The sequence below is a fragment of the Algoriphagus sp. genome, from assembly GCF_029254265.1.
GTDB lineage: Bacteria > Bacteroidota > Bacteroidia > Cytophagales > Cyclobacteriaceae > Algoriphagus.
In genome coordinates, this window is record NZ_JAQWXX010000080.1 from 1 (window position 1) to 57,671 (window position 57,671).

The 57,671-nt window shown below is 39.8% G+C and carries 49 protein-coding genes (1 of these 49 running past the window's edge); 27 read left to right on the plus strand and 22 right to left on the minus strand.

All coding sequences use genetic code 11. The features are described 5' to 3' along the window. The first annotated feature begins 181 nt into the window (after positions 1 to 181). A complete protein-coding gene (locus P8O16_RS11770; protein WP_175574418.1) occupies positions 182 to 328 on the plus strand; it encodes a hypothetical protein in 147 nt (48 codons plus the stop codon). A gap of 43 nt (positions 329 to 371) precedes the next feature. Here P8O16_RS11770 and P8O16_RS11775 read toward each other — a convergent pair whose 3' ends face one another. The 3 genes from P8O16_RS11775 to P8O16_RS11785 all read right to left on the minus strand — a co-directional run bounded on the left by P8O16_RS11775 (position 372) and on the right by P8O16_RS11785 (position 4,590). Then, positions 372 to 1,481: a glycerate kinase gene (locus P8O16_RS11775; protein WP_300314992.1), complete on the minus strand. Its 1,110-nt coding sequence runs from the start codon at positions 1,479 to 1,481 to the stop codon at positions 372 to 374. Position 1,482: 1 nt separating this feature from the next. Further along, on the minus strand, positions 1,483 to 2,832 hold the full coding sequence (locus P8O16_RS11780) for a sodium:alanine symporter family protein (RefSeq protein ID WP_300314994.1): 1,350 nt from the start codon (positions 2,830 to 2,832) through the stop codon (positions 1,483 to 1,485). A gap of 156 nt (positions 2,833 to 2,988) precedes the next feature. After that, positions 2,989 to 4,590 carry a beta-N-acetylhexosaminidase gene (locus tag P8O16_RS11785; protein ID WP_300314997.1) on the minus strand — a complete coding sequence of 534 codons (1,602 nt, stop codon included), beginning with the start codon at positions 4,588 to 4,590 and terminating at the stop codon, positions 2,989 to 2,991. Positions 4,591 to 4,825: 235 nt separating this feature from the next. Between P8O16_RS11785 and P8O16_RS11790 the strand changes: the two genes are divergently transcribed. Beyond that, complete coding sequence (locus tag P8O16_RS11790) at positions 4,826 to 6,286, plus strand: Gfo/Idh/MocA family oxidoreductase (RefSeq protein WP_300315000.1); 1,461 nt, start codon at positions 4,826 to 4,828, stop codon at positions 6,284 to 6,286. Positions 6,287 to 6,324: 38 nt separating this feature from the next. On the opposite strand, the gene P8O16_RS11795 is transcribed toward P8O16_RS11790, so the two are convergent. The 5 genes from P8O16_RS11795 to P8O16_RS11815 all read right to left on the minus strand — a co-directional run bounded on the left by P8O16_RS11795 (position 6,325) and on the right by P8O16_RS11815 (position 11,240). After that, positions 6,325 to 7,950 (minus strand): OmpA family protein, encoded by a 1,626-nt coding sequence (locus P8O16_RS11795; protein ID WP_300315002.1) that lies wholly within the window; start codon positions 7,948 to 7,950, stop codon positions 6,325 to 6,327. 3 nt (positions 7,951 to 7,953) lie between these two features. Then, on the minus strand, positions 7,954 to 8,925 hold the full coding sequence (locus tag P8O16_RS11800) for a deoxyhypusine synthase family protein (RefSeq protein WP_300315005.1): 972 nt from the start codon (positions 8,923 to 8,925) through the stop codon (positions 7,954 to 7,956). A 100-nt stretch (positions 8,926 to 9,025) separates the two neighbouring features. Beyond that, entirely contained in the window at positions 9,026 to 9,625 is a 600-nt protein-coding gene (locus P8O16_RS11805) for an OmpH family outer membrane protein (protein WP_300315008.1), read from the minus strand. Positions 9,626 to 9,720: 95 nt separating this feature from the next. Beyond that, the gene (locus P8O16_RS11810; RefSeq protein ID WP_300315011.1) at positions 9,721 to 10,623 is read right to left on the minus strand and encodes a histone deacetylase; all 903 of its coding nucleotides are present in this window, start codon (positions 10,621 to 10,623) and stop codon (positions 9,721 to 9,723) included. Positions 10,624 to 10,673: 50 nt separating this feature from the next. After that, positions 10,674 to 11,240 carry a hypothetical protein gene (locus P8O16_RS11815; protein WP_300315013.1) on the minus strand — a complete coding sequence of 189 codons (567 nt, stop codon included), beginning with the start codon at positions 11,238 to 11,240 and terminating at the stop codon, positions 10,674 to 10,676. Between the two features lie 99 nt (positions 11,241 to 11,339). Here P8O16_RS11815 and P8O16_RS11820 point away from each other — a divergent pair, with 99 nt between their 5' ends. From P8O16_RS11820 to P8O16_RS11830, 3 genes are all read left to right on the plus strand, one after another. Then, positions 11,340 to 11,777: a helix-turn-helix domain-containing protein gene (locus P8O16_RS11820; RefSeq protein ID WP_300315016.1), complete on the plus strand. Its 438-nt coding sequence runs from the start codon at positions 11,340 to 11,342 to the stop codon at positions 11,775 to 11,777. A gap of 125 nt (positions 11,778 to 11,902) precedes the next feature. Next, a complete protein-coding gene (locus P8O16_RS11825) occupies positions 11,903 to 12,652 on the plus strand; it encodes an acyl-CoA desaturase (protein WP_300315018.1) in 750 nt (249 codons plus the stop codon). A gap of 161 nt (positions 12,653 to 12,813) precedes the next feature. Further along, positions 12,814 to 13,143, plus strand: a complete 330-nt coding sequence (locus P8O16_RS11830) for a BlaI/MecI/CopY family transcriptional regulator (RefSeq protein WP_075351084.1) — start codon at positions 12,814 to 12,816, stop codon at positions 13,141 to 13,143. Between the two features lie 62 nt (positions 13,144 to 13,205). Here the strand turns inward: P8O16_RS11830 and P8O16_RS11835 are convergent, their stop codons facing one another. After that, on the minus strand, positions 13,206 to 16,439 hold the full coding sequence (locus tag P8O16_RS11835; RefSeq protein ID WP_300315023.1) for a S41 family peptidase: 3,234 nt from the start codon (positions 16,437 to 16,439) through the stop codon (positions 13,206 to 13,208). Between the two features lie 169 nt (positions 16,440 to 16,608). On the opposite strand from P8O16_RS11835, the gene tyrS reads away from it, so the two are divergent. Both tyrS and P8O16_RS11845 read left to right on the plus strand, forming a co-directional pair. After that, complete coding sequence (gene tyrS / locus P8O16_RS11840; protein ID WP_300315026.1) at positions 16,609 to 17,901, plus strand: tyrosine--tRNA ligase; 1,293 nt, start codon at positions 16,609 to 16,611, stop codon at positions 17,899 to 17,901. A gap of 147 nt (positions 17,902 to 18,048) precedes the next feature. Next, on the plus strand, positions 18,049 to 18,744 hold the full coding sequence (locus P8O16_RS11845; RefSeq protein WP_300315030.1) for a TetR/AcrR family transcriptional regulator: 696 nt from the start codon (positions 18,049 to 18,051) through the stop codon (positions 18,742 to 18,744). Between the two features lie 36 nt (positions 18,745 to 18,780). Here the strand turns inward: P8O16_RS11845 and P8O16_RS11850 are convergent, their stop codons facing one another. After that, entirely contained in the window at positions 18,781 to 19,167 is a 387-nt protein-coding gene (locus tag P8O16_RS11850; RefSeq protein ID WP_300315033.1) for a DUF6122 family protein, read from the minus strand. 51 nt (positions 19,168 to 19,218) lie between these two features. Next, complete coding sequence (locus P8O16_RS11855) at positions 19,219 to 20,781, minus strand: peptide MFS transporter (protein ID WP_300315036.1); 1,563 nt, start codon at positions 20,779 to 20,781, stop codon at positions 19,219 to 19,221. A gap of 281 nt (positions 20,782 to 21,062) precedes the next feature. Here P8O16_RS11855 and pckA point away from each other — a divergent pair, with 281 nt between their 5' ends. Both pckA and P8O16_RS11865 read left to right on the plus strand, forming a co-directional pair. Further along, positions 21,063 to 22,664: a phosphoenolpyruvate carboxykinase (ATP) gene (gene pckA, locus P8O16_RS11860; protein WP_300315039.1), complete on the plus strand. Its 1,602-nt coding sequence runs from the start codon at positions 21,063 to 21,065 to the stop codon at positions 22,662 to 22,664. Between the two features lie 250 nt (positions 22,665 to 22,914). Continuing rightward, entirely contained in the window at positions 22,915 to 23,352 is a 438-nt protein-coding gene (locus P8O16_RS11865) for a peptidylprolyl isomerase (protein ID WP_300315042.1), read from the plus strand. A gap of 53 nt (positions 23,353 to 23,405) precedes the next feature. Here P8O16_RS11865 and P8O16_RS11870 read toward each other — a convergent pair whose 3' ends face one another. Further along, positions 23,406 to 24,962 (minus strand): hypothetical protein, encoded by a 1,557-nt coding sequence (locus P8O16_RS11870; protein WP_300315045.1) that lies wholly within the window; start codon positions 24,960 to 24,962, stop codon positions 23,406 to 23,408. Positions 24,963 to 25,104: 142 nt separating this feature from the next. Here P8O16_RS11870 and P8O16_RS11875 point away from each other — a divergent pair, with 142 nt between their 5' ends. After that, a complete protein-coding gene (locus P8O16_RS11875) occupies positions 25,105 to 25,704 on the plus strand; it encodes a hypothetical protein (protein WP_300315048.1) in 600 nt (199 codons plus the stop codon). A 2-nt stretch (positions 25,705 to 25,706) separates the two neighbouring features. Here the strand turns inward: P8O16_RS11875 and P8O16_RS11880 are convergent, their stop codons facing one another. The 4 genes from P8O16_RS11880 to P8O16_RS11895 all read right to left on the minus strand — a co-directional run bounded on the left by P8O16_RS11880 (position 25,707) and on the right by P8O16_RS11895 (position 31,540). Further along, a complete protein-coding gene (locus tag P8O16_RS11880; protein WP_300315051.1) occupies positions 25,707 to 26,393 on the minus strand; it encodes an RNA methyltransferase in 687 nt (228 codons plus the stop codon). 27 nt (positions 26,394 to 26,420) lie between these two features. After that, positions 26,421 to 29,042 (minus strand): DNA gyrase/topoisomerase IV subunit A, encoded by a 2,622-nt coding sequence (locus P8O16_RS11885; protein WP_300315055.1) that lies wholly within the window; start codon positions 29,040 to 29,042, stop codon positions 26,421 to 26,423. Between the two features lie 89 nt (positions 29,043 to 29,131). Beyond that, positions 29,132 to 31,030 (minus strand): DNA topoisomerase IV subunit B, encoded by a 1,899-nt coding sequence (locus P8O16_RS11890; protein WP_300315058.1) that lies wholly within the window; start codon positions 31,028 to 31,030, stop codon positions 29,132 to 29,134. A 15-nt stretch (positions 31,031 to 31,045) separates the two neighbouring features. Continuing rightward, positions 31,046 to 31,540 (minus strand): DNA topoisomerase IV, encoded by a 495-nt coding sequence (locus P8O16_RS11895; RefSeq protein WP_300315061.1) that lies wholly within the window; start codon positions 31,538 to 31,540, stop codon positions 31,046 to 31,048. A gap of 243 nt (positions 31,541 to 31,783) precedes the next feature. Between P8O16_RS11895 and P8O16_RS11900 the strand changes: the two genes are divergently transcribed. Then, positions 31,784 to 32,173 carry a hypothetical protein gene (locus tag P8O16_RS11900; protein WP_300315064.1) on the plus strand — a complete coding sequence of 130 codons (390 nt, stop codon included), beginning with the start codon at positions 31,784 to 31,786 and terminating at the stop codon, positions 32,171 to 32,173. Here P8O16_RS11900 and P8O16_RS11905 read toward each other — a convergent pair. From P8O16_RS11905 to P8O16_RS11915, 3 genes are read right to left on the minus strand one after another with little or no spacing between them, the layout of a single operon-like run. Beyond that, complete coding sequence (locus tag P8O16_RS11905) at positions 32,154 to 33,086, minus strand: ROK family protein (RefSeq protein ID WP_075351221.1); 933 nt, start codon at positions 33,084 to 33,086, stop codon at positions 32,154 to 32,156. The genes P8O16_RS11900 and P8O16_RS11905 overlap by 20 nt on opposite strands. A 45-nt stretch (positions 33,087 to 33,131) precedes the next feature. Beyond that, on the minus strand, positions 33,132 to 33,626 hold the full coding sequence (locus tag P8O16_RS11910; protein ID WP_300315067.1) for a YkgJ family cysteine cluster protein: 495 nt from the start codon (positions 33,624 to 33,626) through the stop codon (positions 33,132 to 33,134). Positions 33,627 to 33,628: 2 nt separating this feature from the next. Next, positions 33,629 to 34,465 (minus strand): S1-like domain-containing RNA-binding protein, encoded by an 837-nt coding sequence (locus tag P8O16_RS11915; protein WP_300315070.1) that lies wholly within the window; start codon positions 34,463 to 34,465, stop codon positions 33,629 to 33,631. 169 nt (positions 34,466 to 34,634) lie between these two features. Here P8O16_RS11915 and P8O16_RS11920 point away from each other — a divergent pair, with 169 nt between their 5' ends. Then, positions 34,635 to 35,525, plus strand: coding sequence for a 3-hydroxyacyl-CoA dehydrogenase family protein (locus P8O16_RS11920; RefSeq protein WP_300315073.1), 891 nt, complete (start codon positions 34,635 to 34,637; stop codon positions 35,523 to 35,525). Between the two features lie 10 nt (positions 35,526 to 35,535). Further along, positions 35,536 to 36,153: a deoxynucleoside kinase gene (locus tag P8O16_RS11925; RefSeq protein WP_300315076.1), complete on the plus strand. Its 618-nt coding sequence runs from the start codon at positions 35,536 to 35,538 to the stop codon at positions 36,151 to 36,153. Between the two features lie 8 nt (positions 36,154 to 36,161). Here P8O16_RS11925 and P8O16_RS11930 read toward each other — a convergent pair whose 3' ends face one another. After that, on the minus strand, positions 36,162 to 36,809 hold the full coding sequence (locus tag P8O16_RS11930) for a hypothetical protein (RefSeq protein ID WP_300315079.1): 648 nt from the start codon (positions 36,807 to 36,809) through the stop codon (positions 36,162 to 36,164). Positions 36,810 to 36,812: 3 nt separating this feature from the next. Next, positions 36,813 to 37,271, minus strand: a complete 459-nt coding sequence (locus P8O16_RS11935; protein WP_300315081.1) for a DUF2452 domain-containing protein — start codon at positions 37,269 to 37,271, stop codon at positions 36,813 to 36,815. A 321-nt stretch (positions 37,272 to 37,592) separates the two neighbouring features. On the opposite strand from P8O16_RS11935, the gene P8O16_RS11940 reads away from it, so the two are divergent. Genes P8O16_RS11940 through ggt form a run of 3 tightly spaced genes read left to right on the plus strand, consistent with a single transcriptional unit; the run spans position 37,593 to position 42,042 of the window. Further along, positions 37,593 to 37,925: an Hpt domain-containing protein gene (locus tag P8O16_RS11940; protein WP_300315084.1), complete on the plus strand. Its 333-nt coding sequence runs from the start codon at positions 37,593 to 37,595 to the stop codon at positions 37,923 to 37,925. Positions 37,926 to 37,952: 27 nt separating this feature from the next. Beyond that, positions 37,953 to 40,325 carry a prolyl oligopeptidase family serine peptidase gene (locus P8O16_RS11945; RefSeq protein ID WP_300315088.1) on the plus strand — a complete coding sequence of 791 codons (2,373 nt, stop codon included), beginning with the start codon at positions 37,953 to 37,955 and terminating at the stop codon, positions 40,323 to 40,325. A 1-nt stretch (position 40,326) separates the two neighbouring features. Continuing rightward, the gene (gene ggt / locus P8O16_RS11950; protein WP_300315090.1) at positions 40,327 to 42,042 is read left to right on the plus strand and encodes a gamma-glutamyltransferase; all 1,716 of its coding nucleotides are present in this window, start codon (positions 40,327 to 40,329) and stop codon (positions 42,040 to 42,042) included. A 311-nt stretch (positions 42,043 to 42,353) separates the two neighbouring features. Here ggt and P8O16_RS11955 read toward each other — a convergent pair whose 3' ends face one another. Beyond that, positions 42,354 to 42,893: a fasciclin domain-containing protein gene (locus P8O16_RS11955; RefSeq protein WP_300315092.1), complete on the minus strand. Its 540-nt coding sequence runs from the start codon at positions 42,891 to 42,893 to the stop codon at positions 42,354 to 42,356. A 227-nt stretch (positions 42,894 to 43,120) separates the two neighbouring features. Here P8O16_RS11955 and P8O16_RS11960 point away from each other — a divergent pair, with 227 nt between their 5' ends. The 11 genes from P8O16_RS11960 to P8O16_RS12010 all read left to right on the plus strand — a co-directional run. Further along, on the plus strand, positions 43,121 to 44,599 hold the full coding sequence (locus tag P8O16_RS11960) for an acyl-CoA synthetase (RefSeq protein WP_300315095.1): 1,479 nt from the start codon (positions 43,121 to 43,123) through the stop codon (positions 44,597 to 44,599). A 1-nt stretch (position 44,600) separates the two neighbouring features. Next, positions 44,601 to 44,957, plus strand: coding sequence for a malonate transporter subunit MadL (gene madL, locus P8O16_RS11965; protein ID WP_300315096.1), 357 nt, complete (start codon positions 44,601 to 44,603; stop codon positions 44,955 to 44,957). Between the two features lies 1 nt (position 44,958). Continuing rightward, the gene (gene madM / locus P8O16_RS11970; RefSeq protein ID WP_300315098.1) at positions 44,959 to 45,717 is read left to right on the plus strand and encodes a malonate transporter subunit MadM; all 759 of its coding nucleotides are present in this window, start codon (positions 44,959 to 44,961) and stop codon (positions 45,715 to 45,717) included. 288 nt (positions 45,718 to 46,005) lie between these two features. Then, positions 46,006 to 47,394, plus strand: a complete 1,389-nt coding sequence (locus P8O16_RS11975; protein ID WP_300315100.1) for a Gfo/Idh/MocA family oxidoreductase — start codon at positions 46,006 to 46,008, stop codon at positions 47,392 to 47,394. Positions 47,395 to 47,579: 185 nt separating this feature from the next. After that, positions 47,580 to 49,808 carry a cation-translocating P-type ATPase gene (locus P8O16_RS11980; RefSeq protein ID WP_300315101.1) on the plus strand — a complete coding sequence of 743 codons (2,229 nt, stop codon included), beginning with the start codon at positions 47,580 to 47,582 and terminating at the stop codon, positions 49,806 to 49,808. Between the two features lie 366 nt (positions 49,809 to 50,174). Beyond that, positions 50,175 to 50,384 carry a heavy-metal-associated domain-containing protein gene (locus P8O16_RS11985; RefSeq protein WP_300315103.1) on the plus strand — a complete coding sequence of 70 codons (210 nt, stop codon included), beginning with the start codon at positions 50,175 to 50,177 and terminating at the stop codon, positions 50,382 to 50,384. A gap of 19 nt (positions 50,385 to 50,403) precedes the next feature. Beyond that, positions 50,404 to 50,901, plus strand: coding sequence for a CHY zinc finger protein (locus tag P8O16_RS11990; RefSeq protein ID WP_300315105.1), 498 nt, complete (start codon positions 50,404 to 50,406; stop codon positions 50,899 to 50,901). Positions 50,902 to 51,056: 155 nt separating this feature from the next. After that, complete coding sequence (locus tag P8O16_RS11995) at positions 51,057 to 51,473, plus strand: hypothetical protein (protein WP_300315107.1); 417 nt, start codon at positions 51,057 to 51,059, stop codon at positions 51,471 to 51,473. A 93-nt stretch (positions 51,474 to 51,566) separates the two neighbouring features. Beyond that, complete coding sequence (locus P8O16_RS12000; RefSeq protein ID WP_300315109.1) at positions 51,567 to 55,379, plus strand: efflux RND transporter permease subunit; 3,813 nt, start codon at positions 51,567 to 51,569, stop codon at positions 55,377 to 55,379. After that, complete coding sequence (locus P8O16_RS12005) at positions 55,372 to 56,787, plus strand: TolC family protein (RefSeq protein WP_300315110.1); 1,416 nt, start codon at positions 55,372 to 55,374, stop codon at positions 56,785 to 56,787. The genes P8O16_RS12000 and P8O16_RS12005 overlap by 8 nt, the downstream gene beginning before the upstream one ends. Positions 56,788 to 56,791: 4 nt before the next feature. Further along, a protein-coding gene (locus P8O16_RS12010; RefSeq protein ID WP_300315112.1) for an efflux RND transporter periplasmic adaptor subunit crosses the window boundary here: on the plus strand, positions 56,792 to 57,671 show its 5' portion. Its footprint extends 842 nt past the window's final position; 880 of the gene's 1,722 nt are visible here — the first part of the coding sequence; its start codon is at positions 56,792 to 56,794; its stop codon lies beyond the right edge, outside the window.

Genomic DNA, 57,671 nt, shown 5'->3' on the forward strand with positions numbered 1-57,671 from the left:
GTAAAGCCGCTCTTTCAGCCGATCACTCGTCTGAGGATCACTAAATAATTCTTCAAGTGTTCGTTTCTTTGTCATCTATTTGTAAAATTAGCAGACACACTTAACTGAACACTCTCTTTATTTTGTTAATACCAATTGTAAAAATTATCTTCGAGCTTCCGTTTAACACAACCAAAAAAACATGATACTACTAGATATTTTCAGTTCTCCTATCGCATCAGGTGCGCAGACTTTCATTTTGATTGTTTGTATTCTAATTGGATTAGGAGCGGGATTATCAGCAATTGATGCTAGAAGTACTTTTTCTAAAAAGAAATCTGATCATTAATTCATATCATACCGACATAGAGAGGAGGCTTTGCCTCCTTTTTTTATGTCCAAAACCTAGAATTAAAATTATTTTTAATAGATGCTACAAGATTTAATTTAGCAGTAGAAGAATAGTCAGATTTAGAAAAATCAAGATCTGGCAATCTGATAATTAAGTCAAAATCATCCTCAATTAGATCTTCCCCTCCACTTATTAACGCAATTTTTTTTCCTTGATTTTTAGCCAGTTGAAGCAATTCAAATGAAGCTTTTCCTCCTTTGGATTGAGTATCATATTTCCCCTCCCCTGTAATAATTAGGTCTGCCCAATCTACATACTCGGGCAGTTTTACCTTTTCAAAAAAATAACTTGAACCCATTTTTATTTCACAAGGAAAAAAAGCTGATAAACCGGCAGCTATTCCACCAGCAGCTCCAAAACCTTCCTCTTCAATAAATTCTTTCTTTGATTTACCATAGAGTTTAAAAAGAACTTCCTCACAAGTTTTCTCAAAAGAATCAGCATCCTCTGGATTAAGACCTTTCTGAGGACCGAATACCTGAATAGCACCATGTTTCCCAAAAAAGAAATTCCTAACGTCGCACAAAAGAGTAAATTCAATTTTTGGCAGCTTCGGCGAAAATTGAATATGCTTGATTTTTGAAAGATATTTGGGGCTAAACGGGGTCAGCTCCCTTCCCTTTTCATCTAACATTAGAATTCCCAAACTAGCTAAGATCCCAGTTCCCAGGTCAATACTGGCACTCCCTCCTAAACCCAAAACAATATGCTGTGCTCCTCTTTCAATTGCTTTTTGAAGAATCATACCCGTCCCAAAAGTGGAAGCAACAAAAGGATCTAGATGCTGATTTCGAAGTGATCCCAAACCTGAGGCATCTGAAATATCTACAAAGGCAGTTTTATCTGTTGCACTCCAACCAAAACCTCCTCTAATAGGTCTTCCGTAAGCATTTAAAGTCCAAAACTCTTCATATTCAAGATTCAACACTTTAGTAAGAAGACTACAAGTTCCATCCCCTCCATCAGCTAAAGGCACTATTTTAGTTTGATATTCTGGATACCTTTCAATAATACAGGATTGAATAATCTCACCAACTTCCTCTGCTGCTAAAGTCCCCTTGAACGCATTTGGAGAGATTAATACATTCATCTTAGTTTGACTTCATCCTTTTGAAATAGTCCTTTGATGCAGCCTTAACTTTTGGAGCAAGATAAAATGTTGAAATCATGGTGGGAATTGCCATTACTGCATACATACCATCTACTAAACTTACCACGACTTGCAAAGAGGCTACTGCTCCAGCTACGATGGTGATTAGGTAGAAATAATTGTAATAATCTGCCTTATCTGCTCCAAATAGGTAGTTGAAGCATTTATGTCCATAATAGGAGTAGGTAAACATAGTCGAAAGAGCAAAAATCAAAACAGCCACCATCAACAGATATCTTCCTACACCGGGCAATGCAGTGTCGAATGCTGCTAGAGTTAGTCTTACTCCATCTGATTCAGTAGTCTGCCAAACGCCTGTTAACATAATCACAAGTGCTGTAAGAGTACAAACTACAATTGTGTCGATAAATGGTCCTAACATTGCGATTAAGCCTTCGCGAATTGGTTCATTATTTTTGGATGCACCATGTACCATTGGAGCTGTCCCGATTCCAGCCTCATTAGAAAAAGCAGCTCTTCTGGCGCCTATTATAATAACTGCACCTACAGCCCCACCCGCGGCAGCTTTTCCTGAAAACGCATCCGAAACAATTTTGACTAGCATATCGGGGACATCACCAATATATTTAAATACAATAATCAGAACCGTAATAAAATAGAGTCCAACCATAAACGGAACAAGTTTGGAGGCTACATTGGCAATTCGCTTGATCCCTCCTAGGATTACGATAGCTACAATCACCATCATAGTGATACCGATGATCCATTTGGTTTTTTCTCCCTCATCTAATCCAGCAGGCTCCAAAATAACAGTTCGGAAAACTGCCGTTAATTGATTTGCCTGAAAAATTGCCAGCAAACCCATCACGCCAGCAATGCAGAAAATATAAGAGAGAAACTTCCATTTTTTCCCCATCCCCTCTTCAATTACGTACATCGGGCCACCCTGAACCTCCCCTCTGGAGTCTTTGCCTCGGTACATTATAGCCAGACTACAGGTATAAAACTTGGTTGCCATTCCTACAAAAGCAGAAACCCACATCCAAAATATAGCTCCTGGCCCTCCCATTGTAATTGCAATCGCAACTCCACTTATATTTCCCAAACCAACTGTGGCTGCAATAGCAGAGGATAAAGCCTGAAAAGATGTGATCTGTCCGGGAATGTTGCTGTCATCATATTTCCCTCGAAGAAGACTTATAGCATGTCCTATTTTCCTAAATGGAACAAATCCGGAATGAAAAAGTAAAATACTTCCTCCCCCCATTAAAACCACTAGCATTGGCGTACCCCAAATCCAATCTGCAAATGCTATAATAAAATCTCCCATTGAGTTATTTAATTTCAACTATTAAATCATTTCACCACCAAGTCTGATGTGAATTTAATTTCCATATTAGGTCGATTTTTATGAAAAACAAAGAACCCTTATTCGGAAATCCACAAAAAAACCTGAGTTTCCTCAGGTTTTATTTTTTTTTAAATCTTACCAATTCACTTGTGGGGAGCGGTAAAAACCTATCTTATTGATATCCCATCGCTTACCTTGAATAGCGATCCTTCTTTGGAAATCTTCCCAAGATCGCAAGTCCTTCGTGCTCCATGCAACTTCTGCAATTGCCGCCAAGCGTGGAAATGTCATATATTCAATATCCGCTCGGTTGGTCACTGTCTCTGTCCAAAGAGGAGCTTCAACTCCTAGGATATCAAACTTATTGATTCCCTCTACATAGGTAGATGGATCCCATTTGTATGAATCTTCTAACTCAATATATGCTGCCCAATGCAAACCAATGCGGGTTGTAGAATCATACTGCATGTCCAAATAAGTGCGTTTGGCGGGGGACATCAATATCTTATTTCCTTGTTCTTTGGTCAATTTTGCATTTTCTTCTTCTGCCCAAAACTGAGAAATAGTACCCGGAAGAAGCTTACTGGTAGCAATTTCATCCCATCCGACATTTATTTTCCCATACTTCTGAACTAATTCCTGAACGCGCTCCACAAAATAAATATAATCCGGCTTTTCAGTTACGTGGGATTCGTCACCTCCAATATGGAAATATGGACCAGGCGTAATCTCTGAGATCTCTCGAATTACATCTTCTACAAACTGATAAGTTCGCTCTTTATTCGTTGCTAGTGTGCTGAATCCTACCTCTATGCCAGAATATAGCTCAGCAGGGACTGGGTTTTTATCCAGAATATCAAAATCTATTTTACCCTCTACCATTGTTGAGACATCTCCATCTGGCAAGTTTACACCTGGATTTAATTCTCCATAAGAAGCTAAAGCAGCATTGGTATGACCTGGCATATCCACTTCAGGCACCACAGTAATAAATTGATCTGCTGCATAAGCAACGATCTCCTTGTATTCTTCTTGAGTATAGAATCCTCCTTTGCCGCCTCCCACTTCAGTACTACCTCCAATTTCGGTCAATTTTGGCCAAGATTTTATCTCAATTCTCCATCCCTGGTCATCAGTTAGGTGCAGATGGAGGTAGTTAAATTTGAATTTAGCCATCTGATCAATATAGTGTTTGACATCTTCTATGCTAATAAAATGTCTGGCTACATCAAGCATTGAGCCTCTATACTCAAATTCAGGTTGATCTTGTATAGACCCCGTTGGAACAACCCAATCTACTGATTCAACATATGAACTTTCTATTTCCGTTGGGAAAAGCTGAAGAAAAGTCTGGACACCATAAAAAATTCCAGCCTCTGATGTCGAAGTAATTTTTACCTCATTTTCATCTATTGTCAATTGATAGGCTTCTGATGCTTCTCCATTGGTTTGTTCTAAAATAATATTACCAAAAGTTTGAGAAACTGGCATCTCAAAACCTGTAGCCGGAGCGATTCGGTCTGATAAATAATTAGCAATAGTTTCAAGTTTATTTCCAGCACCCTTGTATTGTATTGATGCATCTGCAGTCAATAGGAAGCCTTTTCCCGTTGAATTTATTGACTTTGGAAGAGGTATCAAACCAGCTTCCTCAATAGGAGCTACTTGAATAGGGGCTTGACATGAACTCACAATAGAAGCCGCAACTAATATTGCTGACCATAGTAGACTTTTCATAAGATTGGAATTTGGGTAAACTTAATTCAAAATTTTAAAAATCTCGCTCATTTAAATGGAAAATATCAAGGAATGAAAAACAAGTATTAATCAAGCCACGAACAAAAATGAAAATTAAAAAAATATCAGGTTTTGTGTTTTTAAATCAAGCTTGATTAAATCCTTTTTGATAAATTATGCTTCAAATTATTCAAAACTCGAACAATAAACCCTTTTTGAACCTAACTAAAACCAAATGAAAGATAAAAAAACAAACACCAATAACTCCAGAAGAAGTTTTCTAAAAGGCTCTGCAATAGCTGCTGCAGGGTTTTATATTGTTCCAAGACATGTTTTGGGTGGTCCGGGTTTTATAGCTCCAAGTGATAAGCTTAGAGTTGCAGGGATTGGAATTGGTGGAATGGGGTTTAGTGATGTAAGTGGCGTTTTTAATAGTGGAAAAGCAGACATTGTAGCACTTTGTGATGTCGATGATACCCGAGCAAAACGGACAGTCGATGCACATCCTAAAGCTCCTTACTATAAGGATTTTCGCGTAATGCTTGAAAAAGAAGCTAATAACATCGATGCTGTCACTGTTTCCACTCCTGATCATCAGCACGCTGTAGCCGCGATGATGGCTATGAAGATGGGCAAACATGTTTATGTACAAAAGCCTCTTTCGCATGATATATATGAAGCTAGAATGCTCACTGAAGCGGCAGAAAAGTATAAAGTGGTCACTCAAATGGGAAATCAAGGATCATCTGGAGAGGGTGTCCGCAAAATGGTTGAATGGTACAAGGCTGGCTTAATCGGAGAAGCTACTAAAGTATATTCCTGGACCAATCGTCCAGTTTGGCCTCAAGGAATTGAATGGTCTAAAAACCCAATTGCACCACCGGCCGACTTGGATTGGGACTTGTGGCTTGGAACAGCTCCATATAAAGATTATGTAGGCAACTTAGTTCCTTTCAACTGGAGAGGTTGGTGGGATTATGGAACTGGTGCTTTAGGGGATATGGCCTGTCATATTATGGAACCTCCTTTTAGAGTATTAGAATTAGGATATCCAAAATCAGCGGAATGTTCTGTAGGGTCGGTTTATGTTGGGGAATTCAACAGAGGTTATTTTCCTGAAAGTTGTCCTCCTTCTTCTCATATCACGCTTCGTTTTGACCGTCCTGGAAAAGAGGACTTAGAATTCCACTGGATGGATGGTGGAATTCAACCAACCAGACCTGAAGAATTAGAACCAAATGAACAAATGGGAGATGGAGGGAATGGTGTCATCATTGAAGGTACAAAAGGTAAAATGATGTGCTCAACCTATGGTATAAACCCCCAGCTCTTGCCCACTTCTAAAACAAAAGATATAAACGTTCCAGAAACCTTATATCGTGTACCAGATGGAGATAGAGGTCATTATAAAAATTGGGTTGAAGCTTGTATTGCAGGACATGGATCTCAAGAATTTAAAAACCTGAGCTCTCCATTTTCTGTTGCAGGACCATTGACGGAATCTGTGTTGATGGGGAATCTAGCTATTCGCAGCTATGATTACCGTACACCGAGAGTTGATGGGAATGCCAATCAGTTCGACTATCCTGGACGTGGCATTAAATTACTTTGGGACGGCCCAAATATGAAGATTACCAACTTTGATCCAGCGAATCAATTTGTGAAACGGGAATACCGAGAAGGATTTTCCCTTTAAAATTTAAAAGGCTTTGAGTGATCACTCAAAGCCTTTTTTCAACGTTCAACTTCCAATTCTACTCTCCGGTTTTTAGATCTTCCGCTTTCTGTGGTATTAGACGCTACTGGTCGCGTTCCACCCCATCCTGAAATCCGAAGACTTTCAAATTCGATTCCTTTCCCAATCAAGAAATCTCTAACTGACTTTGCTCTTTCTAACGAAAGCTGTTTGTTTAGACCAGGATCACCTGCACTATCCGTATGCCCGTGAATCCGAAGTTTCAATTCAGGGTTTTCCAAAAGAAATTCTGCGATCTCATTTAATGCTATAAATGTCTCTTCACCTTCTAACTCGGCAGTTCCTCTTTTGAAATTTACATCCTTAAGTACTACCAAGTTACCTGACTCAGCTTTAGTCATTAGGATAACATTTGGTTCTTCGGCCTTCAAACCTGATACTTGAATCATCTGAGGAAAATAGCCTGAAGATGTGATTTTTATTTCGATCACTCCAGAATTAATCAATTGAGAGATTTTAATATCTGAATTCTTATCAGCTGTAAAAGTTTTGTCTCCGGTTTTCCAAAGAAGTGAAAATGGAACTTCTACCTTATTTTTAGCATCTACCACAAACCACCTAACTGATTTCTCAGACTCTTCTTCAACTGAAAGCATTTTCACTTCTGGAATCCCAACAGCCGAAAGTGGATAAATTGGGGCGATTTTCACCGTGGTTTGAGAACCTGAAGTCGGCTGTTTTAACTCTGTAATTTTCTCCTTAGGTAATTCAAAATCATCTGGAATTACCAACTCAACGGGATCTGCAAAAGACAATAAGTCTGCGAAGCCATCACTATTTTGAGTGCTAGTCCAAATCACCTCTTTAGGAGAAATGAAGGTGACTGAAATATCAGAACCATTAGAACTTAGTTGAGTCCACTTCACCGGAATACTCCAGGTATCCCAAGTTTCCCCAAGTCGCTTTGAAATATAAATATCTTTTCCATTGGCCCCTGGAAGCATGTTTGATGAGAAAAAAAGGCGGTTTGAACTTGGATCATAAAAAGGACTCATCTCCTGCCCTTCAGTATTTAATACTAACCCTAGATTAACCGGCTCAGACCATGAAATCACTCCGGATTTTTGGCTTAAATAAAGGTCTTCATTGCCTCTTGAGTCCTTTCCATTACCAGAAAGAAAAATCTGATTCCCTCCTGAAACTACTCTTCCAGACAACTGACCTTTCAAATCTTCCAGTCCCGGCATAGTTACTTTTCGGAGAAAATTCCAATCTTTTCCGAATTTAGAATATTGGTATAAGCCTACATTTGATCCTTCTTGATGATAAACCAAAAGAGTTAAGACATTTTCTAATCCTAGTGCAAAATCATATCCTGATCGACTTAAGTCGGTACGATGAATTGCTTCAGACCAATTCCCATCTTCCCCTTTTTGGGTCATCCAAATATCTCCTGGATCTGTAACTCCTCCGATATTATCAGGATGAAAAGCACGAGTGAACAAGAGTGTATTATCACCAATCCAAACAGGATTCATATCATCCTGTGGGCTATTTGCTCCCGAAAGAGATTGGATTTGCTGGGAAAATAAAACTAAAGGAAAACAAAAGGCAAGCAGTAAAACGCTGCTTGCCTTGAAAATCCATTGCGAGATTTTTATCATAATTTATTGATCAAGGACTATAGCAAATATCAATGGCGCTACAATCGTTGCATCTGACTCGATAATATATTTAGGTGTATTAATCCCTAATTTACCCCAAGTAATCTTTTCATTTGGTACAGCTCCGGAGTAGGATCCATAAGAAGTTGTCGAATCGGAGATTTGACAGAAATACCCCCAAAGTGGAACACTATCACGCTGCAAGTCTTGATGCAACATTGGCACAACACAGATAGGGAAATCTCCTGCAATTCCCCCGCCAATTTGAAAAAAGCCTACTTTACTTTCCTCCGTGGCATTATTAGTATACCATTCAGCAAGGAACATCATATATTCTATACCAGTCCTTACTGTATGTACATTTTTCACATCTCCACTAATAACATGGCCAGCAAACATATTTCCAAGGGTAGAATCTTCCCATCCTGGAACGATGATCGGAAGATTTTTCTTAGCTGCTTCTAACAACCAACTATTTTTTGGATCAATCTGGTAGGAACCTTCTAGTTTTCCCGAAAGAAGGATCTTATAGAAAAACTCATGAGGGAAGAAAGCTTCTCCAGCCTGATCGGCTTTGACCCATTCTTCCAGAATCACATTTTCTATACGTCTCATTGCTTCCATTTCCGGAATACAAGTATCTGTCACACGATTCATGTGTCGCTCAAGCAAATCTTGCTCCTGGGCAGGTGTTAGCTCTCTGTAATTTGGGATTCGCTCGTAATAATCGTGAGCTACAAGATTGAAAACATCCTCTTCTAAATTTGCCCCGGTGCAAGTGATAATCTGTACCTTATCCTGTCTGATCATTTCAGCCAGAGAAATTCCCAACTCAGCAGTAGACATTGCTCCAGCCAGAGTCACCATCATTTTGCCACCATTATCCAAGTGAGCTTTATACCCCTCTGCCGCATCTATAAGGGCAGCAGCATTAAAATGTCTATAATTATGCTTTAAAAATTCTGTAATTTTCATATTTGGAAGTTTCGATTTAAGAGTTGCAAAAATATTGATTTTTACCCTACAAAAAAACCCGGCTAAACCGGGTTTCAATGTTTTAAAATAAGTTTAATACTTATTTCGCAGTATCGGCTGGTGCAGCATTATACTCTTTATTCAATTCTTCGATGACAGTTGAAGTGATATCGATGGCATCATTCGCATACCAAACTGCTCCTCCTCTCGTATAGCTAAGAATCACGTCTATGTTATTTTTTTCAGCATGAGCTTTCAAATACTTCTGAACACGGTCGTAAACCTCAGAATATAGCGTTGACTCATCTACTGATAATTCTTGCATCAGATTATCTCTATAAGTCATTAAATTTTGCTCTTTCTTAACTAACTCTTCTTGCTTTGCACGTTGCTGATTTGGAGTCATATTACCTCCTGTCTGCTGGAAATTGGCTACTTCCTGCTCAAATCCTCTAGCTCTCCCCTGAAGATCACCTTCAAATTTTTTACCTTTTTCAGTGATCTCACCGGATCTTTTTATGAAGTAATCATATTTATTGATCACACTGTCTGTGTAAACGAATGCAACTTTCATATCACCAGCAGCGATCGATTCTGATGTTGCAGTTTCTGAAGTAGTGGAAGTTCCTGCTTTATCACAGCTGTAGAAAAGCACTGAGGCTAAACTTAATAATCCTAGTAATTTTAATCCCTTTTTCACTTTTTTATTATTATAGATGACAAGGGCGCAAATATAAAGAAAGAATTCAGTTTACAAATGATGAAATTGTCTTGGTTTGCTAAATTGAGTTAACTTCAAAAAAACAGTTCCATTGCAAGTCGATAGACTTGTGTATGTGCATCTACAATTTTTGAAATTTGGGGAGAATAACCTCCTCCCATACAGCACATAATAGGTGCATTCCACTTTTTCCCGAATTCCAATACCATTTTATCCCGATTTTTTATGCCTGGAATAGTCATTCCTAGTCGCCCTAGTTTGTCGGTTGATAATACATCGACACCGCATTGATATATGATAAAATCGGGCATAAAAAGCGTTTCAATCAAGTCTAGATTGCTTCTGAGAAGCCCCAAGTAGATTTCATCATCTACGCCATCCTCCAATGCTATATCTAGATCAGAAGTCTCTTTCCGATGAGGATAGTTTTTTTTACCATGCATACTAAAGGTGAAAACCTGATCATTACCACCAAAAAGGGAAGCTGTTCCATTTCCTTGGTGTACATCAAGGTCAATTACCAAAACCTTTTTCGCAAAGTTTTTCTTGAGCAGATAATTTGCGGTAATTCCTATATCATTGAGAAGACAAAAGCCCTCACCTCGATCTGCAAAAGCATGATGAGTACCTCCTGCGATATTCATAGCAATCCCAAATTCTAGAGCATAAAGAGCCGCTTGAACCGATCCCCCGGCTATTTGTATTTCTCGATTTATTAGTTCTTTAGAAAGAGGAAACCCCGTAGCTCTGATTTCTGATTTAGAGAGGGTTAGATTTTTCAATTTTTCCCAATATTCTAAGGTATGGGTGGAAAGGATCCAATCTTCAGAAATTGCTTCAGGCTCAAAAAAACTATCTTTTGAAATCAGTCCCTCATATACTAATTGCTCTGGAAGCAACTCGTATTTTTCCATTGGGAACCTGTGACCTTTTGGCAAAGGATGTGAATAAGTTGATGAGTAAGCTATTTTGAGCATAAAAAAACACTTGTCCAAAGAACAAGTGTCAACCAGAATTGTTAAATCTTTTAATCGTCAAATTCTTCTTCTTCCTCAGATTGGAAAGAATACATCGTATCATCAAGAACTAGAGTATCATCATTAAATTCTTTGACAAATTTTGCGATAGTTTTCTCATCAATAAAATCCACGTTAAGACTAGCATCTAAACCAATTCCGTAATCATGATTGGTATCTATATCGACAAACTCCTGGACTTTGACACTTTCTTCCTCCTCAATTTCCATGATGATTTCAGTAATGAACCAACCAATCTCTTCTTCTTCTTGCGTCAAGGGAATCATGTTCCCATTCTCATCCTCTTCATAAGAGATTCCTTTGAAATTAGGAAATTTCTGGGCGGCTTTGTGCTCTGCCAATTCATATACTTCACTTGCATGATGAAGTCGAAGAGTGTAAAGTGCAGCATCATAAATGACCTCTTTTCCTTCATACATTCCCAAGAAGTAGAAGTTTACAAATTCATCCGTATTTTCTTCATCGGGAATTATTTTAAAACTTTTCCCGAGGCTTGCAAGCTCCTCTCTTAACTTAAGGATTTGCTGAGGATCAAATCCAGGATTGTTGAATTTCATGGTTCAAAAATTACAATTTCATATCGTTTGGTAATTCTATTTTCGACTTCTTTATGTCAATATAGTTTCAAAATCTAAACCAATAAAATTAATTACACAATGGTTGATGGAGATTTTATCAAAAAACTTATAAAAGATCGAGAAAATCTGACTTTAGATTTAAAGTTAAAAATCACCTCAAAAAGAAAGATTGCAAAAACTATTTCTGCTTTTGCAAATACCGAGGGAGGAATAATTTTGATAGGAGTATCAGATGAAGGCAATCTTGTAGGTATTGATATTGAAGAAGAAAAGTACATGATCAACTCTGCTAACGAAGAGTTTTGCGTGCCTCAAGCGCAGATTAATTTTGAAGAATTTACATTTTGGATTGATGAAAAAAATCATACTGAAGAAAACGAAATAAATTTATTGCTGGCTATCATCAAAAAATCGAAACCCATAAAAATATTTGTAAAAGAAAGCGGTAAAACAGAGGCTTACTTTCGGAAAAAAGATCAAACATTATCTGAATCAAACTACTTATTACCAAAGTAATAACAGCTCTGAAAAGCTTAATTTCTGATAAATATCAGCAAATTAAAATGTAGGAATTCGCGACTCGTTTTGAGTTCTTAAGCTGTCAAGTCTTATATTTACGACAACAACAAAATAACCCTCGAGTGATTATAATTATCTTCTTCCTTTTGCATTGGTATTTCTCTCTGTTTTGCCAAAGTTTCTTTCTGCATCGTTATGCAGCTCATCAGATGTTCTATATGAACAAGTATTGGGAAAAGTTCTTTTACTTTTTTACCTGGATGTGGCAAGGAAGCTCTTATTTATCCCCAAGAGCATACGCTATCCTGCACCGAATGCACCACGCTTATAGTGACACCCCAAAAGACCCTCATAGTCCCCATCATACAGAGAATCTTTTCACAATGATGTGGAAGACTAAAAATATTTACAATGAGTATTTTTCTTTCCGCCTAAAGCCGGAAGAGCGCTTTTCAAAAGATATTCCAGATTGGAATAAATTTGACAAATTCGCAGATACCATGCTTGTCAGAGTAAGTTGGGGCTTACTTTATGTTGCAATCTATGTGTTATGCATTTCAGTTTTTGAATTACCTGGGACACATTGGTGGATGTATTTCTTACTTCCTATTCATTTCTTGATGGGACCAGTTCACGGTGCTATTGTCAATTGGAGTGGTCATAAATATGGTTATGCAAACTTTGACAACAATGACAAATCCAAAAACAGTCTTCTCTTAGACGTGCTAATGCTTGGAGAATTGTTTCAAAACAATCACCATAAGCTTCCAAATCGACCGAATTTTGCTGTAAAATGGTATGAATTTGACCCAACCTATCCAATTGTCAAGCTTTTGCATGCTACTGGGATAATCAAATTAAGAGCGATATAAAAAAAGCCTCCAAATGGAGGCTTTTTTTTGATCTTTAATTAACAGAAAACCAGTGATTTAAATTTTTTATAAACTAAATAGTAAAACTAATTGTAAAAATTGTTGCTTTTTAGAAACTAAACGAATAATTTTCTGACGATTTAAAACTTAACACCTTATTTATGAAACCATTAACAAGAGCAGAAGAGGAGATCATGCAAATCCTCTGGGAAATCGAAAGAGGATTCGTCAAAGACATCCTTACACCAATGACTGATCCGAAGCCGGCTTACAACACCGTTTCGACAATTGTGAGAATTCTTGAGAGAAAAGGATTCGTTAGTCATAAGTCTTATGGTAAAAGCCATGAGTACTTTCCAATCGTTTCAAAAGATGAGTACAGATCGTTTATCATCAAAAAAATGCTTGGTGGATACTTCGATAACTCATTTGCAAAGCTTCATGAATTCTTCAAGAATGACGAAACTTTGAACACAAAAAGTTTTCAGTAAAAAAACTTAATCAAAAAAAGCCCGGAAATTCCGGGCTTTTTTTTATCAAATAATTTTCAGAATCACTTTACATCTTTTAGAAGTTCCTGCACCGCAACTTCAAGCTGCTGATCAATTCCTTTATCTATTTTACCTGGCATATTTTTTACCTCAAACTGGGGCTTGGTCTCATTATTTTCTAGCCATTCACCGGCCTTGTTTTTAGCAGAAATAGGCACAGCTCCCCATCTCACTCCATTTGGCAAGCCTTCCCATCCTGCGAAAGAACAGGTTCCCGGTGTTGGCATCCCTACAGTTTTACCAATATTCAAATCAGTATAGCCACAAGCAAAACAATGTCCATCAGAGTAATTTGCCTCATTAAACATTGCAAGAGTTGGTTTTGTCCATCTCGCAGTAGGCTCATACCCTACGACTTTTGCTTCAGTAGCATAGGTTAAAAACTTTTCACCGGTAAAAAACATTGTCAAATCAGCTACCAAGTCTCCTCCTCCATTAAATCGAGTATCAATAATAACAGCTTCTTTATCGTGGTATTTTCCTAGCATTTCATCATATACGTTTCGGTATGGGCCATCACTCATTCCAGGAATATGAACATACCCAAGTTTGCCATCACTCAATCGCTCTACCTCAGCCTGATTCTTTTTCACCCATCTTTTATAGAGTAGTCGTCCTTCCTCACCTAGCGAGATAGGCTTGATTGTCCATTGCTTTTTTGTCCCAGTTTTAGGATCCAATACCTCAATCAAGGTGAATTTATTTGCTTTTCGATTTAATAATTTGGCATGATCAAAATCCAAACCGAGCAATTCACCATCAATACTTTCTATGATCATTCCAGGCTCTATTTCAATTCCTGATTTATCCAGAGGTCCTTCTGCAATTACTTCTGCTATTTTGATTCCATTACCTTCATATTCATAGTCTATAAAGACTCCCAATGAGGCAGTCGCATCTGCTAAGTCAATGGATCTGGAGTAGCGCGCACCTGCATGAGAGACATTCAACTCCCCTATCATCTCTGATAGCATTTCTGCAAACTCATATTCATTTCCAATATGTGGAATGTACTTCTCATAATTAATCCGAGCGGCTTCCCAATCTACACCATGCATATCCGGGGTATAGAATATTCCCTTTGTTCTAAGCCAAACATGATCAAATAAGTGAGCTCTTTCCGCATCTTTATCATAGGTCATTTCCCCGGAAATTTTGATTGACTCCCGTTTCATCGTTTCCGGATTAATTTTGGAAATAGATCCATTGGACATCAAAAAGAGATTTTTCTGGTCTTTATCCCACATTAGGCTTGCTGAATTTGCATCTAAAGCGATTTCTTGCTTGGTCTCTTTTGTTCGTAGGTTTGTACTCCAAAGATTCATTCCTTTCTCAAATGAAGTAAGGTAGAAAAGCTTTTCCCCATCTTTTGATAATACCGCATCTCCCAAATCTGAAGAATGAATTGTCAATCTTGCCTTACGATCTTCTATTCCTTCAAAGTCAAATTTCAATGGCTTTACTTCTTTTTCAGTCTCTTTTTTTGTCTTATCCTTATCTGTTTCGTCTTCTTTTTTCTTCGACTTTTCGATTTCTTTCATCAAGTCAAAATCTTCTTTAGATAGTCGAAACTTGTCCCAGCTTTCCTGATCAAAAAATAGGGCATAAACATCGTTTTGATTTTGCCCGCTTGTCGCATAGCTTCTCAGTCCATCTCTATTGGAAAACCATAACATCTGTTTCCCTTCATTCACCCACTTAGCCTCATTGTCACCGTAGCCACTTTTAGTTAGGTTACGCATCGGCTCTTTTCCAGCTGCATCCAATAAAACAACTTCTGAGTTTACCATAGTCGGACTATATGAAGCTAGCAACCATTTACTATCTGGACTCCAAGTGAAATACTGATCTCCATCTCTCATGTGAAATAATTCATCTTCATCTAAGAGAGTCACTTCAGCCTTAGATGCCAAATCACGCACCTTCAATACTCTTCTATTTTCTACAAAAGCTAATTTCTTACCGTCAGGTGAAAACTTTGGCAAATACGCATCCGTTGCTACACTGACCAATGGCTCTTCTTTAATTAAAGTTGACGCGAAGAAAAAAGGCTCATCAGCTCTTACTATTTTACTTTGAAAGATCTGCCACTTCCCACCTCTTTCACTTGAATAGACAACGGATTTTCCGTCAGGAGCAAACTCCACAAATCTTTCCTGCTCTGGAGTGTTTGTAATTCTTTTAGTCAATGAACCATCAACTGAAGTCACGAATACTTCTCCTCTTGCGATAAATGCAATCTCTTTTCCATCCGGAGATATCGCCATTTCCCTCACTCCTCCATTGATTGATATGTAATTATCAGCATTACTGATCGATTGAGTTTGAAGATTTACTTGAAGCTTTTGAGGTTGTCCTCCTTTTTTTAAAGTATAAAGCTCTCCGTCATAGCTAAATGACATCAAACCTTCATTAGAAATAGACAAGAACCGAACAAGGTAAGTTTTTAGATCCGTAAGAGCTGTGGTCGAAGCCGGATTGGAAAAACTCATCGCATAGACATTGAAATTCCCACTCGTTTCACTCAGGTAATAAATCTCCGACTCATCAGGGGAAAAAACCGGATTTCTATCCTCTCCATAAAAACTGGTGAGCATCTTATGGGAATTTGTTTTGGCATCATAAAGCCAGATGTCTCGTGCTACTCCTGATTGGTGATGTTTTCTCCATTCGTTTTCACCACCTTTTTTATCATGATAAATCATTTTATCGCCAGCCTTATTGGACTGAACATATTCAGCTGGAATTGTCCAAACCTGATCTACCCGACCTCCTTTTTTAGGAACTTCATAAAGCTCTGGCTGAGATCCCGTAGGATATTGGCGATGTTCTACCTGATCGATTCTTGTTGTTCCAAAGATTATTTTTTCATTATCTGAAGAAAACTCAAAGGGCAGCTCGTCATTCGAATGGAAAGTCAAGCGAGATGCTGGACCTCCCGAAGCGCTCATTATGAAAATGTCAAAATTTCCATATCGATCAGAAGCAAAAGCAATTTGACTTCCATCCTTGCTCCAAACAGGTTTATAATCGTGTGCCTCATGGAAAGTAATCTGCTTTGCATCCCCTCCTTTACTAGGCACTAGATAAAGGTCTCCTTTGTACGTGAAAACGATTTGAGAACCGTCAGGAGAAATTGCCGGATAGCGCATCCATTGAGGAGCTACTTGGGCAATGCTTATGGTGACGTAAAAAAAGGCCAAAAAGGCCAACAATAAATATTTTTTCAAATTCATATTTAATCAGTTTGACGCTAAATTAAGAGAATTTTCAATCCCAACTTACTATCTTTTTTATGGGAAATGTTTTTAAGGATATATGCGGAAATTCAGAAAGCGCTATTTATTCCTTTAATCCGTCGGCTGACCAAGCTATATTTGCGGCTTGAAAAAAAATTAAACACCCATGAATTCATTTATAGAAGAACTTCGCTGGAGAGGAATGCTACAGGATATGACTCCTGATATTGAGGAACATCTTAGTAAAGGAATGGCCTCGGCTTATTTAGGTTTTGACCCTACAGCAGATTCACTTCATATTGGTCACTTGGTGGGTGTGATGACACTACTACACTTTCAAAGATCAGGACATAAGCCCTTTGCCTTGGTAGGTGGTGCTACAGGGATGATTGGTGACCCTTCCTTCAAATCAGATGAACGAAATCTACTCAATAAAAGCACATTAGATCATAATGTGAATTGCCTTCAAGCACAACTATCAAAATTCCTGGACTTTTCGGGAAAAGCAGAAAATAAGGCTGAGCTGGTAAATAACTACGACTGGATTTCAAAATTTAGCTTTTTAGAATTTATCCGTGACGTTGGAAAGCATATCACAGTAAACTACATGATGTCGAAAGATTCTGTTAAAAGAAGACTTGAGGATGGAAATGGATTGTCTTTTACTGAGTTTTCTTACCAGTTAATCCAAGGATACGATTTCTATCATTTGTGGAAAAATGAAAATTGTACTGTACAGCTTGGGGGTTCAGATCAGTGGGGAAATATTGTGACTGGTACCGAACTCATCCGAAGAATGGGTGGTGGAAGCGCATATGCATTGACCGTTCCATTAATCACCAAAGCAGATGGAACTAAATTTGGTAAAACCGAAAGTGGATCGGTATGGCTTGATCCGGAGAAAACTTCACCTTATGCCTTTTATCAGTTTTGGCTGAATGTATCCGATGAAGATGCGTCTAAATATATCCGGATTTTTACCATTCTGGATCAAAAAACGATTGAAGCGTTGGAAGTTGAACATGCCGAAGCTCCGCACCTAAGAATCTTACAAAAAGAAATCGGGAAGCAACTCACTAAAATGGTTCATGGTGAAGCTGATTTTGAGATGGCGTTAAAAGCCTCTGAAATACTTTTTGGAAAATCCTCAACAGAAGATCTTGCTGTTTTAGATGAACGAACTTTCCTCCAGGTTTTTGAAGGTGTACCTCAGGTACAAATTTCAAAATCTGAATTTAATCAGCTCACAAATATCCTTGACCTTTTTGGCGAAATGACTCAGGGAGTTGTTTTTGCCTCAAAGGGCGAAGCTCGAAAAATGATTCAAGGCGGTGGAGTCAGCATCAATAAGGAAAAGCTAAATGATCCAAACGAATCCCCTTCATTTCAATTATTGCAAGACAAATACCTATTGGTACAAAAAGGAAAGAAAAACTACTTCATCATAGAAGTAAAGTAAGATTTTGATGCTCAAGATCTAAGTGCTTTGAATTTAATTCAAAGCACTTTTTTTTGATACTTGATGGCATTTAAACAACTTTAAACCCAATTTTTTGACCCAAGTTTAATAACTTTGTTGGTAAACTTTTAGAAAAATTAAAATTCAATGGCAGGCGACAAGAATAAAGAAAAAGTCATTTTAGATTCAGCGGTTGCTTTATTTACGAGTAAAGGATTTCAGTCAACCAGGATGGAGGATGTGGCAAAAAATGCTGGAATCAGTAAAGGACTTACATACTTTTATTACAAGAATAAAGAGGACTTGTTTATGGCTTTGACCAAGAAAGCTTTTGATCAGTTCAAAGATGAATTTAGAGATGTCTACAGAAGCAAGGGTAAAACTGGTTTGGAAATGCTTTCTGACCTTCTGATTAGAATCACTGCTTTTGCTAAAAAAAACCAGGTTTATTACGATTCAATTCTCAATTTTCTGGACTTAGTTAAGAAATATAACAATCCGGAAACTCGTGCACTAATTAACCCACTGATATTAGAAAGCAGTCATTTCCAGAAACTTTTAGAAATTCACCATGACCCAGCCAAAATCGGAATCATGATTGTCAGCCAAGGACAAAAAGACGGGAGTATCAGACCTGAATTACAGCCTGAAATCACTTTTTATACCGTTTGGAGCATGATCATCGGTTATGAAAAAATGTTGGGACCAATCGAATATGAAGGAAAAGACATGAAAGTTCATCCTGAAAATTGGGAACCTGGATTTCTTCGATTAATGAACGAAATGCTGAAAGGGACTATTCAGGCTACGAAGCCTGTGACTGTTCAGGGAAGCTTATTCTAATCGCAAGTTTATATTTCCCCTTGATTCCTGATGATTTTATAATCCAAGCCAATTTGAAGTGGCTTTGATAAGATCAAAAATTGGCGATTCCGCTAGGCAGTCACCACATTTTTGGAAGGTGAAAATGCAATCCACATAATCCGTGAGCATGTGAAATAATAAGCCAATTCCAATGATTTTAAATGGTTTTGGGAGGAAAAGAAAAACCACATAAACCACCATCGCATAACTCGTATGAAGCGGGTGAAACTGTATGCTGCATCGGTTGGCTAGAAAAATAGGCGTCGAGAAAAGATGATCTAAATCGACTAGCATAGTAGCTAGTAGAATCAAATAGACCTTTTTCCATTCTTTTCTAAAAAAAACAAATGCAATAAAAAAAGGAAATCCAAGATGCAAAAAGTAATGTACAAGTTCCTGCATATTGGATTTCCTTATTTTGATTAATTGGATCTAAGTCTATTAGCCCTCAAATCAATGAACCTCCCCCATCATTTTTCGGATGATAGGTTTTAGTACAAATAGTAGCGCAGCAGATCCAAGAACAGTGTAAACGATCAACATATATTGATCTGGCATCTGAGCTAAAGCTTCTTCAGATCCACCACTTGCCTCACCCGCGATCAAACCGGCAATCAAATTCCCTAAAGCAACAGACAAGAACCAGATTCCCATCATTTGCCCACCATAACTTTTTGGTGCAAGCTTAGTAACCAAAGACAATCCCACTGGCGATAAACTTAACTCTCCAAATGTATGAAGCATATAAGTCATTATTAACCAAGTTGGTGCTGCTAGATCACCTGAAGCAGCAATTTTAGCTGCAAAATACATTACCAAAAAGCCCATCCCCAGCGCGAATAATCCGAAGGCAAACTTCAAAGGAGAACTAGGCTCCATATTTCTTCGTCCTAGCCACACCCACATTGCACCGAAAATCGGAGCAAAAATGATGATAAACATCGAGTTGATAGATTGAAAATATCCAGTAGGAATTTCCCATCCAAAAACGGTACGATCGGTGAATCGCTCTGCAAAAAGATTTAAAGTAGAACCCGCTTGCTCAAAACCAGACCAAAACATGGCAGAGAATAAGAAAAGGATTGCTATTACTCCTACCTTATTTCTGTCACCTTTATCCAATCCTCCAAAAGCAATAACATAACCAAGATAACCAAAAGCCACCACTGCTATGATTGTACCTGATGCCCCCGCAATAGCAGAAACATCGATTGGAATTATTCCTGTAAAAAGAACAGCGATTATGGCAATCAATGCCCCAATCACATAGGTAGTTCCTTTTTTAAGCTTATTAAAACTGATTTTTTCTTCAGCAGACTCAACTATAGGTTGATCGCCTAAACCATCTAATGCTTGGCTGGTCAGTTTATACTGAATTAAGCCTATTACCATTCCCAATCCAGCTACACCAAAACCAAGGTGCCAATCGTAAGTAGCCAAAGTGCTACAAACTATGGGAGCTATCAAAGCTCCCAAATTAATGCCCATGTAAAAAATCGAGAATCCAGCATCTCGCTTTGAACTTCCAGCAGGGTACAATTGGCCTACGATTGAACTGATATTTGGCTTCAGAAGGCCTGTTCCAAACACAATTAAAACCAAACCCAAGAAAAAGGAATTTGTATCAAAAGCTGAAAGTGCCACTTTTTCAACCTCAGCCGTTCCAAACAAGTTTACCAGCCCTGGAAGTGCCATTGTAAAGTGCCCCAAAGCAATAATAATCCCTCCATACCAGACTGATTTCTTCAGACCAAATAGCCGATCAGCAAGCCATCCCCCAGGTAATGCTAGTAAATAGACCCCCATTGTATAGAGACCATAGATCGCTCCTGAGGTTTTATCATCAAATCCCAACCCACCATCAATTACCGCAGTGGTCATAAAAAGGATAAGTAAAGCCCGCATTCCATAATAGCTGAATCTTTCCCACATTTCTGTGAAAAATAAGGTCATCAAACCTTTAGGATGACCAAAAACTGTTGGCCCCGCGAATTCTGAATTGAGTTGTTTTTCCAAGGATAGTTTTATTTGGGTGAATTCATTTTTACAATGATAATCTATTTTCTTACTTGTTTCCAAAGTTAACCCGGAGGAAATATCCTTTAGAAACAAAATTTTCTGATGTTTGAAATGAGCTTTTACTTGGGATTCCAAGACATTGATACTTGCCGCAGAATTTTCATTGGTTTTTCTTTCGTAATCGATTGAAAAGCTAAAAAATGCAGTTTTTTGATCAATATTTTAGAGAAATGATTATTTTTGTGGAGACAATTTTCAGTTTGTAAAACCCAAATATTATGCAGGAACAAGTTCTGGAAACCCAGATCGATCCCCTGTCTTTTCTAGACTTGAAGACAAGCGGAAAAGTACACTACAACCTTCCTCCTGCCGCCTTAGTAGAACATGCTTTGGCCAGGAAGGAAGGTTTTCTTACTTCCACCGGCGCCTTGATGGCAGATACGGGCAAGTTCACAGGAAGATCTCCAAAGGATCGCTACATCGTCTTAGACGAAAAGACCAAAGAATCTGTATGGTGGGGAGATATCAATATTCCCTTCGACTCGGATAAATTCGATGCTCTTTTGGAAAAAATGAAAGTCTTCCTTCAAGATCGGGATTTATTTGTCCGAGATGCTTATGCTGGAGCGGATCCAAATCACCGTTTAAATCTTAAGGTAGTCAATACCTGGGCTTGGCATAACCTCTTTTGTAACAACATGTTTTTAAGACCATCCAAAGTAGAATTGGAAAATTTTGAACATGACTTCACTATTATCTGCGCCCCTGGTTTTGAAGCTAATCCTGAAACTGACGGAACAAAAAATCCAAATTTTGCCATCTTAAATCTTTCAAAAAGAATGATTCTAATTGGTGGTACCGGCTATGCTGGTGAGATGAAAAAGGGGATATTTTCTGTTCTCAATTTCCTCCTTCCACATGAAAAGCAGGTGCTTTCAATGCATTGCTCAGCAAATGTGGGAAAGGATCAGGATACCGCAATCTTTTTTGGACTTTCAGGAACTGGTAAGACCACGCTATCCGCAGATCCCAACCGGAGCTTGATTGGAGATGATGAGCATGGATGGACAGAATCGGGAGTTTTCAATTTCGAAGGTGGCTGCTACGCAAAAGTAATTGACCTTACACGTGAAAAAGAACCTGAGATTTGGGATGCCATTCGTTTTGGCGCCATCGTAGAGAATACCAGATTCAAACCGGATTCCCGAGAAGTTGATTTTGAAAATAAATCTATCACTGAGAATACACGAACTGCCTACCCAATTAATTTTATTCCAAATGCGCTTTCCCCTTCGACGTCAGGAATTCCGCAGAATATTTTCTTTTTGACAGCGGATGCATTTGGAGTGATTCCTCCTATTTCCAAACTCAATAAAAGTCAGGCAATGTACCATTTCATTTCAGGGTATACAGCCAAAGTTGCCGGAACAGAAATGGGGATCACAGAGCCGAAACTTACCTTCTCAGCTTGTTTTGGTGCTGCATTTTTACCTTTACATCCAACTGAATATGCAACACTATTTGGGGAGAAAATGGAAAAACACGAAACTAACGTTTGGTTGATCAATACTGGATGGACTGGTGGTGCTTATGGAACAGGATCAAGAATGAAACTCTCCTATACCAGAGCGATGATCACCGCAGCACTTGAAGGGAAACTAGATAAAGTAGAATATAAGAGTCATCCAATCTTTGGTTTCCAAGTACCTCAAACTTGTCCTAATGTTCCTGCAGAAGTACTAAACCCAAGAAATACTTGGGAAAACCTTGAGGATTATGATAGACAAGCAAGTACGCTTGCCAAAGCTTTCCGCGATAACTTCAAGAAATTCGAAGATTTTGCAACCGCGGATATTTTGGAAGGATCACCCTTAGGTTGAAAATAGAATGAAGAAAATCCCACAATTCAAATTGTGGGATTTTTTTTGAACGAAGTTTAGGTTTTTACTTTCTAGTAATAATCAATCTATTTATTGAAATTTTACTATATAAGTTCATTGACTATGCTTTATTCAAGTATTTGAAAAAAAGAAGTAAATAAAATTCTCTTTAGGTACTTCGCTTTAAAATTCTATTTTTGCAATTCTAAATCGAAAAAGAAATAAACATTCTAACAAGATATTACTACTCATGAAAACAGGAGAGATCAAAACAGCCAAAGGCACTATGAAAGTAGATTTTTATGAAAAAGATGCTCCAAACACTGTGAAAAATTTTGTGGATTTAGCGAACAAAGGCTTCTATGATGGTCTGACCTTTCATCGGGTTATTCCAAACTTCGTAATTCAAGGTGGTTGCCCTATCGGAAATGGTGCAGGTGGACCTGGATATAAAATTGATTGCGAATTGACAGGTGAGAACCAATATCACGATCGTGGTGTATTATCCATGGCTCATGCAGGTAGAAATACCGGTGGTTCTCAGTTTTTCATTTGTCATAGCCGCGACAATACTGCTCATTTAGACCGGAATCATACTTGCTTCGGTAAAGTAGTAGAAGGTCTAGAGGTAATCGACGCGATCAAAGCTGGAGATGTAATCGAAAAGATCACGATCTCAGAATCTTAAAATCAAAAGAATTAGAACTAAAAGGCTCCAATCTTATAAGATTGGAGCCTTTTTTATTTCAGTTCTTTCAAAATTTTTAAGACCGATGAATGAATTTTCGGTGCAGTTTCCGGGCCAAGGGAATTGATTTCTCCGTATGGTCTATCTTGATTCTTGTAGGTGAAAGGCGGCTCAACATCCCATTGGCTTTTTGGAATGATATAACCAACCATATCATTTGACATCCCTGCAAAAAACTTAAACTGACCTGGTATTTGAGTTTGAAGAGCAGGTACCTCCAAAGGCTGAATTCCAAAATCACCTCCAGATGGACTCTCTATCCCTCCATGCAAAATCTCAGGATAAAGTTCTCCAGGCACATGCACAAAAGTAGCTGGGCCGAGTTTCCATGCTGCAACTTCCGATCGGATGTGTTTCCATTTGGTAAAACCCCGATCAAAAATCCCCAGATAAGCAGCTAAATGAAATAGCTTGTTATCCATTTTCAACTCGATAGTCTCAGCTCTGACGGCTAAATTGGATTTACTCACTTCTAGGTAAGAGCTATCACGAAGTGTTTCCAAGGTAACTTTTGCTAAAGCCCTCCCTTGAGCGATTATTTTTTCCGGATTTTGTTTTTGAAATTTTTCTTTTGAAAAAGGATCTATCAATTCCATAGATGGATGTGTCGTCATCAATCCACCTATAGCACCATTCAGGAAAATTGCCACACCTCCTACTCCTTCCATCAAAACACTATCCTTTTCCACAATTCCATTTTCCACCATTTCTCTCCAGTGATGGGCAAAGTCTGAACTCACCTCAATATTTTCTAACCAAAGCGTCTCGGGGTGATTTCCCCAATTCATGATCGTACCAAGTGTTTCATAAGTTTCGGCATCCAGCACTTGCATTAATTTTAGACCAGCATCTAAAACTTGTGGATCTCGGGTGTCGCCAACAAGTGGTTTCAACTTTTCCTGCTCTTCTGAAAATCGAAATACTGCCTTTCTTTTATTTTCTGAAGCTTGCTTCACTGCTTCTTGTATCCCTTTTTGAACTTGATTAAGATAAGCCGGATCAACCCCTCTCTCATATTGGGAAGCTCCCCACATCCCCATCAAGTCCGGGGAAGAATGTACATGAGTACTCGTAATGATTACATAATCCAACTCCGGATTCATTTCCTGAATCAATTTCCGACTGGCAATTACCTCGTCATTTCCAAACCCTATCATATCAATTACTACCAAAGCCATTTTCACATCACCGGCATCCAAGACCATCGCTCTTACCCAAAGTGGATCTAAAACTGCTTGAGCCGCTCTCCCTGTATGAAAACCTGCCAGCCAAACTCCGTCAAACTTCCCGTTCCCATTCGTATCAGAAAAGGTATCCCCATCTTCAGGATTATATCTGGCGTCACCATTGGTATCGACCCAAGTTTCAGTGATTTCGGGGCTGATATCTATTTTAGAAAAGCCTGCCTGTATATCATTTTGGCTGGATTGAAGATTTAGATCGATCCAATAGCCTTTGTGACGATCCCTGAATTGGTAAAGTGAAAAAATCCAAGCTGCCAAAACCAGAATTACAATTAGGCTGAAAAGAAACAAAAGGATTTTCTTCATTGGGTTTATTGATTTAAGGGATAAGTGAGGTTGGAATTCAAATTAATAGAAATATTCCCAAACTCTAAAAACCTCTAACATAAGGATTACTATAATTTTCTTGGAATGGTTATTGTCCAAAGGGAAAAACAATTTCTTAACTATGACTAGATCAATTTTATTCATCAGTATCATTTTAATTTCGGCTTTTTCAGAAGTTAAGACTCAGCGATACGGAACAACATTAGGTATCCGGATGGGAAATAATCAAATCAGTAGAACTTTTGGTATTACTGCTCAGCAACGGATTGCTGAGCATGCCAGTTTGGAGGCGATTCTTCAATCTGATTTTAACCTCAACAGTACCTTTTCCATTTTAGCTAAAAAGCATCACCCTATCATTTCTAAGCGCTTCAATTATTATTATGGTGCCGGTCTTTCACTGGGAAAAGAAGAGAGTTATGTAAAGAATGAAAGCGATCAAACCATTATTAGAACCTATGGTAACAATACTACAGGTGTAGATTTGATTGGGGGAATAGAAATGACACTTCTCAATACAGTCATTTCCCTAGACTACAAACCAAATATCAATTTGGTAGGAAGATCTGAGTTTTATCGTGGGCAAATAGGACTATCCGCACGCATGGTATTGGTAAAAAGTAAAGAACAGAAAAAGAAACAGCGTCAGCGCCAAAAGGCACGAAATAAGCAAAACAAACCGAGTTTTAATGAAAAGCTAGATGCTATTTTTAAAAAATAGATTTATGAATTGATCTTTTTTAGATAAGCTTTTTCGTGTAAATCCGCACGCTTGACCACTGATTGATACCATTTCATTCGGAGCGTATTTTTCTCATCTTCTGATAAAAAATAGTTTTCTATCCCTGCTTGCTTGGCCTTATTCGTCAATTCATAAAGAAATATTGAGGCGGAAACGGAGATATTAAAGCTTTCTGTAAAGCCCATCATTGGAATATGCACAAGTCCATCTGCATGATCCTTCACTTCCTGACTGATTCCTTCATGCTCATTACCAAATACCAATGCCATTTTTTCCGAAGGATCTAAGTCATGAATACTCATCGATCCAGGAGCAGGACTGGTACCATAAATCTTATATCCAGTAGCTTTTAGCTTTCCAAAACATTCTTCGACTGCCGAACCTTCCGGGTTGTAATATTTATGAAGATCAACCCAATGGGAAGCTCCTCGTGTGACGTATGGATTGACTTTATATTGGTTGGTCCGCTCAATCACATGAACATCCTGAAGCCCAAAGCAATCACAGGTACGAAGAACTGCACTGGCATTATGAGGCTTGAAAATATCTTCCAAAACAACCGTAAAATGCCTCGTTCGCTGAGCCAAAACAGACTCAATGATAGACTTTCTACTTTCTGAAAGATAAGTTTTCAAGTAATCCAAAAATCCTTGATCGTAATGCTCCATTCGTTTAAAACGATGAATCGGGACTACCTAAAACAGTCCCAACTGCTCCTCATCATCTTTTTTGGGTGACAAATCTATTGTAGTCCCGACATCCAATTGTTCATCTGACTCATCTTCAATAGCTTCCTCCTCAGCGTCATCAGATTTTTTATCAGACTTTTTCGGTGCTATCAGAGACACTTCCTTTACTTGGTAGGTACTCAACTTATTTCCTAAAGCTTTCCAGCCTTTGATATCGATTAACATATCCAGATCAAAGTCCACCTGTTCTTCCTCTTTTCCTTTGATCAGTATCGCTGAAACCTGAGGTTGTTTTTCAGTAGAAATCAACTTCAAATAGGACTGTTTATGATCTGAGATAAAGTTGAATTTCTTATTTAAAGTAGTGGTTTCGATCTGGAATCGCTTGATGTAATAGGTTTTGCTAGCGCCATCAAAATAAACTGCCGAAAGTACTTTTTCAGGATCAAACTTTTCAATCAAAACCACATCATCCGCCTGATATCGATTCGTTAACTCAAAACTTGTAAGCTCGTAATCTCCGCTCTTGTAGCAGACCAAAATCTTATCCTCGCCCAAGAAGTTCCCAATCAATTTACCACGCTCATCGGTATTCAATCTACCCACTGTTGGATCATAATAAATATTCAGACCTCCCAAAGTAGAAACACCCTCCATTTTGAGTTGGATTTTTCGAATAGGATGTCTGGTAAGAATATTTCCACCCGCTCCTCTGCCTTTGATCTCAATAGATGCAAAGTCAAAATCAAAAACCTTGACTCTGGCTTTAGCTCCTTGTGTTAAAAATATGGTTACGATTTCTGCTTCTCCGTTAGCGTTAGCTGTCAGATAGAGTGTCTTAGAACCTTTAGTTCCTTTGGTTAAATTATATTCCTTGTCTCGGGTGACTGCCAATACCTGAAAACGCTTCACCATGGCTCGACCCGTGATACCATCCAGATAAATGTAATTGTAAACCATCCGCTCATCTCCTTTGCGGAAAACTGCCACATGAAGAATGTCCTTGCCCATGAAATTCTTCTCCTGAATTTTGGAAACCATGCAAATTCCATCTTTTCGAATGACGATAATGTCATCCAAATCAGAGCAGTCACATACAAACTCATCTTTCTTCAAACCGTACCCTACAAATCCATCTGTACGATTGACATATAATTTAGCATTATTTGCCGCCACTACATTGGCTTGAATGGTATCAAATGTTCGGATCTCGGTCTTTCGCTCTCTACCTTTCCCGTATTTTTCAAGTAGGTTTTGGTAGTAGTTAATAGAGTAATCTGTTAAGTTTCGAAGATTATGGTTCACTTCCTTCAGTTCGTCCTGAAGGCGCTTCATTAATTCATCAGCTTTAAGAGCATCGAATTTTGAGATCCTTTTGATTTTGATTTCGGTCAGTCGAATCAGATCATCCTGAACTATTTCCCGATAAAAGTCAGGTTTATAAGGCTCTAAACCTTTGTCTATTGCCTCCAAAACCGCATCCCAAGTCGTACATTCTTCAATGTCCCGGTAAATACGATTTTCGATAAAGATTTTTTCCAAGGAAGAGAAAAGCAATTTTTCAAGTAATTCTGCTTTCCTGATTTCCAATTCCCGCTTTAAGAGCGACTTGGTCTGTTTGGTATTGTATTCTAATATGTCGTTGACTGTAAGGAAAACCGGAGAATCCTTAATGATTACACAGGCATTTGGTGAAATCGAAACCTCACAATCTGTGAATGCATAGAGCGCATCTATCGTCACATCCGGAGAAACTCCCGGTGCCAACTGAATAGCGATCTCCACATCTTTAGCTGTATTGTCTACAACTTTTTTAATTTTGATTTTCCCTTTGTCATTTGCTTTGAGGATGGAATCGATCAAGGAATCTGTGGTCGTACCATAAGGAATCTCCTTGATGAGAAGTGTTTTGCTATCCTCCTCTTCGATCCGAGCTCTAAGTTTGACCTTACCTCCTCTGAGGCCTTCATTGTATTCCGAAAAATCCGCCAGACCTCCTGTGATAAAGTCAGGAAGAACATTCGTTTTGTTTCCCTTTAATATTTCAATTGACCCCTCGATCAATTCGATAAAGTTATGAGGAAGGATTTTGGTAGAAAGACCTACCGCAATTCCCTCTACTCCTTGAGCTAATAAAAGTGGGAATTTGACTGGTAAAGTGACAGGTTCTCGCTTTCTTCCGTCATATGATAATTGCCATTCAGTTGTCTGGGCATTAAAAACTACTTCTAGTGCGAATTTGGAAAGTCTGGCTTCGATATATCGAGCTGCCGCAGCACGATCGCCTGTTCGTACATCACCCCAGTTTCCTTGGGTTTCTATCAACAATTCTTTTTGACCAATATTTACTATTGCATCTCCAATTGAGGCATCTCCGTGCGGGTGATACTGCATCGATTGTCCAATGATGTTGGCGACTTTGTTAAATCTACCATCATCCATTTCCTTCATCGCATGGAGAATTCTTCGCTGTACCGGCTTTAAACCATCCTCGATGGCAGGAACCGCCCGCTCTAGAATTACATAAGACGCATAATCCAAAAACCAATCTTTGTACATTCCAGTGACTGGAACAGACGTGTGAAGGGTCTCTTCCGGATTTACTGGCTTTTCTTGTTCTTCACTCATGTATTAAAATTCGATTTTAGTCTGATCAATCAAGTTGATCTACAAGCTATTTACCTTATTGTATTTTTAATTCTTGCTGGAATTTTGTTTTAAGCAGCCTCGGTTTCCTCTTCTACTTCTTTGGTTTTTGGATCCTCCAGCGCAAGGTCTTTTTCTACCTTAAGATTCTTGATAATAAATAATTGTCTATCTGGAGTGTTCTTTCCCATATAGAAATTCAAAAGATCAGGAATCTTGGTCTCTTTATTCAAAATAATCGGCTCGAGACGAATATCCTCACCGATAAATGTCCCAAATTCTTCTGGTGAAATCTCACCCAAACCTTTGAATCGAGTGATTTCAGGCTTGTTCCCAAGTTTATGAATCGCTCGCTGTCGTTCTTCATCGGAGTAGCAATAGATTGTTTCCTTCTTGTTTCTAACCCGGAAAAGTGGCGTATCCAGAATGAATAAATGACCGTTTTTCACCAAATCAGGGAAGAACTGAAGAAAATAAGTCATAATCAGCAAACGAATATGCATTCCATCGACATCTGCATCTGTAGCAATCACAATCTTTCGATAGCGAAGATTTTCAATTCCGTCTTCAATATTCAGTGCATGCTGAAGTAAGTTGAACTCCTCGTTTTCATAAACCACTTTTTTGGTCATCCCAAAGCAGTTCAGAGGCTTTCCTCGAAGAGAAAATACAGCTTGAGTTTGCACATCCCGTGATTTCGTGATTGAGCCGGAGGCGGAATCACCCTCAGTCAAAAACAACATGGTATTGTTCTTTGCATCCTCGTTGGCTTTTGGATCATCGTAATGTACTCTACAATCCCGAAGCTTCTTATTGTGAAGATTTGCTTTTTTTGCCCGCTCGTTTGCAAGTTTCTTGATTCCGGATATTTCCTTTCGCTCCCTTTCTGATTGCAAAATACGCTTCAGAAGCGCATCTGCTACCGCTGGATTTTTGTGGAGATAGTTATCCAATTCTGTTTTCACAAAATCATTGACAAATGTTCTCAATGTCGGTCCATCCGGCCCCACAGATTGCGAACCCAGTTTGGTTTTGGTCTGAGATTCAAATACCGGCTCTTGAACTCGTACTGCAATCGCAGCTACAACACTTTGTCTAATATCTGAGGAATCATAATCCTTCTTATAGAATTCCCGAATAGTCTTTACGATCGCTTCCCGAAATGCTGCCAAGTGAGTACCACCTTGAGTGGTATATTGGCCATTGACGAAGGAGTAATATTCCTCTCCATACTGTCCTGAGTGTGTGATCGCCAGTTCGATATCATTTCCTTTGAGATGAATAATCGGATATCGAATCGCTTCTTCATCCACTTTATTAGAAAGAAGATCATAAAGCCCCTTATCAGAAAAATACTTTTTACCGTTGTAATTAATCGTCAGACCTGCATTCAAATAAGCATAATTCCAAATCTGATTTTCGAGATATTCTGGAATGAAATGGTAATTTTTAAAAATACTACCATCTGGAGAAAACACGATTTTAGTCCCATTTCGATCGGAAGATTTATCGATTTTCTGATCATTCGTCAAAATCCCTTTCTCAAATTCTGCGACTTTCGTCTCACCATCACGGTAAGACTGCACTTTGAAAAAATCGGAAAGCGCATTTACAGCTTTGGTACCTACCCCGTTTAAACCAACTGATTTTTGAAATGCCCCGGAGTCGTATTTACCTCCGGTATTGATTTTGGATACACAATCAATGACTTTGCCCAAAGGAATCCCACGTCCATAATCTCGAACTTCTACTTTTTGATCTGTGATTTTAACCTCAATAGTCCGACCAAATCCCATCATATGCTCATCGATCGAGTTGTCAAGGATCTCCTTCACCATCACATAGATACCGTCATCCTGTGCGCTTCCATCTCCAAGTTTCCCGATATACATTCCGGGTCTGAGTCTGATGTGCTCTCTCCAGTCAAGGGACTTGATACTATCTTCGTTATATTTTCCTATTTCTGCCATTTACTTTTTGAGTTTTTAGGAATTATATTGAATCTGTTTGAATTTGCCAGCAAAAATCACAAAAAGCCCTATTACCCAAAGGACTAGAAGTGAAGGAATTAAATAGAAAAAGAAATTGAATTCACTTGCGGCGATTTCATTTTGGTTATTAATCGAATGGGTATAGAAAACCATCATGATAAGGCTAAGATTTAAAATTCCTCCAAAAGAATAAAACCATCCTAGGTAATAATCCCGAAATATGTCACCTACCGGGAATATCTTTGTAAGACCTTTGTGAATTTTGGTCTCTAATAGTTTTGGTGGAATCAGTACAACTAAATTTGAAACCACAAAAATCGAAATCATGATATAGAAGAAATTGCTTTTAGGAATCCGGTCGACAATAGACCCTGTTTCGTCCATTCCATACCCAATCGACTCAGGCATTGCAGAATAGAAATAAAGCAGAAGGAAAATAAAGCCAAAGAGAGTCAGGAAATAGAATGCCTTTCCAAATCGGTATAACATATTTTAGGGGGATTGAAGGTGCTAATATAACCGATTTCATGAAACAGAATCCCTTTAATGGTTGTTCACTTTATCATTATCTTTGACAATAACTTTCTGAAAAATCCCCAAATAAATGAAAATCAAGGCTATTTGAAGTATTCTTGGTTTTGCATAAATCATAAAATACAGATCGCTCCGAATTAAGTCGATGTTTGATTTCACCAAACAAAGATTCCCAAAATTCCACAAACCTAACTTTCTATGAATAATTCCATTGGTTACCTGTTTTCCATTATCCTCCTATTATTTCTCAGTGCTTGTAGCAGCAAGTTGGAAACTGGGAATATAAATATCGAAAATTGGAAATCGGACCGATACGGTTGCAAAGGACTGAGAATGCAGGACCTTGAAGAGTTAGAACGAATTAAGAATTCTTTCTTGGGCGCTGATAATCAAGCACTGATCAAAACTTTCGGGAGACCAGATCGAGTTGAACTTGTGGATAAAAGCCAAAGCTTTTTCTTTTATTTCCTAGAACCAAGTGATAATTGCGATGGAGTGGAAATAGAAAAAGAACCTCTAAAGGTTCTTTTTCGAATGAATGCGATTAGTAAGGTTTCTGAAGTAAATATTACAACCCTGAACCCATAAAACAGAGCGCAGCAGCACCTAAGGTTCCTGCATTATTTTCTAGAGTAGCTTTCTTGAGCTTCAGGTCCTTCACATAATAAGCAGTAAGGTATTGCTTGATTGTGTGCTCCATGGTCGGCATCATGAATTCCAATCCTGCAGAAATCCCACCTCCGAAATAAACTGTATTTGTATCCAAAATCCGGATAGTTGACACAATAGCCTCTCCAAGAATTCTTCCTACTTCCTCAAATACCATCAAGGAAACGGGATTACCTGCTTTTGCGGTATCAACCAATAAATGGGTGCCAGGCTCTGCCCCGATCAAAGAACCTGCCTTTTCAGGATAGGCTGCGACCATACGGGCCATAATTGTCAAGATCCCTTTTCTTCCAATCAGAGTCTCCAAACCTGATGTTCCTTGAGCCAGCATATGTCCCATTTCCATGGCATTGCCTCTCGACCCCTTGAACACCTGACCGTCAAGCAGCAAGGCACTACCGATTCCAGTGCCCATGGTGATAAAAATGAAATTCTCTTCTGGATTGTCTTTCCCATAGTAAAACTCTCCCATCGCGGCAGCTGCAGCATCATTTTCCAGGAAAAATTCGTGTTCAGGATACGCAGCTTCCAAGCCGCCTTTCAGATTAAATCCATTCAAAGTTGGAATGGCAGGAATTTCCAGCGTTGTAGTCCTGTCTTTAGAGATCAAACCTGGAAGCCCAATTCCTACTTTTTGAACCGTTGGATATTTTTCAAGATACTTTTTTAAACCTTTGATAAAGCAAGGACCAAAGCCATGTTCATCGTCTCTGTATGGAGTGGTATCCTCCTTTTGAAAGTCTAAAATTTCTCCTTTTTTATCGACCAATCCGATCTTCAAATGGGTACCTCCCACATCCACACCAAGAAAGTGTGTGTCCTGATTATGCATTGTTTTCTCCATAGGTTTGAGTTTCAAAAAAGCAAAAGATTCAGATTACTTCCTATAATTCTCCCCAATCTGCTCGAAAATTTTGAAAACTGCAGGACAAACAAGGGTATTTTTCAAAGAAAGCTCTAAAATTCCCTGCATATTCTTCCGATTAGTATGTGGATACTCTCTGCAGGCTTTGGGACGATCTTCGTAGACAAGGCATTTATTGTCATCTCCCAAAAATGGACATGGGGAAAAATTCAATACAAAATCCCCCTCTTCATCCCGGTGTAAATATTCGTCAATGAAATTGCTACTCTTCATCCGGAATACTTTCGCCAGTCGGTCTATATCAGTATTCAAAAAAATCGGACTAGTGGTTTTACAACAATTCGCACAATCCAAGCAATCTAAGTCCGAAAAAACTTTCTCATGCAGGGTTTGAAATTGCGAGTCCAACTCTTTGGATTTGGCTTTTCGAAGTCGTTGGCCCAATTTCTTGTATGCTGGAAAAGCAGACTTACTCTCTTTTGAAAAAGTATCTAAATCAATCTCCATTATCAACTCGCAGCGTTCAGTGAAATCCCATCCGGCAAAAGTTGAATTTTTCGAGCTCGATATAATTGCCCAATACATTGCTTGAAATGTTTCTTACTCATGCCAAGCATCGATTGAATCTCGTCCGGACTAGATTTATCATGCAGCGGCAAAAAGCCTTTTTCTTCTAGAATGGCAAGGATCTTTTCAGAACCCTCATCATACTTCTCTCTTCCGGGAGCCAAAAGCTGTAGATCCAACTTTCCATCGTCCCGTCTCTTTTTAATGAAAACGGAGCGCTTTTCTCCAATCTGAATTGGTTGAAAAACTTCATTTTTAAAAAGTAAACCTTCAAATTCATTTTCAACCAAGACTTTGTAGCCCAAGTCAGTTTCTTCGAAAATCAACCCTGTCACCTCCATTCCCTCAGAGAATTCAATTGGCGCATCAAAGATGAAATCACGGTATTTGTTCACTCCGATCAGTCGATTCGTTCTATGATCCACACAGATTTTCACAAGGTACTTTTCTCCGGGAATCATATTTTTACCCATTTCAGCTTTGGGCACAAGTAAATCTTTTGGCAATCCCCAATCCATAAAAGCCCCAAAATCAGTCACTTCTTTCGCCTCCAAAACTGCAAATTCATCCAAAAAAGCTAACGGCATTTGAGTTACTGCTACAGGTCTGTCCTCGGAATCTGTATAAACAAAAACTTCTTTGAGATCCCCTTCCTTTTCCTCGCCAGTCAGGTATCCTTTAGGGAGTAGTACTTCTTCTCCTGAACTCAAGGCTAGGTAGGCGCCGAAGTCTGTGAATCGATTAATCGGTAAAGTAGAGATGATTCCAAGTTCTTTCATGGCTCAAAGGTAGCCAATAAATAATTTTATAAAGGGAAGTTTTGCGACAAACAAAGTCGGGAATGCTAGGGTTAAAAATTGGAATTGGAGCCTTTCAAGAGTAGCTTTGAGGCATAATTTAATTCGAATAAACCCAAATTTTCTAGTTTTTACTCTTAATCACCTACTTATGAAAAATATCTCAGTTATCGGTTCAGGTACGATGGGAAACGGCATCGCACACGTTTTTGCGCAGCATGGACATCCTGTATCTCTAATAGATATAAGTCAGGATGCACTAGACCGTGCCTTGACCACGATCTCAAAGAACATGGATCGTCAGGTAGGAAAAGGAATAATAACAGAAGATGAAAAAAATCAATCCCTTGGTCGGATTTCTACTTTCACAAGCCTCGAAGACGGTGTGAAATCTGCTGATCTTGTGGTTGAGGCAGCCACAGAAAACATGAACATCAAGCTGGATCTTTTCAGAAAAATGGATGAATTCAGTCCTACTTCTGCCATCTTGGCTACCAATACATCCTCTATTTCGATTACCAAAATCGCAGCAGTCACTAAAAGACCAAGCCAAGTGATCGGCATGCACTTTATGAATCCTGTGCCTGTGATGAAGCTGGTGGAAGTTATCCGTGGTTATTCCACGTCTGATGAGGTGACTGTCGAAATTATGACGCTTTCTCAAAATCTGGGCAAAGAACCTGTCGAGGTAAATGACTATCCTGGTTTCGTAGCAAACCGAATCCTAATGCCCATGATCAATGAGGCAATTTATACGCTGTTTGAAGGAGTGGCAGGAGTAAGTGAAATAGATACCGTGATGAAACTTGGAATGGCTCATCCTATGGGCCCACTTCAATTAGCTGATTTTATAGGATTGGACGTTTGTCTTTCAATTTTGAAAGTACTTCACGATGGTTTTGGAAATCCAAAATATGCACCATGCCCTTTGTTAGTGAATATGGTAGAAGCTGGATTTAAAGGAGTGAAAACTGGAGAAGGTTTTTATCAATACACCAAGGGCAGCAAGGATATCGTTGTGGCGCCAAGATTCATCAAATAATTACTCTTAAATGCATCTCGCAGTATCTGGAAATATCGGAAGTGGTAAAACCACGCTCACAGAAAAACTAGCTAAACACTATGGCTGGAAGGCTGAATTTGAAGCTGTAGACAATAACCCATATCTTGCTGACTTCTATGAAGATATGCAACGATGGGCTTTTCACCTTCAGGTGTATTTTCTCAACTCTCGTTTCAACCAACTTAAGAAAATCCAAGAAAGCAGTGCCTCCACTATTCAGGATCGTACGATCTATGAGGATGCCTATATTTTTGCAGCAAATCTGTATAAAAGTAAGCTTTTGACTGAGCGGGATTATTGGAACTACAAGGAGTTGTTCGATAGCATGATCTCACATGTTAAGGCACCTGATTTATTGATCTACCTTAAGGCTGACATCCCAAAGCTTGTTGGTCAGATAGAAAAGCGAGGAAGAAGCTATGAGACCACCATGCGAATTGATTACCTCAAGCACCTCAATGAACACTATGAAGAATGGATTGCAAATTATAAGGAAGGCAAACTTCTTATCATCGACGTCAATCATCTTGATTTTGTCGAGCGTCCGGAGGATTTTTCTTTTATAGTAGAGAAAATCGAGCGTGAAATGTTTGGGCTTTTTGCCTAGAATTCTTACTAGTTATCCAGCTTCCGCATCAGCCAGTTGAAAATCATCACTTGTTGTTCTTCTTTAGGATTGACCAGCAACTGATCTAATCGCTTTAGAGAACCTCCAGTCATTAGAGTTTCATAGGGATAAAGTCGAAAAATTTTATATCCATGAATCCGTGATTGGAGGTCCATCTGGGCATCATTATAGGCCGTAAGCTTCCAGCCCGGACTTCCGTTTTGGGTAAAATCAGCAGGTTCGGAGGCTTTTCCAAAACTACTTTTTGCAAAGGGCGAACCGTTCCAGATCCGCTCTTGCATCCCGGCTTTTAGACATTCTTTTTCGAAAGTTCTGCAAACTCGTTTAACTCCTTCTGTAAATTGGAAATTGAAATCAGAATATAAATCTGATCGTAGGCTGATTAAGCGATATCGGTTAAAATGTAATTCATCATCCCAAATGATCAAGTTTCTTTTGATTTTGAAATCGAATTTCAGCTTTTGCAACAAAGGTAATTCCCCTTGCCCACCTAAATCTTCATAGATTTCAGTGAGCCAAGTTTTGCCTTTTGTATCTAAAAAAGATGGATTGACCTCCAACTCAAACTCTGGCTCATAATCAACTCCACCTTCCCGAAGGATCAGGTCAAGTTGGCGAGTCATCAAATTATCCATGATTTAGGTGTTTTCTCTCAGGATATCCCAAGTATGGTCAGCAAGTAATTTGATTTCCGCAATAAATTCCGCCCAATCTTTTTTCCTTCCCCACTCTTCAGGAGCGATCATGCTTAAAAAATCTGTTCCATCTGACTTTTGATACAAAAAATAGGTGTGATTGATCAGCGGCTCAAAAGAAATAGATGCACCATAAATACGTTCAGAAACCTCCACACGAGACTGGATTTTCTTGGCTTGATCAGCCAGTAATTGCATCTGCTGATAGATTTGGGACATCTGCATGTCAGTCTGACTATGCATCGCCGCCACTGCTCTACCTGTAATCTTCCCTTTGTCCTCAGGTTTGATAATCGCACTCCCCGAGTGATGCGCATAAGGCAACATACCTGGATTTTCAGTGGTTTTATCTTTCATTCGCTCCAAATCGAGCTTATCTACATCTATTTTTTTACCTGTCATGATTATTTGTCGCCTTCTCCTGTGCTAATTCTTTCCTTTAGATTCCCTTTGGATCCAGGAAATGTTGTCCTCTGGGAAATATCGTAGCCGATCCAACACATGATTAACATGAAAATCACAAAAAGGATAAGAAAAATCTTTTTATTTTTCTGCATGAAGATTTTGGTTCAATTGTAACTTTTACAAAATTACGTATTCCGGGGAAAGGATTGGGTATTTTGATTCGATTATGTATCTCCTAGGATAGAAAATGATACTTTTTGAAAAATGTTTTAATTTTATCCAAAAGCTACTCTCTATTTTTACCAAGTTTTAAGATTTATGTATCAACTCATCAGTGAGCAGTCTATTTATCAATACTTTGGAGACGACGATCCAGATTTAATTAAATCTATGATCCAGATTATTTTGACTTCAAATATTCACGACCTTAAGGAACTTCCTCAATTCTATGAATCAAATGATTTTGTGACAATCAAAAAGCGAATCCATAAGGCTAAACCAAGCATGAGTTACATTGGAGCTCAAAGCACAAGGAAACTAATCGAAAGGATTGAAGAAAACGTGGAAGATTCATTAGCACTCAATGAACAACTTCAATCTAACCTATCCAAAATCGAAGAAGAACTTCACGACTTCCTCAAATCTGTTTAACTAATTTCCAAATAACCCCTTTATTCCATGCGGCAAAAACTACTATTTCTGCCAATTCTATTTCTGTGTTTCACAGCTGCTTTCTCTCAAACTCCCCTAAGCGTAGAATACATTATGCGGGATCCAGCTTGGATGGGAACTTTCCCTTCTGGAGCACGATGGGGTGAAGATTCACAGCAGATTTACTTCGAATACAATCGTGACAAAGACCCATCAGATTCCCTTTACAAAATCGCAATTTCCAATTTAAATGTAATATCGAAAGTCCACTGGCCAGAAGAAAAAGCCCTTCGAAATACCTCAAGAAATTTCAATCAAGACAAAACACTCCGACTTATTAAAGAAGAGAATCAATTACTTCTTGAGGAGGTGAAAACAGGCAAAACCCAAGTGATTTTAGATTGGTTTGATAATTTTTCTAATCCAACTTTTTTAGCAAATGAAAAAAAAGTAGCCTTTAACTTCTCCAACAACATCTATGTAGTCGATATAGAAACTAAAGCAGTCCAGAAAGTCACGAATATCTCCAACAGCTCCGAACCTTCAAAAAAAGCTAGCTCGGATAATAAATCTGAAAACATGGGTTTTGTCAAGGAAGAAAACCTGGCTTTACTCCAAGTAATTTCCCAGCGTGAAAAAAAATCTGAAGAATCGAAAGCATATAGAGAATCTATTGCTGAAAAAGGGGAAGAAAAATTCATGTACTATACTTCTGGAAAAAATCCTTCAAGCCTTCAACTTTCACCTGATGGAAGATTTGCAACCTTTGCATATTACAAGACTGAAAGCAACAAAGGCACCAAAGTCCCAGATTACGTGGCTGCATCAGGATACACCGAAGACTTAAATGCAAGACCTAAAGTTGGCACTAAGCCGACCACCTCAGAAATAGGGATTTATGATTTACAGAGAGATACAGTCTATTTTATCTCAACAACTGACCTTCCGGGAATTAAAGACTTACCTGATTATACCAAAGACTATCCAGATAAAACTTGGGAAGAGAAAGATAGGGAGGTCGCATTGGCAGGTCCATTTTTTTCTCCCGATGGCAGAAATGCCATTCTCCAAGTGAAATCCTATGACAATAAGGATAGATGGATTACAAGTATTGATATGGAGACTGGTGCCCTTAAAGTTCTTGATCGGCAACGTGATGAAGCTTGGATCGGTGGACCGGGAATAGGTTGGACTTTTTCTCCTGGTACATTCGGATGGTTACCGGACAATCGTCACATCTACTTCCAATCCGAAGAGACCGGTTACTCCCACCTTTATTTATTGGATATCAATTCAGGCGAAAAAATGGCCCTGACTAGTGGTAATTATGAGGTTTTTGATCCATTTATTTCCAAGGATAAAAAGTATTGGTATTTGACCACTTCAGAAGTTGATCCTGGTGAAAGACATTTTTACAAGATGCCTTTAATGGGTGGAAAGATGGAAAAACTTACAAGCATGACTGGGAATAATGAGGTTAGTCTTTCTCCAGATGAGAAAAAACTTGCTATCCTCTACTCCTTCAGCAACCAACCAACTGAGCTTTTTATTCAGGATAATAAAGTAGGTTCAAAGGCAGTTCAACTTACTTACGGGCAAAGTGAAGAATTCAAATCATACAATTGGCGGGCACCGGAGATTATCCGTTTTGATGCCGAAGATGGAGCAAAAGTTCCTGCCAGGCTTTACGCTCCAGATCCAGAAAAGAAAAATGGTGCTGCGGTGATCTTTGTCCACGGTGCTGGTTATTTACAAAATGCTCATAAATGGTGGAGTAGCTACTTTAGAGAGTACATGTTTCACAACTTACTCACTGATCTGGGCTATACCGTTTTGGACATTGATTACCGTGCCTCGGCAGGATATGGAAGAGACTGGCGAACTGGAATCTATCGACATATGGGAGGCAAAGATCTATCAGATCAAGTTGATGGAGCCAAGTACCTAGTCGATTCTCAAGGAGTAGATGCAGATCGAATCGGAATCTATGGCGGAAGTTACGGTGGATTTATCACGCTTATGGCCCTATTCAATGAGCCTGATGTATTTAAGTCTGGAGCTGCTCTGCGGTCTGTAACTGATTGGGCACATTACAATCATGGCTACACTGCTAATATTTTGAACACTCCTGAGGAAGATCCAATCGCCTACCGTCGCTCCTCCCCGATTTATTTTGCGGAAGGTCTTAAAGGAAATCTACTCATGGCGCATGGAATGGTCGATGTCAATGTACATTTTCAAGATGTAGTCCGGCTTTCTCAGCGATTAATTGAACTTGAAAAAGACAATTGGGAGATGGCTATTTATCCCGTGGAAGATCATGGTTTCGTAGAACCTAGCTCTTGGACCGATGAATACAAGCGGATTCTGAAACTATTCAACAGCACCCTACTCGATTAAAATGAATCATAAAATCAGCAACTTTAAAATACTAAGCCTTACTGTAGCCTTGGTATTTTCTCTTTTCTCCTGCACAAAAAAAGAAACTGAAACTTCCGGAAAACAAGGAGAAATTGCCGAAAAGGCAATGGTCGTTTCTGCTCGTGAAGAAGCATCCAAAATAGGCCTTGAGATAATTCAGCGAGGAGGAAATGCTTTTGATGCAATGATGGCAACCGAAATGGCATTAGCTGTCACCTATCCTTTTGCAGGAAATCTAGGCGGAGGAGGATTTATGGTCTATCGAATGGCAGACGGAACTGTAGGCTCAATTGATTATCGGGAAAAAGCTCCATCTGCTGCATATCGGGATATGTATCTGGATGAAAATGGCGAAATAATCCCTGAGTTGAGTACAAAGGGTGCAATGGCATCAGGTGTACCAGGAACAATTGCAGGGATCTTTGAAGCTCAATCAAAATTTGGAAAACTAACCCCAGCTGAAATCTTACAACCTGTCATAGATTTGGCAGAAAGAGGTTTTGTTGTATCCAGCAGGCAAGCTGAGCGATTAAGGCAACTTCAAGAAACCTTTATTGAGGTAAATGGACCGGAAACTTTTTTTGGCCAAGAAATCAAAGGCGGAGACACCTTAAAAATTCCAGTATTGGCAGCTACCCTGAGAAGAATCGCCGCTAATGGCAGAGATGAATTTTACAAAGGGGAAACTGCAAAAATCCTTGCCGCCCACATGCAATCTAAAGGTGGAATCATCACTGAATCTGATTTGGCTGATTATGAAGCAGTTTGGAGAGATCCGATTGTATTTCCTTACAAGGATCTGAAAATCATTTCAATGGCACCCCCAAGTAGTGGTGGTGTGACTATCGCACAGATATTTGGTATGATTGAACCTTATTCGATCGGTCAATATCCTTTTCATAGTCCTGAGCATATTCAGTTACTAGTAGAAGCTGAGCGTAGAGCTTATGCGGATCGCAATTTCTTTTTAGGAGATCCTGACTTCGTAGAAATTCCTATCGCTGAATTGACAGCGGGGGAATATCTAAAATCTCGTATGGAAAGTTTCAATTTGGAAAAAGCAACCAAATCTGAGGACATCGCAGCTGGAGAAATAGCTTTCGCAGAAAGTATGGAAACTACTCACTATTCGATAGTAGATGCTGATGGAAACGCAATTTCTGTCACCACTACGCTTAATGGTGCCTATGGCAGCAAACTTTTCGTGGATGAGCTAGGCTTCTTTATGAATAATGAGATGGATGACTTTAGTTCTAAAGCAGGTGTGCCAAACATGTTTGGTTTGATTGGAGCTGAGGCTAACAGCATTGCAGCTGGAAAACGTATGCTAAGCTCTATGACTCCGACCATCGTAGAAAGAGACGGCAAACTTTGGATGGTAGTGGGAACTCCTGGTGGATCGACCATTATAACTTCTGTTGTCCAGACAATTTTAAATGTCTATGAATTCAATATGGGAATGCAAGAGGCTGTAGAAGCTCCTCGTTTTCATCATCAATGGCTTCCGGACTTGGTGAGCTTTGAGCCGAATTCCTTTGATTCGCTTTTGATCTCCAATTTAAAATCGAAGGGATACCAAATCATGGAAAATAATAACCCAATCATAGGAAAAGTGGATGCGATCCTAGTTTTACCAAGTGGCAAACTCGAAGGCGGAGCAGATCCAAGAGGTGATGACAAAGCGGTTGGATTTTGATAATAAAAGAAAATCCGGGCAAATCAGTCCGGATTTTTCTTTTTAATTATTATTCCCAATTTAATTCCAGCCAACAATTGGATATGAATCCAAGAAGTCAATACTGATTAAACACCTCCTAAAAGGCAGTTATATCCAATTCATAAGTCTGAAATATGGCAGAAGGGATGTTTTGAAACCTGTATTATTTGTAAGCAGTAATCAATTTTTTTCAAAAGCTTACATGAAACTTTGAATTTAATTGATGCTTACTCGAAAAAAAACAAAAAAAAACCTGCCGAAGCAGGTTTTCATTTTTTCACGAAGTGAAATTAATTCGGTAAAAGTACAGCGTCAATTACGTGAACAACACCGTTAGTGCCTGCAAGATCTGCAGCTACAACTTTTGCTCCATTGATCATAACTACTCCATCTTTAATAGATACAGTTAGCGTCTGACCATTAAGCGTAGTTACTACTTGTCCATCAGATAGATCTCCAGACATTACGTTACCAGCTACTACATGGTAAGTTAGAATGCCTGTCAATTGATCTTTGTTTTCAGGCTTTAATAGTGTATCTACAGTTCCTTCAGGAAGTGCTGCAAAAGCAGCATTAGTAGGAGCAAAAACTGTAAATGGACCATCACCAGAAAGAGTTTCTACTAATCCTGCTGCCTGAACTGCTGCAACCAATGTAGTATGATCCGGAGAACCTACCGCGATATCAACAACAGTATTTGGAACTTCCTCTACTACTGTTTCTTCAACAACTACGGTCTCTGTTTCTTCAGTTGGTTTGCTTTCACAACTCATCACAAAACTAGTCGCTGCTGCAGCAAGTGCCAGTGATAATAATCTTAAATTTTTCATTTTTTTGGTTTCTTTTTTTTGATGTGTCTATGTATAACAAACAGGAGGTGGATAAGTTTTTCATTTTTAAAAAATTTCTTTAAATGATTTAGCATTCAAGCAAGATCAATAAGTAAGGATTCAATTATTGAGATACTGCAATTCTATTTTACGTGCAACTTGCGATAAGTTAGGATACCTCGATTTCTTGAGTTTTTTTTGCAATATAGGTCTGCAAAAAAAACTCAATGCTTCAAATCTTTAAAAGTGCTTCTCTATTTCCAGATAAAATAGCCATAATTGATTCCAACGGTTCTTACACCTTTTCTCAACTTTTATCCAAGAGCCAAACAATAGCAAACCATCTATTGGCCGGCAAAAATGATTTGAATGCATCAAGAGTTGCGTTTATGGTTTCTCCCGGATTTGATTATGTCGCCACCCAATGGGCTATCTGGCAAGCTGGAGGTATTGCAGTTCCACTCTGTATTTCTTATCCATTCCCATCATTAAAGTATGTATTGGATGATACGCAAGCTGAATACGTCATTGCAGGTACAGAATATTTGGAAGTCCTAGCTCCAATTCGCGATAGTGCTGAAATTCGGTTTTTTAAATTATCAGATTTCAATTCAATTGTTGAAGATTTTACGCATCCTAAAATAGATTCGAACCGTGGGGCGATGATTCTTTATACATCAGGTACGACTAGCCTACCAAAAGGAGTCTTGACTACACACGCTAATATTGAATCTCAAATCAGCACTTTGGTGGAAGCTTGGAAATGGAAAGAAACTGACCATACTCTATGCCTTCTCCCTTTACACCATGTACACGGAATTATCAATGTGGTATCTTCGGCACTTTGGTCGGGAGCATGTGTGCAATTTTTAAATCCCTTTGATGCTGAGAAGGTTTTTGAGATTTTCGAGGAAGGAAAAGTAAATGTATTCATGGCCGTCCCTACGATTTACTTCAAATTAATGACAGCTTTTGAAGGCTTTCCCGAAGAGCGGAAAAAGAAAATCACTGGGTTATTAAAGCAATTTAGGTTGATGATTTCTGGCTCTGCTGCGCTTCCTGTATCGGTGATGCGTCAGTGGGAGAAAATTTCAAATCACTACCTTTTGGAGCGGTATGGAATGACCGAGATCGGAATGGCAATCAGTAATCCATATGAAGGAGAACGAAGGGCTGGGTACATCGGACATGCCTTGCCTAAAGTTGAAGTCAGGTTGGTGGATGAGCATCAGGAAATAGTACTTCCAGGTCATCCCGGTGAAATTCAGGTGAAAGGGCCTTCGGTTTTCAAGGAATATTGGATGAAGCCTGAGGCAACGCAAAAGAGCTTCACAAAAGATGGATGGTTCAAAACAGGTGATATTGCAGTTTTAGAGGAAGGTTATTATCGGATTCTTGGAAGAGATTCAATAGACATCATCAAGTCAGGAGGTTATAAAATCTCTGCTTTGGAAATTGAGGAAGTCCTTCGTACTTATCCCTTAATAAGTGATTGCGGAGTCGTTGGAATCCCATCTGAAGAATGGGGGGAAATCGTCGTAGCCGCTTTGGTATGTGATCCTGAGTTAGATTCAAATCAATTAACTATCTGGCTCAAAGAACGAATGCCAGGCTATAAAATCCCAAGAAAAATAATTACCATTTCCGATTTGCCTCGAAACGCAATGGGAAAAGTGACCAAGAATGAACTGAAAAAACTCTTTTAAAATGATATACGGAATAGCAATTCTAGCCTTCTCTTTTTTGGCTGGGCAATGGATGGGAACACTACTTGGCCATTGGATCGGAATTGATTCCAATGTAGGCGGAGTCGGTTTTGCCATGATTATTTTGATTCTGACCAAAGAAGGTTTTCACCGAAAAGGCTGGTTCAAGTCAGAAATGGAATATGGCGTGGATTTTTGGGGAAAACTCTACATACCTGTAGTAGTAGCCATGGCAGCAAGCCTTAATGTAAAAGCAGCAGTTACCAGTGGAAGCCTGGCAATAGCAGCTGGAGCTATCCCTGTTATCATCTGTTTTTTCGTATTCCCTTACCTCACGAAAGGCCTTAAAGCTTCCTGACATGTCCGAATTAATTCAGGTAATTGATTCGTATGGATTGATTGTAGCTTTTCTGGTAGTTGGGGTTATTATGTTTTTCTCTGAAATCATTTCAAGGAAAATCTTCCGCTCAAAAATTCCAGGTTCGGCCATTTCCATCTTCCTAGGCTTAGTTTTAGGCTATATCGGTGGGGTCTTTGGAGATGGCGAAAAAGGCCTTTCGGACATCCCAATTTTCAAAGGAGTAGGTTTCATGGGCGGCGGAATGTTCCGAGATTTCACCATTGTAGCTACGGCCATCAGTGCAAGTTTCCTTCTAATAAAAAAATCAGGTTTGGCAGGAATGATCTCTCTTTTCTTAGGTCTAATTATCTTTTTCACGGTTGGTGTGGCTTTAGGTTGGGCTTGGGGCTTTAGAGATGCTGTAACGCTTACCACAATAGGCGCCGGTGCCTGTACTTATATTATTGGCCCAGTGACAGGAGCTGCTATTGGAGCTAGTTCAGATATTATTGCATTGAGTATAGGAATCGGAGTTGTGAAGACGATTACCGTCACCATCCTCACTCCTATTTTAGCGAAGCGAATTGGATTAGATTCTGAAGGTGCAGCTATGAGCTATGGTGGATTGATGGGGACAACCAGCGGGGTAGCTGCAGGATTGGCTGCTACAGATCCTAAACTTGTCCCTTATGGCGCCGTAACGGCAACTTTCTATTCCGGTCTTGGCTGCCTGATTTGCCCTTCGGTGTTTTACTTGATATTAAATTACTTTTTATAAATTTTCCCAAAACCCAGATTGTCTCTATTAAGCCAATTTTTTATGTACCTCCGCTTATCCGTCAATAAAGGTCTTAAAGCAGCAAATAATAAGTTAAACGCTAGATTTTAGGCCGCTTTCGTCACCTATCATCAGTCTTCCATCTGGAAAAACAAAGAAAATAAACCTGCTGGCATCATTGCGGATAATCATATTTTTTATTGAATCTAATCCATTCATCAAGCAAACATTGCCTTTTGGTGGAAAATGCCTGATCTTAAAGCGCTTTTAACCTTAAAACCCAAAATCATGAAAAATCAACGTAGAGACTTTCTAAAAAAGGCCTCTGGAAGTCTTGCTTTGGCCTCAATTGGTGCGGGGATCACAACCTCGGCTTCAGCGAAATCTATAGAACTCCAATCTCAAATCAAGACCTCCGCCAACGATAAAATCCTTATTGGACTAATCGGTGCTGGAATCATCGGTCATTACGATACTGACACCGCATTATTAGTAGAAGGTGTAGAATTGGTTGCTGCCTGCGATCTGTATCAAGGTCGAATTGAATATGCAAAGGAAAAATGGGGCAAAGACCTATTTACTACCATGGATTACCGAGAGCTGCTTGCACGTCCGGATATCGATGCAGTATTGATTTGCACTCCAGATCACTGGCATCAACGAATCGCTATTGATGCGATGAAAGCCGGAAAGCATGTCTATTGCGAAAAACCGATGGTACAGCGAATAGAAGACGGACAAGCAATCATCGACACACAAAAAGCTACCGGAAAAGTATTTCAAGTAGGAAGTCAGCGAGCAAGTTCGGTTGCAATTTTGGAAGCAAAAAAAGTCTTACAATCCGGCGCAATCGGAGACTTGACTTTCATTTCTGCCTATTGTGATCGAACGGATTCAAATGGAGCTTGGAATTATTCAATACCAACAGACGCTAGTCCTGAGACAGTAGATTTTGACACCTTTTTGGGCTACGCTCCAAAGATTCCTTTTGATGCCAAGCGCTTTTTCAGATGGAGAAATTACAAAGAGTATGGCACTGGAGCAGCTGGTGATTTGATCGTTCATCTACTCACATCTGTCCATACAATCACGGATTCTCATGGTCCAACAAAAATATTCAGCGCAGGTGATTTGAAATATTGGAAAGATGGTCGTGACGCCTACGATGTCATCAATGCCATTATGACCTATCCAAAAAATGAAAGGCATGACTCCTTTCAGGTCACTACTAGAGTCAATCTTTGCGATGGAGAAGGAAAAGGTGAGTTTGGAATGAAATTCGTCGGAACTGATGGGGTAATCACGATTGGTTGGAATGATTTCACCGTAAAAACCCTAAAAAGAAATCCAATTCCAGGATATGGTGGATATGATTCCTTTACGAGTTTCTCTGCCAAAGAAAAGAAGGATTTTGAAAAGTGGTATAAGGAAACTTACGGTACGAGTAAAGGTGGTGGTTATTCCCAAAACGAACCAACTTCCTTTGAAGCTCCAAAGGGTTACGATGATAGATTAGACCACTTTATCGTTTTCTTCAATGGAATTCGTGAAGGATCTCCAATCTTAGAAGATGCCTCCTTTGGACTTCGAACAGCAGCCCCTTCCCTAGCTTGCAATATGAGCATCGCACAGGAAAAACCGATTCTTTGGGATCCGGAAGGAATGAAGCTGATTTAATTAGAAAAAATGGAAATTCGGCCAACTTGATTCAATTCAGATTGGCCGAACTTTTTATCAGGTTTAGCGGGTTTGATAACTAGCTATTCGAAATAAAATGTCTCAAGAAATTCATATCAAAAACATGGTCTGCCTGCGCTGCATTGCTGCTGTGGTAGACATTTTGGATGAGTGTAATTTATCTTATGGAAACTGAAACTCAGCAGATCACCAAACGAACTTTTCCAGTCACAGGCATGACCTGTGCAGCTTGTGCTTCCAGCGTAGAGACGATTCTTCAATATACGGATGGAGTGAAATCAGCAAATGTGAACTTTGCGACCAACACTGTTCAGGTGGAATATTCTGATGAAATCAAGGCTGATGACCTAAATAATGCTTTAACAGCAATTGGTTATGGTCTGATTATTTCCGATGAAAACACTTCCAAAGTAGTAGCCGAAGCCCAAGCAGAGGAATATCAAAAAATCAAACTCCGCACGATTTGGTCAGCTATTCTGACTGTGCCAGTGGTTGTGTTTGGAATGTTTTTTATGGATTGGGAACCCGGAAGATGGATTTCCTTGGTTTTGACGATACCAGTTTTATTCTATTTCGGTCAGTCTTTTTTTATAGGTGCATGGAAGCAAGCTAAGTTTCGAAAGGCCAATATGGATACTTTGGTCGCGCTGAGTACAGGAATCGCATTCTTATTTAGTTTAGCAAATACCCTATTTCCTGAATTTTGGCTTTCAAGAGGTGTACAACCTCACGTGTATTATGAAGCGGCTACGGTAATTATCACTTTTATCACCTTAGGAAAACTGCTGGAAGCTCGTGCAAAATCGAATACTACCACAGCTCTGAAAAAGTTGATGGGGCTTCAGCCAAAAACCCTAAAAGCCAAAATTGATGGCAAGGAGCAGGAAATTCCGATCGAAGCTGTGCAAAAAGGCTATGAAATCATTGTGCGACCGGGAGAAAAAATCCCTGTTGATGGAAAGGTAATTTCCGGTCATTCCTTCGTGGATGAAAGTATGATTTCCGGAGAACCTTTGGCAGTCGAAAAGAAAGAAGGTGAAGTTGTATTTGCCGGAACAGTCAATCAGAAGGGCAGTTTTAGATTTATCGCAGAAAAAGTAGGTAGCGAAACCCTCCTATCTCAAATTATTCAGCGCGTACAGGAAGCTCAGGGAAGTAAAGCTCCTGTTCAGAAACTCGTAGACAAGATTGCTGGAATCTTTGTCCCGGTGGTAATCTCAATTTCCATCCTGACTTTCGCAGTATGGATGCTAGTGGGTGGTGAGGATGCATTCACACATGCTTTGATGAATTCAATTGCTGTTCTGGTCATAGCTTGTCCCTGTGCCTTGGGATTGGCTACGCCAACAGCGATTATGGTTGGAGTAGGAAAAGGAGCTGAAAATAATATCCTGATCAAGGATGCGGAAAGTCTGGAATTAGCACATAAAGTCAACGTGGTGATCTTGGATAAGACAGGGACAATTACCTCTGGTAAAACCAGTGTAACCAATCTGGAATGGACAACAGAAAGTGGAGAAGAGGATTTTGCGCCTATTTTGCTGGCTATTGAATCGGCTTCAGAGCACCCACTTGCTGAAGCGGTCGTTAAAACATTAACCGAGAAAAAAATCAGTCCGGCTACGATTCAGAGTTTTCAAAGCATCCCTGGAAATGGTGTAGAGGCTAAGTCGATATCAGGGGATCAATACTATGTTGGTAACCAAAAATTACTTTCCGGTAAAGGGATTGAATTAGATTCAGAATCCCTACGCATAGCTGAGACTTGGAGAAATAAAGCCAAAACAGTGGTTTTCTTTGCTGATGAATCAAAAGTGCTTGCTGTAATTGCCATCGCAGATACGATCAAACCAAGTTCAAAAGCTGCTATTGCAAGCTTGAAAAAAGAAGGAATTGAAGTTTATATGCTTACCGGAGATAATTCCCAAACTGCAAAAGCTGTAGCAGATCAAGTAGGATTGACAGATTTCAAAGCCGAGGTTTTACCTTCTGATAAATCTGAATTCATCAAGAAATTGCAGGCAGAGGGAAAGATCGTTGCAATGGTTGGGGATGGAATCAATGATTCTGAAGCTTTGGCACAAGCAGATGTCAGTATTGCTATGGGGCATGGATCTGATATTGCGATGGATGTCGCCAAGATGACGATCATCTCTTCCGATCTTCAGGTAATCCCAAAGGCGTTCAACCTCTCTAAACTGACTGTAAACGGAATCCATCAGAATCTTTTCTGGGCCTTTACCTATAACCTTATTGGTATTCCAATCGCTGCCGGAATCCTTTATCCGATCAACGGTTTCCTGTTGGATCCCATGATCGCCGGTGGCGCAATGGCTTTAAGTTCTGTGTCAGTAGTATTGAATAGTCTTCGTTTGAAGGGAAAAACCTTATAATTGATAATTTTAAATACGCTTCGCGAAATACTAAAATGAAATACGCTTTGCGAAATACTGGAATGAAATACGCTTCGCGAAATACTAAAATGAAATACGCTGCGCGAAATAGACTAAGTGATATACGCTTCGCGAAATAGGGTCTAAGCAATTTTTGGGGTTTTCTATTTCAACTCCTAAGGAGTTTTATTTCGATCGTATTTCTACAGTATTTCAATCTTATTTCTACTTATCACCTTAAAACCTTTCAACTTTACAACCTTAGAAACCAAACATGAAATCGAGCATGACTAAAAAGTCACACACTGGGATGATTATAAGCCTTGAGAGATTCCATATGACCGTTGAAAAACAAATTATAAACAGATGAAAACACAAAAATTCAAAACCAACATCAACTGCGGCAATTGCCTAGCAAAGGTCACTCCTATTCTCAATGCCGAGCCACGGGTCAAATCCTGGGAAGTAGATTTGAAAAGTGAAGATCGAATTCTAACTATAGAATCCGAAGACATGAGTGCTGAAGATGTATTCAAAACTGTAATCAAAGCTGGTTTTATCGCTAAACCAGAGTAGTTTTGAGCAAATTTCACCTATGAAAGCGCCACTCTTTTTCTTCTTGATCCTTTTCTCAGGACAAGTTCTAGCCCAGTCTTTGCCGCTTTTACCAGTGGTTCGATCTGAGATCAAAGGCATTAATATCTATGGCAAGCCGGTTGATCAGCAGACCCGCTGTCAGCATTGGCATTCGGATTTGGATATTATCGCAATCAAATTTCATTGCTGCGATAAGTATTATCCTTGCTTCAGTTGTCATGAGGAAACAGCCGATCATCAGCCTTCCGTCTGGCCAAAAGCTGAATTTGATACCAAAGCGATCCTTTGTGGGGTATGTGGAACAGAGTTGAGCATTACAGACTATCAGAACTCTAACAATACTTGTCCAAATTGTAAATCTGCTTTCAATCCCGGATGTAGCAAACATTACCACTTGTATTTTGAAACAGAAGTGCAGTTGCCAGTCAACAGTCCACAGACGATAGTCGACAGCCATTTGAAATTAGTTCAAGGGACTGAAGTTGGTAAAAATTAGAAATGATTCAGATTGAAATGTTCTCACTCGTAAAGGCATGCTAGTAGGTTGTGGATCGTGGTCTGTTGACATTTCATCTACCAATCGACATCGGACATCTAGCACCAAACATTCCATATCCAACTCTTTCCCAATAATTCCGTAAGTTTGAACTGTTGAAAAAGATTCTTTCCATAGCGTTTTCTCTTCTGATCCTCCTCAGCAATGTTGGATTAGCCAAAACTATTCATCTCTGCATGGGTACTGAGATGGAGAGCGCAATTGGATTTTCAACCACTGAGATCGAGTGCGAGATGGCTAAAAAGAAGCCTAACTGTCATTCTGAACCAGAATCTTCTTCGCACGAAGAAAATGATTGCTGTGATGAGCAGTTTGAGTTATTGGTTTTAGACCAAGATCTTCAGAAGGCTCAAATAGCCTTGGATTACTCACCTGAGTTTGTGGTTTCTCTGGTTTATACCTTCTTGGGTATTTCTTTTTTCCCAATTGAAAACCATACTAATTACCAAGATTACCCTCCCCCTATTCTGAGGCAAGACCTCCAAGTACTTCACCAATCCTTCTTAATTTAATCTTTCCGGTAGCCCAATTCAGCTGAGTTGGGAGAATAAGCTTTTGCCTGTTTGGGCAAAGGATTCTTTCTATTTCGTTTACCGGATCTGATTATGCTAAATAAAATCATCAAGTTTTTTCTTGAAAACAAACTAGTCACTGTACTCTTACTCCTGCTTATCATAGCTTGGGGAGTAGTGACAGCTCCATTCAATTGGGATACAGGATTTCTCCCAAGAGATCCTGTGCCAGTGGATGCCATTCCCGATATCGGAGAAAATCAACAAATCGTCTTTACAGAATGGATGGGACGATCCCCACAGGATGTGGAAGATCAAATTACCTATCCACTCACCACTTCGCTTTTGGGTTTGCCAGGGGTGAAAAGTGTCAGAAGTAGTTCGGCATTTGGCTTCTCCAGTATCTACATCATTTTTGATGAGGACACCGAATTCTACTGGAGCCGATCTCGGGTGCTTGAAAAGCTCAATTCCCTCCCATCAGGATTATTACCGGAAGATGTGCAACCCAAACTCGGACCAGATGCCACCGCGCTTGGTCAGGTATTTTGGTACACACTGGAAGGTAGGGATGCAGATGGAAATCCTGCTGGAGGCTGGGATTTGCATGAATTGAGAACGATTCAGGATTACTATGTTCGTTATTCTTTGACAGCTGTTGAAGGTGTCTCTGAGGTAGCTTCGGTCGGTGGTTATGTCAAGGAATACCAAGTGGACGTAGATCCTGCTGCTTTGAAAGCAAATGGAGTAACTCTGATGGATGTGATGCAGGCGGTTCGAAAAAGTAATCTGGACGTCAGTGCCAATACCATCGAAGTCAATAGAGTAGATTACTTCGTGCGAGGTCTTGGCTATGTGGAAGAACTCTCGGATCTGGATATGGCCGTGGTCAAAGTCACCAACAATGTCCCGATTCGAATCAAGGATATCGCCAAAGTCAACATCGGTCCACAGGTCCGAAATATGGGCGGAATCTTGGATAAATCAGGCGCTGAAGCCGTGGGTGGAGTAGTCATCGCCAGATATGGAGACAATCCGCTGGCTGTAATTCAAGGTGTAAAAGCTGAAATCGAAAAACTTTCTGAAGGCTTACCTTCCAAAACCTTAGCAGATGGTCGGGTTTCAAAAGTTACCATCGTGCCTTTCTACGATAGATCTGGTTTGATTTTCGAAACACTTGGCACCCTTTACGAAGCCATTTCACTCCAAATCCTAATCACCATTATTGTGATCGTGGTAATGGTTTCGAATCTCCGAGCATCATTCCTGATTTCTGCGTTATTGCCTTTGGCAGTGCTGATGTGCTTCATCTTCATGAAATACTTCGGCGTGGATGCCAATATTGTAGCGCTTTCAGGTATCGCCATTGCGATTGGAACCATGGTGGATTTGGGAATAATTCTCAATGAGAATGTCCTCCGCCATTTGGAAGATGCTCCTGAAGGTCAGTCTAAATTGAAAACGATTTACTTGGCAACAACCGAAGTTGCCTCAGCTATTCTTACTGCGGTCAGTACGACTATTGTCAGCTTTCTACCTGTATTCACACTTCAAGCTGCCGAAGGAAAGCTCTTTGGACCTTTGGCTTACACCAAATCTTTTGCACTGATTTCAGCATTGATCTTTACATTATTGATCATGCCGGCCTTTTCACATTGGATTTTTTCCCTGAAAAGTGCCAGTAAACAAAGAAGCCTTTACTTGAACATCGCCTTGGTAGTTCTTGGCCCAATCATCGCTTTTACAGTTTGGGCATGGGCTGGCTGGGTTTTGTTTGCCTTTGGCGTAGCTAATTTGCTGATCAACTATTATCCAGAGCGGGTTGGGAAATATCAGGATTATATCCGCGTAGGCATCACAGTGATTGCAATTTCCTGGTTGCTGACTATTAAATGGCTCCCTCTAGGTGTTTCCAATAGCCTTTTTTCCAACTTCTTATTTATTGGATTAATCATCGGTTTAGTCTTAGGCGCCTTCACGATTTTTCTTCGCTACTATCCCCAAATCCTCCTTTGGTGCCTCAATAACAAAGGAAAATTCCTGATCCTTCCGATTGTTATTCTGCTTCTTGGGGTAAATGTCTGGCTTGGATTTGACCGAGTTTTCGGAGTAGTTTCAAATGCTTCAGATAAAATTGGCTGGAATCTTCGATCCACCAGCTTTTGGTCTGGCTTGAGCCATAGCTTCCCCGGCCTAGGGAAAGAATTTATGCCTTCGCTAAATGAAGGTTCTTTTCTCTTGATGCCGACGACTATGCCGCATTCCGGAATGGCGGAAAATCGGGAAGTCCTTCAAAAATTAGATATGCTGGTAACAGCAATTCCAGAAGTTGATTTGGTAGTAGGAAAGGCTGGCCGGGCAGAAACTGCCATTGATCCAGCACCGATTTCCATGTTTGAAAATACCATAAACTACAAATCTGAATACGCCACAGATGCTGACGGAAATAGACTTCGATATAAGGTCAATTCAGATGGTTTCTATGAATTGAAATCGGGTGATTTCTATGATCCAAGCCTGAATACGCCTAATAAAGTCAAGTCTTCCGACTTGATTCCAGATGACAATGGGGAATATTTTCGTCAGTGGCGATCTCAAATCAAATCTCCTGATGATATCTGGGAAGAAATTATCGGAGTCATCAATATCCCAGGAGTCACCTCTTCCCCTAAGCTTCAACCGATCGAGACAAGATTGGTGATGCTTCAAACTGGTATGCGAGCTCCGATGGGAATCAAAGTATATGGCCCTGATCTTCAAACCATCGAGGAATTTGGGATGAAGCTGGAAGGATACCTCAAGGAAGTTCCTTCAGTGAAGAAAGAGGCTGTCTTTGCCGATCGAATTGTAGGCAAACCTTACCTCGAACTCGATATCGATCGTGAGCAAATTTCCCGATACGGAATGAATGTCGTGGACGTGCAGGACTTTATCGAAACGGCAATCGGTGGCATGAAACTCAGTACGACTGTCGAAGGTCGAGAGCGATTCCCGATTCGTGTACGCTATGCACGTGAGTTCCGCGACGATCCTGCGGCAATCGCAAGCATCCAAGTACCGACACCACTTGGAAGCTATATTCCTTTGGGACAATTGGCCAATATCACCTATAGAGCAGGACCGGATATGATTCGGGCAGAAAATAGCTTTCTCGTGGGTTATGTGCTACTGGATAAAATGCCAGGATTTGCAGAGGTAACGGTCGTTGAGGATGCGCAGCGCTACCTGAAAAGTAAGATTGATTCCGGTGAATTGGTCGTGCCAGCTGGGGTTCGTTATGTCTTCTCGGGTTCCTATGAAAATCAATTACGTGCAGAGCAGCGATTGGCGATTGTTGTTCCACTCTGTCTGATCGCGATTTTCCTGATTCTCTATTTCCAGTTCAAATCCATTTCCACCACTGTATTTGTATTCTCAGGGATCGCAATGGCTTTTTCCGGAGGATTCTTGATGCTCTGGTTTTATGGACAGGATTGGTTTCTCAACTTCTCTTTTATGGGAACAGAGATGCGGGATCTCTTTCAGATGAAAACCTACAACTTGAGTGTGGCAGTTTGGGTAGGATTTATCGCCCTGTTCGGAATCGCTACGGATGATGGTGTGGTTGTCGCTTCTTATTTGAAGCAAAGCTTCGAATCCAATAGTCCCGAAACGGTGAAGGAGATCAGAGAAGCCGTCTTAGAAGCCGGTAAAAAGCGAGTGCTTCCTTGTCTGATGACCACCGCCACTACCCTACTGGCTTTGATCCCAGTACTCTCTTCCTCAGGTCGAGGTTCCGATATTATGATTCCTATGGCGATTCCTTCTTTTGGAGGAATGACCATCGAATTGATCACTCTTTTCCTTGTCCCAGTGCTCTATAGCTGGTGGGCTGAGCGGAAATTAAATAAGAAAAAAAATGACTAAGCTACTCTTAACCTTAGTGCTACTGGCTGGATTTGGGTCGGTTTCACTTGCGCAAAGTTTGGATGACTACCTCATCAAAGCTGCCGAAAATAATCCTGAGTTGAAGGCTGCTTACAATAACTACTTGGCTGCTTCAGAGCGGGGAAATCAAGTCAGTCTTCCTGATCCGGAACTTCAGGTTGGATTCTTCTTTCGTCCGATGGAGCGATTCATGGGAAATCAGCAGGCAGATATCCGACTGATGCAAATGTTTCCTTGGTTTGGAACGCTGAAAACACAAGAATCTGAAGCTAATCAAATGGCTTTGGCCCGATACCAGCTTTTCTTGAATGCTAAAAACAACTTGTTCTATCAATTTAGAATTGCCTGGTATGCCCTGGCAGAATTGCAGCAGGAAATCAGAATCACTGAAGAAAACCTGGAAATTCTTCGCAAATACGAGCGAATGGCTTTGATCCGCTTTGAAAGCGCATCTTCTTCGGCCGCCGGTCCAAATTCGACTCCAATGGCATCGTCCTCAAACTCCAGCGTTTCCGCAGGTGCAGGAGGAATGAATGCGATGAGCAATTCATCCCAAAGCATGTCAAGTTCAAGCAAAAGCTCGGGAATGTCAAGCCCTTCTGAGATGAGTGCCACTGGACCGGGAATGACGGATGTGCTTCGAATTCGAATGCAAATCAATGTGTTAGAAAATGATTTACAATTACTTGAAGCAAACAAACTCCCGCTTCAAGTGGAGCTGAATAAGCTGATGAATGGAGATCTAGACTCGGAAATCGCTAACCCTGAGCCCTTGTTGCCTTTCGAACTGAGTATCGACAAGCAACTTATCCTAGATAGTATCAGCGCAAACAATCCCATGCTCGCCATGTATGATGCTGAGCTGATGGCGTTGGAATCTCAAAAGGAAATGGCAAAACTTGATGGTAGACCCATGCTCGGAGCAGGAGTAAATTACATGCCTTTCAAACCTCGAATCGAAGATGGCATGTCCATGGGTGGTAATGATATGATCATGCCCATGGTGACTATGAGCCTTCCGATCTACCGAAAGAAAACCAATGCCAGGATCAAAGAAGCTGAACTGCTTCAGGAATCTGTTCGATTCAAAAAAGAAAACACCTTGAATCAATTGGAGATTGCTTGGTCAAAAGCGATCCGGGATTTTGAAGATGCGAATCGGAAAGTCACCCTCTATGACTCACAATTGGAACTGGCAAAGCAAAACTTAAGCTTACTACTCACCGCCTATGCCACCAATGGCCAAGATTTCGAAGAAGTACTTCGTGCCCAGCAATTAGTGTTGGATTATGAATTTTCGAAAATCGCTGCCATCACCAAACAACATAATGCGATAGCCATGCTGGATATGCTTTCAGCTGCTTCGCTTCACTCTTATTCTAATTAATCACATGGAAACTCAAACTAGAAAGTCATACCTATTTGGCGGATTGATCCTTTTAATCGGGATCAGCATCGGCTGGTTGATCAGTCCATCCGAACCAAAAGTTGCGGATGATGCACATGAGCATGGCGTGGAAGCTTTGGCAAATCAACTTTGGACTTGCTCTATGCATCCTCAGATTAAATTGAATGAGCCCGGAGATTGTCCTATTTGTGGGATGGATTTGATTCCGCTGGTTTCAGGAAACAGGTCTGGATCTTCCAACCCAATGGTTCATGAAATGACTCCGGAAGCCATTGCCATGGCAAATATCCAGACGACCATCGTAGGTGCAATGACCAGTGATGGAGAATTAAGCCTAACCGGAAAAATCGAAGCAGATGAGCGCCAAAACGCATCAGTAACTGCTAAGTTTCCCGGAAGAATTGAAAAGCTCTTTGTCAGCTTTACCGGAGAGAAAGTCAAGGTTGGACAGCGACTTGCCACCGTCTATTCTCCAGAATTAGTGACCGCTCAGAAAGAACTCTTGGAAGCAGCAAAGACCAAACAGACTTTCCCTGAACTGTATCAGGCAGCGCTGGAGAAACTCCGACTTTGGAAATTGACTGAGGCTCAAATTTCCAACATTGAAAATTCAGGGACAGCAATCACAGCTTTTGAGATCCTAGCCAGTCATAGCGGAATTGTCACCCAGCGGAATATTGCTGTTGGGGACTATGTCAATACCGGAACTGTGCTTTTCAATGTAGTTGACCTGGATAAAATCTGGGTTATGCTTGATGCCTACGAATCTGACTTGCCACTGGTCGCAGTCGGCAATCCGATTTCGTTCACGGCAGCAGGAATTCCAGGGCAAACTTTTACCGCAAAAGTCACTTACATCGATC

Excerpts from the sequence above, each read along its gene's own strand:
- P8O16_RS11910 (WP_300315067.1), bottom strand. The coding sequence starts at position 33,626 with ATGGAGATTGATTTAGATACTTTTTCAAAAGAGAGTAAGTCTGCTTTT.
- P8O16_RS11975 (WP_300315100.1), top strand. The coding sequence starts at position 46,006 with ATGAAAAATCAACGTAGAGACTTTCTAAAAAAGGCCTCTGGAAGTCTT.
- P8O16_RS12005 (WP_300315110.1), top strand. The coding sequence starts at position 55,372 with ATGACTAAGCTACTCTTAACCTTAGTGCTACTGGCTGGATTTGGGTCG.
- P8O16_RS11785 (WP_300314997.1), bottom strand. The coding sequence starts at position 4,590 with ATGAAAAGTCTACTATGGTCAGCAATATTAGTTGCGGCTTCTATTGTG.
- P8O16_RS11890 (WP_300315058.1), bottom strand. The coding sequence starts at position 31,030 with ATGGCAGAAATAGGAAAATATAACGAAGATAGTATCAAGTCCCTTGAC.
- P8O16_RS11900 (WP_300315064.1), top strand. The coding sequence starts at position 31,784 with ATGAATAATTCCATTGGTTACCTGTTTTCCATTATCCTCCTATTATTT.
- P8O16_RS11770 (WP_175574418.1), top strand. The coding sequence starts at position 182 with ATGATACTACTAGATATTTTCAGTTCTCCTATCGCATCAGGTGCGCAG.
- P8O16_RS11850 (WP_300315033.1), bottom strand. The coding sequence starts at position 19,167 with ATGCAGGAACTTGTACATTACTTTTTGCATCTTGGATTTCCTTTTTTT.
- P8O16_RS12000 (WP_300315109.1), top strand. The coding sequence starts at position 51,567 with ATGCTAAATAAAATCATCAAGTTTTTTCTTGAAAACAAACTAGTCACT.
- P8O16_RS11800 (WP_300315005.1), bottom strand. The coding sequence starts at position 8,925 with ATGAAAATTACAGAATTTTTAAAGCATAATTATAGACATTTTAATGCT.
- P8O16_RS11945 (WP_300315088.1), top strand. The coding sequence starts at position 37,953 with ATGCGGCAAAAACTACTATTTCTGCCAATTCTATTTCTGTGTTTCACA.
- P8O16_RS11845 (WP_300315030.1), top strand. The coding sequence starts at position 18,049 with ATGGCAGGCGACAAGAATAAAGAAAAAGTCATTTTAGATTCAGCGGTT.
- P8O16_RS11985 (WP_300315103.1), top strand. The coding sequence starts at position 50,175 with ATGAAAACACAAAAATTCAAAACCAACATCAACTGCGGCAATTGCCTA.
- P8O16_RS11990 (WP_300315105.1), top strand. The coding sequence starts at position 50,404 with ATGAAAGCGCCACTCTTTTTCTTCTTGATCCTTTTCTCAGGACAAGTT.
- madL (WP_300315096.1), top strand. The coding sequence starts at position 44,601 with ATGATATACGGAATAGCAATTCTAGCCTTCTCTTTTTTGGCTGGGCAA.
- P8O16_RS11775 (WP_300314992.1), bottom strand. The coding sequence starts at position 1,481 with ATGAATGTATTAATCTCTCCAAATGCGTTCAAGGGGACTTTAGCAGCA.
- P8O16_RS11790 (WP_300315000.1), top strand. The coding sequence starts at position 4,826 with ATGAAAGATAAAAAAACAAACACCAATAACTCCAGAAGAAGTTTTCTA.
- P8O16_RS11930 (WP_300315079.1), bottom strand. The coding sequence starts at position 36,809 with ATGGATAATTTGATGACTCGCCAACTTGACCTGATCCTTCGGGAAGGT.
- P8O16_RS11815 (WP_300315013.1), bottom strand. The coding sequence starts at position 11,240 with ATGAAATTCAACAATCCTGGATTTGATCCTCAGCAAATCCTTAAGTTA.
- ggt (WP_300315090.1), top strand. The coding sequence starts at position 40,327 with ATGAATCATAAAATCAGCAACTTTAAAATACTAAGCCTTACTGTAGCC.
- P8O16_RS11810 (WP_300315011.1), bottom strand. The coding sequence starts at position 10,623 with ATGCTCAAAATAGCTTACTCATCAACTTATTCACATCCTTTGCCAAAA.
- P8O16_RS11835 (WP_300315023.1), bottom strand. The coding sequence starts at position 16,439 with ATGAATTTGAAAAAATATTTATTGTTGGCCTTTTTGGCCTTTTTTTAC.
- P8O16_RS11885 (WP_300315055.1), bottom strand. The coding sequence starts at position 29,042 with ATGAGTGAAGAACAAGAAAAGCCAGTAAATCCGGAAGAGACCCTTCAC.
- tyrS (WP_300315026.1), top strand. The coding sequence starts at position 16,609 with ATGAATTCATTTATAGAAGAACTTCGCTGGAGAGGAATGCTACAGGAT.
- madM (WP_300315098.1), top strand. The coding sequence starts at position 44,959 with ATGTCCGAATTAATTCAGGTAATTGATTCGTATGGATTGATTGTAGCT.
- P8O16_RS11935 (WP_300315081.1), bottom strand. The coding sequence starts at position 37,271 with ATGACAGGTAAAAAAATAGATGTAGATAAGCTCGATTTGGAGCGAATG.
- P8O16_RS11980 (WP_300315101.1), top strand. The coding sequence starts at position 47,580 with ATGGAAACTGAAACTCAGCAGATCACCAAACGAACTTTTCCAGTCACA.
- P8O16_RS11820 (WP_300315016.1), top strand. The coding sequence starts at position 11,340 with ATGGTTGATGGAGATTTTATCAAAAAACTTATAAAAGATCGAGAAAAT.
- P8O16_RS11780 (WP_300314994.1), bottom strand. The coding sequence starts at position 2,832 with ATGGGAGATTTTATTATAGCATTTGCAGATTGGATTTGGGGTACGCCA.
- P8O16_RS11925 (WP_300315076.1), top strand. The coding sequence starts at position 35,536 with ATGCATCTCGCAGTATCTGGAAATATCGGAAGTGGTAAAACCACGCTC.
- P8O16_RS11955 (WP_300315092.1), bottom strand. The coding sequence starts at position 42,893 with ATGAAAAATTTAAGATTATTATCACTGGCACTTGCTGCAGCAGCGACT.
- P8O16_RS11875 (WP_300315048.1), top strand. The coding sequence starts at position 25,105 with ATGACTAGATCAATTTTATTCATCAGTATCATTTTAATTTCGGCTTTT.
- pckA (WP_300315039.1), top strand. The coding sequence starts at position 21,063 with ATGCAGGAACAAGTTCTGGAAACCCAGATCGATCCCCTGTCTTTTCTA.
- P8O16_RS11960 (WP_300315095.1), top strand. The coding sequence starts at position 43,121 with ATGCTTCAAATCTTTAAAAGTGCTTCTCTATTTCCAGATAAAATAGCC.
- P8O16_RS11915 (WP_300315070.1), bottom strand. The coding sequence starts at position 34,465 with ATGAAAGAACTTGGAATCATCTCTACTTTACCGATTAATCGATTCACA.
- P8O16_RS11865 (WP_300315042.1), top strand. The coding sequence starts at position 22,915 with ATGAAAACAGGAGAGATCAAAACAGCCAAAGGCACTATGAAAGTAGAT.
- P8O16_RS11830 (WP_075351084.1), top strand. The coding sequence starts at position 12,814 with ATGAAACCATTAACAAGAGCAGAAGAGGAGATCATGCAAATCCTCTGG.
- P8O16_RS11880 (WP_300315051.1), bottom strand. The coding sequence starts at position 26,393 with ATGGAGCATTACGATCAAGGATTTTTGGATTACTTGAAAACTTATCTT.
- P8O16_RS11795 (WP_300315002.1), bottom strand. The coding sequence starts at position 7,950 with ATGATAAAAATCTCGCAATGGATTTTCAAGGCAAGCAGCGTTTTACTG.
- P8O16_RS11870 (WP_300315045.1), bottom strand. The coding sequence starts at position 24,962 with ATGAAGAAAATCCTTTTGTTTCTTTTCAGCCTAATTGTAATTCTGGTT.
- P8O16_RS11940 (WP_300315084.1), top strand. The coding sequence starts at position 37,593 with ATGTATCAACTCATCAGTGAGCAGTCTATTTATCAATACTTTGGAGAC.
- P8O16_RS11905 (WP_075351221.1), bottom strand. The coding sequence starts at position 33,086 with ATGCATAATCAGGACACACACTTTCTTGGTGTGGATGTGGGAGGTACC.
- P8O16_RS11895 (WP_300315061.1), bottom strand. The coding sequence starts at position 31,540 with ATGTTATACCGATTTGGAAAGGCATTCTATTTCCTGACTCTCTTTGGC.
- P8O16_RS11920 (WP_300315073.1), top strand. The coding sequence starts at position 34,635 with ATGAAAAATATCTCAGTTATCGGTTCAGGTACGATGGGAAACGGCATC.